Below are 54,885 nucleotides of genomic sequence, written 5' to 3'. Positions count from 1 at the left end.
TGATAAGGTTACGGCGGTCATGGCGGAGGGGAAACGCCCGGTTACATTCCGAACCCGGAAGCTAAGCCCTCCAGCGCCGATGGTACTGCACTCGGGAGGGTGTGGGAGAGTAGGACACCGCCGGACACACGTCACAGTCGAGGGCCGCCCGGAATCGGGTCGGCCCTCGACTGCGTTGCGCCCGGAAGTGGCGCACCTAGGAAGGATGTACCTGTGAGTTCAGGAGCTCAGGGCGGAGACCGTCCCCGAGGCTACGAGGGCCGGCCCGAGGGCCGTGACCGTAGCCTCCGCCGGGACGACCGCCCGTCGTACCGCGACGACCGCGACCGGGGGCAAGGCTCCCGCGACGGACGCGGTGACGGGGCTGACCGTTCCCGGTCCGGCGGCTTCCGCCGCGACGGCGACCGCCGTGAGGGCGGCTACCGCGACAGTGGCCGGGGCACCGGCGGCGGGTCCGGTGGCGACCGCCGCGATCGTGGCTACAGTGCTGAGCGCAGCGGCTCCCGCGACGGCGACCGAGGTGAGCGCCGGTACGGAGACGACCGCCCGGGCGGGTTCCGCCGCGACAACACCGACCGCGCCGGCGGCTTCCGTGGCGGTGACCGTCGTGAGGGCGGGTCCCGTGATGGTGAGCGCCGTGAGGGCGGGTTCCGTGGCGGTGACCGTCGTGAAGGCGGGTCCCGTGATGGTGACCGTCGCGAAGGCGGGTTCCGTGGCGGTGACCGTCGCGAAGGCGGGTTCCGTGGCGGTGACCGTCGCGAAGGCGGATTCCGTGATGGTGACCGTCGTGAGGGTGGCTTCCGCCGCGACAACACCGACCGCTCCGGTGGGTTCCGTGGCGGTGACCGTCGTGAAGGTGGCTTCCGTGGCGGTGACCGCCCTGGAGGCGGGTCCCGCGATGGTGAGCGCCGTGAGGGCGGGTTCCGTGGCGGTGACCGTCGTGAAGGCGGCTTCCGCGATGGTGACCGTCGCGAGGGCGGGTTCCGCCGCGACAACACCGACCGTGCTGGCGGGTTCCGTGGCGGTGAGCGCCGTGAGGGCGGGTTCCGTGATGGTGAGCGCCGTGAGGGCGGGTTCCGTGGCGGTGACCGTCGTGAAGGCGGGTTCCGCGATGGTGAGCGCCGTGAGGGTGGCTTCCGTGGCGGTGACCGTCGTGAGGGCGGGTTCCGTGATGGTGACCGTCGTGAGGGCGGGTTCCGTGGCGGTGACCGTCGTGAGGGTGGCTTCCGTGGCGGTGACCGCCCTGGAGGCGGGTCCCGTGATGGTGACCGCCGTGAGGGCGGGTTCCGTGGCGGTGACCGTCGTGAGGGCGGGTTCCGTGATGGTGACCGTCGTGAGGGCGGGTTCCGTGGCGGTGACCGTCGTGAGGGCGGGTTCCGTGGCGGTGACCGTCGTGAGGGCGGGTTCCGTGATGGTGACCGTCGTGAGGGCGGGTTCCGTGGCGGTGACCGCCCTGGAGGCGGGTCCCGCGATGGTGACCGCCCTGGAGGCGGGTCCCGTGGCGGTGACCGTCGTGAAGGCGGGTTCCGCGATGGTGAGCGCCGTGAGGGCGGGTTCCGTGGCGGTGACCGTCGTGAGGGTGGCTTCCGCCGCGACAACACCGAACGCTCCGGCGGGTTCCGCGATGGTGACCGTCGTGAAGGCGGCTTCCGTGGCGGTGAGGGTGGCTTCCGTCGGGGTAGCGACGAGCGAGGTGGCGAGCGCCGCGAACGTGGCTTCCGTGACGACCGGGAGCGTCGCGAGGGGCCGCCGCGTGCCGGGCGGGACGGCGCGGAGCAGGCCGATGGTACGTCCGCTCCGGCGCTTCCCGACGAGATCGTCGCGACCGACCTGGACAAGGACGTCCGCGCCGAGCTGCTCTCGTTGGCCAAGCCGGTCGCGGAGACCGTGGCGCGTCACCTGGTAGCGACCGGACAGCTGATCGACGAGGACCCGGCCGAAGCGCTGGCGCACGCGATGGCGGCACGCCGCCTCGCATCGCGGATCTCGGCGGTCCGGGAGGCGGTCGGGCTGGCGGCGTACCACGCTGGCGAGTGGCAGACCGCGATCGCTGAGCTGCGGACGTACCACCGGATGAGTGGTTTGCAGAGCCACCTGGCGGTTGTCGCGGACTGTGAGCGGGCGTTGGGTCGGCCCGAACGTGCGATCGACCTGTTCCGTGGCGCGGACCAGGAGAAGCTGGACCGGGCCGTGGCGATCGAGCTGCTGATCGTGGCCGCTGGAGCCCGAGGCGACCTCGGCCAGCGCGATGCGGCCGTCGCCATGCTCCAGGTTCGCGAGTTGACCGCCGATACGGCCGAGCCGTGGACGGCGCGGCTGCGGTACGCGTACGCCGACGCCCTGCTGGCCGTCGGGCGGCGCGCGGAGGCCCGCGAGTGGTTCTCCCGGGCGGCGGAGGTCGACGCCGATGCCGAGACCGACGCGGCCGAGCGGCTGCTCGAACTGGACGGCGTGGTCATCGAGGGCGACGACGAGGACGAGGCGGCCGAGGAACTGGTCGCCGGCCCCGGTGCCCCGGGAGCCGTTCCGGCCCAGCCGGACGCCGACCTCTCCGAGGCCGCCGTCGCGCTGGCGGAGCCGACCGCCGACGACGATGCTGCCGACGACGTGGCGGACGAGATCGCGGCCGACGACGACGTTGATGGCGAGGTGTCGGCCGCGGCCGACGCGAACGCTGCGGTTGCTGACGAGGACGAGCGGGCCGTCGACGCGGTGGCGCGGCCTACGGCCGACGCCGTGCCGGCTGACGGCGAGGACCGGGCTGAGGAGGCCGGTTCTCAGGAGTCGGAGGCGCAGCGGCGATGACCGGTAGCGGGGAACGGCTGGTCGACGGTTACGCCCTGGTCGTGTTCGACCTGGACGGGGTCATCTACCTGATCGACCGGCCGATCCCCGGCGCGGTCGAGGCCGTCGCACGACTGCACGGCGAGGGCCGGGCTGTGGCGTACGCGACGAACAACGCCTCGCGCCGCGCGGCCGACGTCGCGGACCTGCTCACCGGCATGGGTGTGCAGGCCCGGACGGAGGAGGTGCTGACCAGCGCTGCTGCCGCCGCCCAACTGCTCGGTGAGCGGCTGCCCGCCGGGGTGCCGGTGCTGGTGGTCGGCGCGGAGGCGCTGCGCTCCGAGGTGCGTGCGGTCGGGCTGACGCCGGTGTCCCGGGCCGAGGATTCGCCGGTGGCGGTCATCCAGGGCTACGGTCCGCAGGTGGGCTGGGCCGACCTGGCCGAAGCGGCGGTGGCCGTGCGTCAGGGTGCGGCCTGGATCGCCACCAACACCGATCGGACCCTGCCCAGTGGGCGGGGACCGCTGCCGGGCAACGGTGCGCTGGTGGCCGCGCTGGCCACGGCGCTCGGCCGGGAACCGGACGAGGTGGTGGGCAAACCCGCGCCGGAGTTGTTCGCCACCGCCGCACGTCGTGCGGGCGAAGGCCGGACCCTGGTGGTCGGTGACCGGCTGGACACCGACATCGAGGGCGCCAACCGGGCCGGCCTGGACAGTCTGCTGGTCCTGACCGGCGTCAGCGACGTACCGGAACTGCTTGCCGCGCCGTCGCACCGGCGTCCCACGTACGTCGCGTGGAATCTGGCCGGGCTGTTCGATCCGGCAGAGGTGGTGCGGGTGCCGGCGACCACGGGGGACGTGGGTGGCTGGCACGTGGTCACCGGTGCCGACGGCTGGGAACTGGCCGGCGCGGGACGCCCGCTGGACGCCCTCGCGGCGCTCTGCGCGGTGGGGTGGTGGCATCGGCCGGTCGGCTCTCCCCGATCGGCGTCGCCGGAGGCGGCGAAGGCGCTGGAGGCGCTCGGTCTGGCCGCCTGAGCCACGCTGGGGCGCTCAGAGCAGCTTGCGTAGCTTCATCAGATCGAACGGGTTCGCCTTGATCGACACTCGGCGGTTGGCCACTGCCCGGGTGACGTCGAGCTCGCCGCGGACCAGGGCGACCAGGTCGTCGCTGGTGGTGCTCATGGCGATCTTGGCCTTCGGGTCGTCGCCGTCGGCCAGGTCGACCAGCCGGCCATCGGCGATCCGGCCGTGGAAGGCGGTCTCCAGGTCGGTGATCCGGCAGGCCAGGGTGCGGTCCAGGTCGACCCGATCACGGACGGTCTCCGCGTTGTGTTCCAACCGGTCGGCCAGATCCTGCAACGCCTGCCGGCACTCGTCCACCGTGGCCACCATCGCCTCCTCGCCACACCACGTCATCCTCGGGCACCGTACCGCACAGGGTGGTCCCGGCGGCCCGGTAGCGTGACACCTGCAGACCCGCCGGGTGAAAGGAATCAGGCATGCAGGACGCGTGGCGCGCCTACCTCGAACTGGCCATGGGCCTGACGGAGGCGCCCCGAAAGAAGGCGCAGGACGCGGTGCGTCGGGTGATGGGCTCGACCGGTGCGACCGCCGCCCAGCTCCAGGCGCTCGCCGACGAACTGCGGTCGACCGGCGCGGCCAATCGGGAGGCGCTGACGAAGCTGGTGCGCTTCGAGGTCGAGCGGGCGCTCGGCGCGGTGGGGCTCGCCAGCGCCGACGAGGTGGCCGAGTTGGAGCGCCGGGTGCGCGAACTGGAGCGTCGACTGCGTACGGCTGCGGGTCCGGCGACTGCGTCCGGCGACGGGTCGTCGGCGCCGGCTACGGCCGGCGGTGGGGGGTCGGTGGGCACGCCCCCGACCGCTGCGGCGGCCCCGCCGAGCACGGCCCTGGTCAAGAAGGCTGTCGCCAAGAAGGCGGTGGCCAAGAAGGCGGTGGCCGGCGGGGGCGCGACTGCCGAGGCCACGCCCGCGACGGCGGTCGCCAAGAAGACGGCGAAGAAGGCCGTGGCGAAGAAGGTTGTCGCCAAGAAGGCCGTGGCGAAGCGGACCGACGGCGGCGGTGGCGCTGCCCCGACCCGACCCACGGAGGCGACACCGGGCGCGGACGGTGCGGCATGAGTGCGCCCGGGGCGCTGCCGGGTCCGCGCCCAGGTCCGCCGCCGCGCCGCTGGTCGGGCGAGGAGACCGAGGACGCCGGGCATCCGGCGGTCCAGGCCGCCGTGCAGGCGATGGCCAACGCCGCGGTCCTGGCCCCGGCCGATCAGATCGCGCAGTACGAGGCCGCGTACCAGACGTTGCGGGAAACGCTGGCCACCATCGATCAGGCCTGAGGAGGCCCTCCGTCCATGGCACGTCGAAACCGGTTGGACGCCGAACTCGTCCGCCGTGGCCTGGCCCGTTCTCGGGAGCAGGCGGCCGCCCTGGTGGAGGCGGGTCGGGTCCAGTTGCGGGGGGTGCCGGCCCGCAAGGCGGCGGCGATGGTCGACCCGGCCGATCCGCTGCTGGTGGTCGGTGACGATCCCACCTCCGAGTACGTCTCCCGGGGCGGACACAAACTGGCCGGGGCGCTCACCGCGTTCGGCCCCGGTGGGTTGACCGTGGACGGCCGTCGTTGCCTGGACGCCGGCGCGTCCACCGGAGGCTTCACCGACGTGCTGTTGCGTGCCGGTGCGGCTGAGGTGGTCGCGGTCGACGTGGGCTATGGGCAGCTCGCCTGGTCGCTGCGGAACGACGAGCGGGTCCGGGTCTTCGAGCGCACCAATGTGCGGACGTTGACCACCGAGGCGATCGGTGGTCCGGTCCAGCTGACTGTCGCGGACCTGTCGTTCATCTCGCTGCGGCTGGTGCTGCCGGCGCTGGCGGGCTGCACCAGTGCGGACGGCGACCTGGTGCTGATGGTCAAGCCGCAGTTCGAGGTGGGCAAGGAGCGGGTCGGTGCGGGCGGGGTGGTACGGGATCCGGCGCTTCGGGCCGAGGCCGTGCTCGACGTCGCGGCGGCAGCGACGACGCAAGAGTTGGGTCTGGTGGACCTCGCGGCCAGTCCACTGCCGGGGCCGAGCGGCAACGTCGAGTTCTTCGTATGGTTACGCCGGGGTGCGCCGCCGGCCGATCCGCAACGGGTGCGGGCCGTGGTGGCGGCCGGACCGCAGGGATCGACCGGTTCTGGTGACGTGTCGGACGAGGTGACGCAGGAGGTGGCCGGGTGAGCGAGCACGGCAAGCTGACTATCGGAGTGTCGGCACGGGCCCGGACCGGGCGGACGTCGCGGTGACCCGCACCGCTCTGCTGGTGACGCACACCGGCCGTCGGCGCAGCACCGAGCATGCGCGTACGGTCGCCGCGGATCTGATCGCGGCCGGTTTCGAGGTGCGGGTGGTGGCCGAGGAGGCCGAGGACCTCGACCTGCCGGGCGTGGTGCCGGTGACCGGACCGGAGGCGGCCGAGGGTGCCGAGATCGTCTTCGCACTGGGTGGGGACGGCACGTTCCTGCGCGCCGCGGAGCTGGCCCGGCCGGCGAAGGTGCCGCTGCTCGGCATCAATCTCGGCAAGGTCGGCTTCCTCGCCGAGGCGGAGATCGGTGATCTGGACGTCGCGGTACGGGACGTGGTGGGCCGGAACTACAGCGTCGACGAGCGGCTCACCCTGGATGTCACCGCGGAGTTCGACGGTGGGCCGACGATCGAGTCGTGGGCGCTCAACGAGATCAGCGTCGAGAAGGGGGAGCGGGCCCAGATGCTGGAGCTGCTCGTCGACGTCGACGGGCGGCCGCTGTCCCGCTATGGCTGCGACGGGGTGGTCTGCGCCACCCCGACCGGCTCCACCGCGTACGCCTTCTCCGGGGGTGGGCCGGTGGTCTGGCCGGAGGTGGAGGCGTTGCTGTTGGTGCCGATCAGCGCGCACGCGCTGTTCAGCCGGCCGCTGGTGACCGCACCCACCTCGACCATCTCGATCACCGTTGATCCGTACACCACTCTCGCGGTGCTCTGCTGCGACGGGCGGCGGGTCTACGACGTGCCGCCGGGTGCGCGGGTCACCGTGCGGCGGGGTGCCCTTCCGGTGCGGATCGTGCGGCTGCGGGACCGGCCGTTCACCGACCGTCTGGTGGCCAAGTTCGACCTGCCGGTGCAGGGGTGGCGGGGCAACCGTCGTTGAGTCGTGGCGCCGTGCCGGCTGGTCAAGTGTCGGGCCTCGCGTCTACTGTCGGTTGCTGTGCTGGAGGAGCTGCGCATCACCGGACTGGGCGTCATCGAGGACACCACACTGCCGTTGACCGGTGGGATGAACGTCATCACCGGCGAGACCGGTGCCGGCAAGACGATGGTGGTGACCGGTCTCGGCCTGCTCTTCGGCGGCCGTGCCGACGCCGGGCGGGTGCGTGCCGAACCGGGTCGTGCGGTCGTCGAGGGACGGCTGCGGCTGTCCGGGCGGGCCGCCGAGACGGTGCACGCCCGGATCATCGACGCCGGCGGTGATCCCGACGAGGACGGCTGTGTGCTGTTGAGCCGTACGGTCACCGTGGAGGGTCGGTCCCGGGCCCATGTGGGTGGTCGCGCGATGCCGGTGTCGATGCTCGGCGAGGTGGGCGAGCAGGTGGTGGCCGTGCATGGCCAGTCCGACCAGCTGCGGCTGCTGCGGCCGGCCGAGCAGCGTGCCGCGTTGGACCGGTTCGCCGGGCCGGAACACGAGAAGCTGCTGGACGCGAGCCGGGAGGCGTACGCGCAGTGGCGGCGGGTGGTCGACGACCTGGCGGACCGGCGGCGCAACGCGCGGGAACGCCATCAGGAGTCGGATCTGCTGCGGTTGGGCCTCGACGAGATCACCCGGGTCGATCCGCAGCCGGGTGAGGACGACGAGCTGAAGATCGAGGCGCAGCGGCTGGAGCATGCCGAAGGGTTGCGTACCGCGGCGCAGGTGGCCCACCAGTGTGTGGCGGGTGGCCTGGAGGCCACCGACGACACGCCGGACGCCTCGACGTTGCTGGGCACCGCGCGGCGGACGTTGGAGGCGCAGTCCGGCACGGATCCCGTTCTCGGCGAGTTGGCGGCCCGGCTGGAGGAGGCGGCGACCCTGGTGGCCGACGTCTCGGTGGAACTGTCGACGTACCTCGCGGGGTTGGATGCCGATCCGGCCCGGTTGCAGGCCGTCTACGAGCGGCGGGCGGCGTTGCGGGCGCTGACCCGCAAGTACGCCGACGACGTCGACGGTGTGATCGCCTGGGCCGAGCGGGCCCGTACCCGGCTGTCCGATCTGGACACCTCGGACGAGTTGCTCGACGAGTTGGACCGGGAGGCGTCCCGGCTCGCCGGTGAGGTGGCCGAGTTGGCCGGGCGGTTGTCGGCGTCCCGGCAGGAGGCGGCGGTGCGGTTCGCCGAGCAGGTGACGGTCGAGTTGGCCGGGCTGGCCATGCCGCACGCCCGGGTCGAGGTGGCGGTGCTGCCCCGGCCGGCGGGTCGGGCCGAACCCACGTTGCCGGTCAACGGGGTGGAGGTCGGTGTCGGGCCGGACGGCGGCGACGAGGTCGAGTTGCGGCTGCTGGCGCATCCGGGTGCGCCGTCGTTGCCGTTGCAGCGGGGTGCCTCCGGCGGTGAACTGTCGCGGGTGATGCTCGCCATCGAGGTGGTGTTCGCCGGCTCCGGTGGCCCGCCCACGTTGGTCTTCGACGAGGTGGACGCGGGGGTGGGTGGTCAGGCGGCGGTGGAGATCGGTCGGCGGCTGGCTCGCCTGGCGCGTAGTCACCAGGTGTTGGTGGTGACCCATCTGCCGCAGGTGGCCGCGTTCGCCGACCGGCATCTGGTGGTGGCCAAGGACACCGGCGGCGCGGTGACCACCAGCGGGGTTCGGGTGGTGGAGGACACCGAGCGGGCGCGGGAACTGGCCCGGATGCTGGCGGGTTTGCCGGATTCCGATCTGGGTATCGCTCACGCGGAGGAGTTGTTGGCCGTGGCGGCCAGGGAACGACGGTCGTAGGCCCGTGATTGTGAGCGGAGGCACACCAGCCTTCGCCCGGATGTGCTTCCCTGGGTAGGCGGCCCTGCTCAGGCATGTCGCGACGGATTCGCCTGCCTCACATGCCAGGATGGTCACGATGCGTCTACCCACGTTGCGCCGGGCCCGGAACGCGGAACCGGGACGAATTCTCGGCACCGCGCGCCTTGATCGCCGGACGAAACGGCTGGTCGGTCGGCTCCGCCCCGGCGACATCGCGGTGATCGACCACGTCGATCTGGACCGGGTTGCCGCCGATTCGCTGGTGGCGGTCGGGGTCGGTGCGGTGCTCAACGCCAAGCCGTCGGTGTCCGGCCGCTATCCGAACCTCGGGCCGGAGGTGTTGATCTCCGCTGGCATTCCGCTGCTGGACGACCTCGGTGAGGGGATCTTCGAGCGGATCCGTGAGGGCGACACGGTGCGGATCGAGGGCAACACGGTCTACGTGGGTGACGATCCGGTGTCGCACGGCAGCCTGCAGGACGCCGAGAGCGTGGCCAAGGCGATGACAGATGCCCGGGAGGGCCTGTCGGTGCAGTTGGAGGCGTTCGCCGCCAACACGATGGACTACCTCAAGCAGGAGCGCGACCTGCTGCTCGACGGGGTGGGTGTGCCGGACATCACCACCGAGATTCAGGGCCGGCACTGCCTGATCGTGGTTCGGGGCTACGACTACAAGGCCGACCTGGATGTGCTGCGTCCGTACATCCGGGAGTTCAAGCCGGTGCTGATCGGCGTCGACGGGGGCGCCGACGCGTTGGTCGAGGCGGGCTACACCCCGGATATGATCATCGGCGACATGGACTCGGTCACCGACGACGTGCTGCGCTGCGGCGCCGAGGTGATCGTGCACGCGTATCCGGACGGTCGCGCGCCGGGGTTGCCGCGGGTCAACGGTCTGGGTGTGCCGGCGGTGACCTTTCCCGCCGCCGCCACCAGCGAGGACCTCGCGATGCTGTTGGCCGACGAGAAGGGCGCCTCGCTGATCGTGGCGGTGGGCACCCACGCCACCCTCGTGGAGTTCCTCGACAAGGGTCGTGGCGGGATGGCCTCGACGTTCCTCACCCGGCTCAAGGTCGGCGGCAAGCTGGTCGACGCCAAGGGGGTCAGTCGCCTCTACCGGCAGGGCATCTCCGGTTCGTCCCTGTTGCTGCTGGTGCTCTCGGCGGTCGCGGCCATGGCCTCGGCGGTGGCCGTGTCCACCGTCGGCAAGGCGTACCTGGGTGTGGTCTCCGAGTGGTGGGACAATTTCGTGTTCCAGCTCGGCCAGCTCTTCTAGCTCCCGACCGATCAAGAGGCTGCAAGCGTGATCAACTTCCGGTACCACGTGGTGTCCCTGACCGCGGTCTTTCTCGCCTTGGCGATCGGCCTGGTCGTCGGCACAGCCGCCCTCAACGGCCCGGTCGCGGACTCGCTCAAGGAAACCGTCAACTCGCTGCGCAAGGACAACCAGCAGATGCGTCAGGCGGTCCAGAACATGCAGCGGGAGCTGGAACTGGAGGAGGAGTACGCCGCCGAGATGGCCCAGGTGATCCTGCCGGGCAAGCTGAGCGGCAAGCGGGTGGTGGTGTTGAGCCTGCCGACCGGTCGTGACCACACCGAGGGTGTGATCAAGATGCTGCAGCTGGCGGGCGCCGACATCACCGGGCGGATCGACCTGCAGGACAAGTTCATCAATCCGGAGAACAACAACAACCTGCTGGAGTTGGCGGTCACCGCCGCCCGGCCGACCGGCGCACCCACGTCCGGCCTGCCCGGCAACGGCCACGGTGTGGAGACCTCCAGCGCTCTGTTGGCCACCGTGTTGCTGGACCGGCCGGCCGGGTCCGAGCCGGTCACCGAGGCCGACCGGCGGGCCGTGCTGGCCGCGTACAGCAACGCCAACTATCTGACCGCCGCCGACCGGGTCACCGCGGCGGCGGAGGCGGTGGTGCTGGTCAGCGGACAGCCGTACGTGGACAAGGACTCCGCCAAGAAGGACGAGTCCCTGGTCAAGATCGCCGAGCAGTTCGACCGTACCGGCGGGATCGTGGTGGCCGGCAACGGCTCGGCCGGTGGGAACCTGGTGGCCTTCGTCCGTGGCGATGCCGTGCTGGCGCAGACCATCTCGACCATCGACAACGCCAACACGGTGCAGGGTCAGCTGGTCACCACGCTGGCCCTGGTGCAGCAGCTCACCGAGCGCAAGGCCGGCCAGTACGGCGTGGGCGACAACGCCGCTTCGCTGGTGCCTAGACTGCCCCAGTGAGCCGGGTGCACCCCGGTGTCCGATTTGAATCCGCCGATGGGCAGGAGGGCCGTGTGAGCGTGCGTAGCGAGGCGGCGGCGTGACGATCCTCGGTCGACTGCTGGTGGTGGGTGTCGGGGCGGCTGCCGCCCGGTATGCGTTGCGGCAGGTGCGGACCTCCCCGGCCGGGGCCGGACTGGAGCGGACCAACTTTCGTGGCCGTACGGTCACCCTGGCCGCCGGGCCGGCGCTCGCGGCGGGCGCCAGCGGTGCGGCGGCCTGCGGTGCGGCGAGCGTGCCGGCCGGGGCGGCCACCCTGGTGGCGGGGCTCGGTGCCGGTGCCGTGGGGCTGTACGACGACGTGGTCGGCGCCCGGCCGGAGCAGAAGGCGTACAAGGGCTTCGCGGGGCACCTCGCGGCGCTGCGGCAGGGCCGGGTCACCGCCGGCCTCATCAAGATCATCGGTGTGGGTGCGGCGGGTCTGGGCGCCGCCACGCTGCTGGCCGCGGACCCGGTCGTGGCCGGGCACCGGGCCCGACGCCGGCAGGGTCCGCTGGGCCGCGGTGTCGACGTGCTGCTCGGCGCGGGGGTGGTGGCCGGCACCGCCAACCTGCTCAACCTGCTCGACCTGCGGCCGGGCCGGGCGTTGAAGTCCGGTCTGCTGCTCGGCGTGCCGCTGGCCACGGGCCGGCAGGGTGGGATCGCCGCCGGGGCGGTCGGTGCCACGGCCGGGCTGCTCCCCGCCGACCTGAACGAGGACGTGATGCTCGGCGACAGCGGCGCGAACGCCCTCGGTGCCGTGCTCGGCGTGGCGTTGGCCGCCCGCACCGGTCCGGCCGGTCGCGCCGCCCTGCTCGCGGTGCTCGCCGGGCTGACCGCGGCCAGCGAGAAGGTCAGTTTCACGCAGGTCATCGCGAATACGCCGGGGCTGCGTGAACTCGACGCGCTGGGCCGTCGCCCGGACTGACGTGACCAGACCGGCACCCCTCGCCGGCGCCGGCCGGGTGGCCTCGGCCGCCGCGCTCATCGCCGCACTCACCGTGCTCAGCCGGTTGGCCGGGTTCGGGCGTACGGCCGTGTTCACCTGGGTGGTGCAGGACAGCGACCTGGGCGCGATGTACGTCCTGGCCAACGCCATCCCCAACATCATCTTCGAGATCGTTGCCGGTGGAGCGCTGGCCAGCCTGGTGGTACCGCTGCTCGCCGGGGCGGTCGCGGCCGGCGACCGGCAGGCGGTGACGGCCACCACCGGCGCGCTGCTGACCTGGACGGTGACCCTGCTGGTGCCGTTGGCGGTGCTGCTCGCCCTGTGCGCCGGCCCGGTGATGTCGCTGATGGCTGGCCACCGGTCGCCGGAGGAACTCGCGGCGGGGGCCCGGATGTTGCGGGTCTTCGCGCCGCAGCTGCCGCTGTACGGCATCGGCATCGTGCTCACCGGGGTGCTCCAGGCGCATCGCCGGTTCGCCTGGCCGGTGATCGCGCCGCTGCTGTCCAGTCTCACGGTGATCGTCGTGTACCTGGTCTTCGTGGGCGTCGCGGGGCCGGGGGCGAGCGTGGCGCAGGCCGGTCGCGGCGCCGAGTTGATCCTGTCCGGGGGCACCACCCTCGGTGTGGTGGTGCTGTCCCTGTCGCTGCTGATCCCGATCCGCCGGCTGCGGCTGAGGCCGCGCCCCGGGTACGCCTTCGCCGCCGACGCCCGGGCGCGGGTGGGTGGCCTGGCCGTGGCCGGGATCGTGACGGTCACCGCCCAACAGGTGGCGCTGGCGGTGAGCCTCAACCGGATCGCCGGCGGTCTCACCGAGGCACCCCAGGTGTTCAACCTCGCCCAGACCTTCTACCTGTTGCCCTGGGCGGTGCTGGCGGTGCCGCTGGCCACCGCCGCGTACCCGACCCTCGCCGCGGCCTCGGCCGGCGGCGACGAGCGGACCTACCGGGACACCCTGTCGGCGACCCTGCGCGGGGTGCTGCTGCTCAGCTTCCTCGGTGCCGCGGTGCTCGTCGGCGCCGCCGGGCCGATCGGGCGGTTCTTCCCGCTCACCGCCGACGCCACCGCCGCCGCCATCGCCGGCTACGCTCCCGGGCTGCTCGGGTACGGGCTGTTCGCGGTGCTCTCCCGGGCCCTGTACGCCCGGGGGGCGACCCGGTCGGCCACCGCCGCCATCAGTGTCGGTTGGCTGGCGGTTCCGTTGGCCCTGTTGCCGTTGTCGGCGCTGCTTCCGGTGGCCGACCGGGCGCTGGCCGTGGCGCTGGCCAACTCGGCGGGCATGCTGCTGCTCGGCGGGCTGCTGCTGGTCGCCGTGCGCCGCTCGGCCGGGCGGGCGGCGCTGGCCGGTGCCGCGCGGGCCGCCGGCGCGGGACTGCTCGGCGCCACGGCGGGAGCGTTGAGCGCGCTGGGCCTGCTGCGGCTGCTGGAGTTCGGGGACGGCACCCCGGCGCGGTGGATGACGCTGGCGCAGGGCATGCTGTCCGGAGCCTTGGTCGGCGTCGTGTTCCTCGGCGTGGTCTGGTTGGTCGACCGGCGCGACGTACGTCCGGTGCTGGCCGGGCTACGCCGACGTCTGCGGGCCCGCGCACCGGGTAGGCCGCAGGACGGAAGCCCTCCGGACCAGAGCGACGGTAAGGAGTGATGAACCGGTGGCCACGCCTGAGCGGACGGGCACGGTGGTGCTGCTGCTCGCCTCCAGCACCGGCGGTGTCGGGCAGCATGTGCGGGCGCTGGCTCGCGGGTTGACCGACGCGGGGCAGTCGGTGCTGGTCTGCGGGCCGGCGGCGACGCAGGATCAGTTCGACTTCGTGGCAGCCGGTGCCCGGTTCGCGGCGGTGGAGATTTCGGCGAGCCCCACCCCCGCTGACGCGCGGGCGGTCGGCGAGTTGCGCCGGGTGCTCGCTGCCGAGCAGGTCCGGGTCCTGCACGCGCACGGACTGCGTGCCGGCCTGGTGGCGGTGCTGGCCCGGCCGGCGGCGCCACTCGTGGTCACCTGGCACAACGCGGTGCTTGTCGGCGGGTTGCGGGGCGGGCTGTCCCGGCTGGTCGAGCGGGTCGTCGCCCGGGGTGCCCGGGTCGCCCTCGGTGCCTCCGCCGATCTGGTCGAGCGTGCGGCGGCCCTCGGTGCGCAGGATGCCCGGCTCGCTCCGGTCGCCGCCCCGGTGCTGCCCGCGCCGCGTCGGGGACGCGCCGCCGTACGCGCCGAGTTCGCCGTGGCCGCCAACCAGCCGTTGATCCTCTCGGTGGGCCGGTTGCACCCGCAGAAGCGGTACGACGTGCTGATCGACGCGGCGGCGCGGTGGCGTGATCGCACCCCGCCGCCGGTCGTGGTGATCGCCGGCAGTGGACCGGCCTACCTGCCGTTGGCTGCCCGGGTCAGCGCCGCTCGCGCGCCGGTCACCCTGCTCGGGCACCGCACCGACGTTGCGGACCTGCTCGCGGGCGCGGATCTGGCCGTGGTGACCAGCGACTGGGAGGCGCGTCAGTTGTTCGCGCAGGAGGCGCTGCGGGCCGGCGTACCGCTGGTGGCCACCGCGGTGGGTGGGCTGCCGGACCTGGTCGGCGACGCGGCGGTGCTGGTGCCACCGGGCGACGTCGACGCGGTCGAGCAGGCGGTACGCCACCTGCTCGACGACGACCAGGGCCGCGCCGAGTTGGGGCGGCGTGGTGCGGCGCGGGCGGCGACCTGGCCCACCGAGACGGACACCGTCGCCCAACTGGTCGCGCTCTACGCCGAACTGGCCGTGCCGGACGCCGACGCGTCGACGGGACGTCGGTGATGCTGCGGCGAGTCGCTCCGATCCTGCTCACCCTGGTCGTGGTGGTGGTGGGCATCTTCGCGTTGGCGGCCGGGCCGGGTACGCCGCCGCCGCGACCCAGCGCCGACTACGTGGTGCTGGTCGGGGTGGCCGGGCTGCGCTGGGACGATGTAGATCCGCAACGTACGCCCACGCTGTGGCAGATGGCCCGGGACGGTTCGATCGGGTCGCTGTCGGTGCGGTCCGCCTACCGGCCCACCTGCCCGTTGGACGGGTGGTTGACCCTGGGTGCGGGCAGCTTCGCCGGGTGGACCAGCGCCCGGCCGGGCGGCGAGTGCCCGCCGGCCGAGGTGACGGTGGAGCAGCCCGACCGGATCGGTGCGAACCTGCCGGAGCAGGAGAGCGTCGTCCTGCACAACCAGGATCGGCTGCCGTGGGGCACCGTACCGGGCGCGTTGTCGGAGTCGGTCCGGTGTTCGGTGGCGGTGGGTCCGGGGGCCGCGGTGGCCGCTGCCCGGCCGTTCGGCCGGGTCGACCGGTACGAGCCGACGCTGCCGGCGGATCCGGCCGGGCTGCTCGGTTCCTGTGTGCTCAGCATCGTCGACCTTGGCACGGTCGCCGGTGAGGATCCGGCCGAGCGGGCGGCAGCGGCCGGCGACGCCGACGCACAACTGGCCCGGGTGCTGGCCGCGCGGCCACCGAATTCGTTGGTGATCGTGGCCGGGGTCTCCGACACGCACCGGCCCTCCCGGCTGCACGTCGCCGTCGCCGACGGTCCGGGTTGGGAGAACGGTTGGTTGACCTCGCCCACCACCGGTCGGCGAGGTTATCTGCAACTGATCGACATCGCGCCGACCGCGCTGACGGCGTTGGGACGTCCGATGCCGGACCGGCCGTTCCTCGGCCGGCCCGCCGAGTCGGTCGGTGGTCGGCCGGACGATCTGTCCGCCGCGATCGCCGAGCCCGCCGATGCCGACCGGGAGGCCGCCGCCCAGCGGGAGGTCGCCGGTGGGTTCTTCACCCTGCTGGCGGCCGTCCAGGTGGCGTTGGCCGTGGCGGTGCTGCCGCTGCTGCGCCGGGCCCGCCGGCGCGCCGGGCCGTACGGTCCGAAGCCGGTGTCCCGGCGGGTGGTGGCGACGGTGGAGTTGCTGCTGGTCGCCGCTGCCCTGGCGATGCCGGCGGCGCTGCTGGCCGAGGCGGTGCCCTGGTGGCGTAACACCTACCCGGCCGTCACCTTCGCCGGCCTGACGGCCGCGTTGCTGGCCGCCGCGACGTTGTTGGTGCGGCTCGCGCCGGGGTACCGCACCACCCTCGGCCCGCTCGGTGCGGTGGCCGGGCTGACCACGCTGGCGGTCGGGCTGGATGTGGTCACCGGCGCCCGTCTTCAGCTCAACGGTGTGGTCGGCTACTCCGCGTTGGAGGGTGGCCGGTACGCCGGGCTCGGCACGGTGGGGCTCGGCGTGTTCGTCGCCGCTGCCCTGTTGAGTGCGGGGTGGCTGGCCCAGCAGGTACGCCGCGGCTGGCGGCCGATGGTGATGGTGACGATCGGTGGCGCTGCCGTGGTGGTGGTCGGCAGCCCGTATCTCGGCGCCGACTCGATCGGCGCGATCGCGCTCACCGCCGGGGTGAGCGTGGCCGCGGCGATCAGTGCCGGCGGCTGGCTGACCCTGACCCGGCTGGCCTGGGCGGCGATGGCCGGGCTGGCGGTCACGGTCGGCTTCGCGGTGGTGGACCTGGGCCGCTCGCCGGGGGAGCGGGGGAGTCTGGGCCGGTTCCTCGCCGCGTTGGGCGACGGCACCGGCGGGCTGACGGTGCAGCGGTCCAGCGCGTCGAGCTTCCAGACCCTGGTCAACAGTCCGCTGACCGTGCTGGCCCTGGTCGGGGCGCTGCTGCTGTGGTTCGCCCTGCTGCAACCGTGGGGCGGCCTGATGCGGCTGTTCGGGATCTACCCGGCGATCCGTGCGGCGATGGCGGGTACCGGTGTGGCCGTCGGGATCGGTGGTGTGCTGGGCGCCGTGGCGCTGGACGTGGCCGGCGCGGCCGCGGCGGTGGTGGTGCCGATGGCGGCGCTGTCCGCGCTGCGGGTGCTCGACCACGCCGCGGACCGGACCCGGCCGGGCACCGAACGACCGCAGGACGCGGGGCCGGCCGACGACCCGACGGCCCGCGCGGCCGCTGCCGATCCGGACGAGGCACGCCGCAGCGCCGCCGCCCCGACGACGGGGGGCGGGCCGCCGGAGGAGCCCGGACGGGAGCGTGGCCGGGCGGTCCGGTCATCGGCCGAGGTCGCGACCGGGTGAGCCGGAGACGCCCACCTCGGGTGCGGCACCGGCGTCGCGTCGGGGAGGTGTTACCGTGGAATCCCGTGGATCGCGTGATCACTTCGCTGATCGGCTCGGCGGTCTGCACGACCGCGACGGACGACACGGGAGCAGGCCTTGGCCCCTACAGCACGGACGACCAGGCACATTTTCGTCACCGGAGGCGTTGCCTCCTCGCTGGGTAAAGGGCTGACCGCCTCCAGCCTCGGCAACCTGCTCACCGCGCGGGGGCTTCGGGTGGTGATGCAGAAGCTCGACCCCTACCTCAACGTGGACCCGGGCACGATGAACCCGTTCCAGCACGGCGAGGTCTTCGTCACCGAGGACGGCGCCGAGACCGACCTCGACGTGGGTCACTACGAGCGTTTCCTGGACCGGGCTCTGTCCGGCAAGGCGAACGTCACCACCGGCCAGATCTACTCCGACGTGATCGCCAAGGAGCGGCGTGGCGAGTACCTGGGCGACACCGTCCAGGTGATCCCGCACATCACCAACGAGATCAAGTCGCGGATCCTGGCGATGGCCGACCCGGACGACGACGGCCGTACCCCGGACGTGGTGATCACCGAGGTGGGTGGCACGGTCGGCGACATCGAGTCGCTGCCGTTCCTGGAGGCGATCCGGCAGGTCCGCCACGACCTGGGCCGGGACAACTGCTTCTACCTGCACGTGTCGCTGGTGCCGTACCTGGCGCCCTCCGGCGAGCTGAAGACCAAGCCGACGCAGCACTCGGTGGCGCAGTTGCGCAACATCGGTATCCAGCCCGACGCCATCGTCTGCCGCTCGGACCGGGAGATCCCGGACAAGCTCAAGCACAAGCTGTCGCTCTACTGCGACGTCGACGCCGAGGCGGTCATCGCCGCCCCGGACGCGCCCAGCATCTACGACATCCCGAAGGTGCTGCACCGGGAGGGCCTCGACGCGTACGTGGTGCGCCGCCTCGGGCTCTCCTTCCGGGACGTGGACTGGGACGGCTGGGACGACCTGCTGGAGCGGGTGCACCAGCCGCAGCGCAGCATCACCGTCGCGCTTGTCGGCAAGTACGTCGACCTGCCCGACGCGTACCTGTCGGTCAGCGAGGCGATCCGGGCGGCCGGCTTCGGTCACCGGGCCCGGGTGCAGCTGCGCTGGGTACCCAGCGACGACTGCGTCACGGCGGCCGGCGCGGCAGCGGCCCTGGCCGGCGTCGACGGCATCGTGATCCCCGGTGGGTTCGGCGTCCGTGGCATCGAAGGCAAGATCGGCACCGCCCGGTACGCCCGGGAGAACGGCATCCCGCTGCTCGGGCTCTGCCTCGGCCTGCAGTGCATGACCATCGAGGTGGCCCGGCACCTGGCCGGGCTGGACGGCGCCAACTCGGTGGAGTTCGACGCCGAGGCCGTGCACCCGGTCATCGCCACCATGGCCGACCAGGAGGACATCGTGGCCGGCAAGGGCGACCTGGGCGGCACCATGCGGCTGGGTGCGTACCCGGCGACGCTCGCCGAGGGTTCGATCGTGGCCGAGGCGTACGGCAGCACCGAGATCAGCGAGCGGCACCGGCACCGGTACGAGGTGAACAACGCCTACCGCGACCAGTTGACCAAGGCCGGGCTGTGGATCTCCGGCACCTCGCCGGACGGACGGTTGGTCGAGTTCGTCGAGCTGGACCGCGAGTTGCACCCGTTCTTCGTGGCCACCCAGGCGCACCCGGAGCTCAAGAGCCGCCCGACCCGTCCCCATCCGCTGTTCGCAGCCTTCGTGCAGGCCGCGGTGGCGTACTCCCGGGCCGACCAGCTGCCGGTCGACCTGGATGCCGCCGAGCGGGCCACCCGCAACGGCACCGCCGCGTCGGCCGCGTCGGCGTCGTGAGCGGAGTCGAGCACCGCTACGAGGTGCGCTCCCGCGAGGTCCGCTACCGGGGCCGGATCTTCGAGGTGGTCTCCGAGCAGGTGACCATGCCCGGTGGCGGGACCGCCACCCGTGACCTGGTCCGGCACGTCGGTGCGGTGGCGGTGGTGGCGCTGGACGACGCCGGTCAGGTGGTGTTGATCCGGCAGTACCGCCAGCCGGTCGGCCGGCGACTGTGGGAGCTGCCGGCCGGGCTGACCGACGTGACCGGCGAGGATCCGGCGGTGACGGCGGCACGGGAGTTGGCCGAGGAGGTCGATCTCACCGCCGGCCGGTTCGACGTCCTGGTCGACCTGCACAGCTCGCCCGGGTTCACCAACGAACTGGTGCGGGTCTTCCTGGCCCGGGACCTCACCGACGTGCCGGCGCAGCAACGCCACGCCCGGCACGACGAGGAGGCCGACCTGCAGATCGTCCGGATCGACCTGGACGAGGCGGTGGGCATGGTGCTGGCCGGTGAGATCACCAACGCGTCCTGTGTGGCCGGGCTGCTCGCCGCCGCCCGGGCCCGCGACGCCGGCTGGTCGGTGCTGCGCCGCGCGGACAGCCCGCTGCCGGGCTGACCGGGACACCTGACGGGGGCCGGGCGGTGATCCGCCCGGCCCCCGTCGTCCTCCGGTGCCGGCGCAGCCGGTGCCCGTCGGGGGGTCGGGGACCGGTCGCGCCGAGGCGAACTACCGTTGACCAGGATGAGGGTGCCGACCGCGGCCGGGCCACACCTGACACTTCGTCAACGTCCGCGCCGACCGGGTGTCACAGTGCAGGCTCCGGCGCCGGGCGGGCCCGCTTAAACTGCCGCCGACGGGACCGGTTGACCGTGGCGGCAAAGGGGCCACCACGCACCGCGCAGTCGGGGCAGCGGTCCGGCGAAGAGAGGTGTCTGCATCGTGAAGGTCGGTATCCCACGCGAGGTCAAGAACCACGAGTACCGCGTGGCGATCACGCCCGCGGGCGTCAACGAGTTCACCCGCAGTGGTCACCAGGTCTTCGTCGAGGCCGGCGCCGGGCTCGGGTCGAGCATCACCGACGAGGAGTTCGCCGCGGCCGGCGCCAAGATCCTGGACACCGCCGACGAGGTGTGGGACGCCGCCGACCTGGTGCTCAAGGTCAAGGAGCCGGTCGCCGAGGAGTACCACCGGATGCGCGAGGGGCAGGTGCTCTTCACCTACCTGCACCTGGCCGCGTCCCGGGACTGCACCCAGGCGCTGCTCGACCGCAAGGTCACCGGCATCGCGTACGAGACCGTGGAACTGGCCGACCGGTCGCTGCCGCTGCTCGCCCCGATGTCCGAGGTGGCCGGCCGGCTCGCACCGCAGGTCGGCGCCTTCTACCTGATGCGTACCGGCGGTGGCCGGGGCGTACTGCCCGGCGGTGTCTCCGGCGTCTACGCGGCCAAGACCGTCGTCATCGGTGCCGGTGTCTCCGGCATGAACGCCGCCGCCATCGCCCTGGGCCTGCAGTCCGAGGTGCTGCTGCTGGACAAGAACGTCGCCCGGCTGCGCCAGGCCGACGCCATCTACCGGGGTCACCTGCAGACGGTCGCCTCCAACGCGTACGAGATCGAGCGGGCGGTGCTGGACGCGGACCTGGTCATCGGCGCGGTACTGGTGCCCGGCGCGAAGGCCCCCAAGCTGATCTCCAACGAGTTGGTCTCCCGGATGAAGCCCGGCAGCGTGCTTGTCGACATCGCCATCGACCAGGGCGGCTGCTTCGAGGACTCGCGGCCCACCACGCACGCCGAGCCCGTCTACACCGTGCACAACTCGATCTTCTACTGCGTGGCGAACATGCCGGGCGCAGTACCGAACACCAGCACGTACGCGTTGACCAACGTCACCCTGCCGTACGCGCTGGAGCTGGCCAACCACGGCTGGCGTGAGGCGTCCCGCCGCGATCCGGCGCTGGCGCTGGGCCTGAACACGCACGACGGACAGGTCGTGTACGGCCCGGTCGCGGAGGCACACGACCTACCGACCCTGCCGCTGGCCGAGGTGCTGGCCTGACCGGCGCAGCACCGACCGCCGCAGCGGACGGGGCCGGCGCGGGCCAACAGCCCGCGCCGGCCCTGCACCGTGCCCTGCGCGGCTACCTGGACCACCTCACCGTCGAACGTGGCCTCGCCACCAACACCCTCGCCTCCTACCGCCGCGACCTCGACCGCTACCTGACGTCGCTGGCCGCCGCCGGGGTGACCGACCTGGCCGCCGTCTCGGCCGGCGAGATCGAACGCCACCTGGCCCGGCTGCGCGCCGGTGACGACGGGCATCCGCCGCTGGCGGTGTCGTCCGCCGCCCGCGCCGCCAGCGCCGTACGCGGCCTGCACCGGTTCGCGTTACGCGAGGGCCTGGCCGCCGCCGACCCGAGTCGCGACGTACGCCCACCCACCCCGCCACGCCAGCTACCCCGGGCGCTGCCGGTCGACGACGTGGTCCGACTGCTGGAAACCGCCGGCCCGGTGGACGCGGCCGGGGCCGCCGCGCCGCTGGCGCTGCGCGACCGGGCGCTGCTGGAGTTCCTGTACGGCACCGGAGCGCGCATCTCCGAGGCGGTCGGCATCGCGGTGGACGACGTGGACCTCACCGACGGGGTGGCCCTGCTGCGCGGCAAGGGCGGGCGGAGCCGCCTGGTGCCGATCGGCGGGTACGCGCTGCGGGCCCTGGCCGCCTACCTGGTACGCGCCCGGCCCGGGCTGGCCGCCGCCGGCCGGGGCACCCCGACGGTCTTCCTCAACTCCCGGGGCGGGCCGTTGACCCGGCAGGGCGCCTGGACCATCCTGCGTCGGGCGGCCCAGCGGGCCGGCCTGCCCGTCGACGGGCCGCAGGCGGTCTCCCCGCACACGCTGCGCCACTCGTACGCCACGCACCTGCTCGACGGCGGGGCCGACGTCCGGGTGGTGCAGGAGTTGCTCGGGCACGCCTCGGTCACCACCACCCAGGTCTACACCTTGGTCACCGTCGACCGGCTGCGCGAGGTCTACGCCACCGCCCACCCGCGCGCCCGCGGCTGACCCGCCCGCGCGGCGATCCCGGCGGCGGTGGCCGGTCCCGGGTCGGGGATGCTGGTCGGGCTCGGCCGGAGCGGGGTTGAGCGGCCCTGGTCGGTGCCGCTGGCCGACACGCCGAGCGGGTGCCGAACGCCCTGCTGGCCAGTGGCGTACAGTCGGCATCGGCGCGGCCCTTACGGTGAGATGACCGGGGTGCGCAGCGGCGCCGCGAAGGACGTCGGGCGGCTCCGACGCCGGATGGTCGTCGGGAGGGGGCAACGAGGACATGGCTGGCAACGGTGACCGTGCCGAGACCTGGACGTCGGAGCTCCGCGAACAGCAGAACGCCCTCGGTTCGGACCTGGGCCCGGCCGACCCGGCCGCCTACACGATGCGCAAGCCCATCCCCGAGCCGATGCCCACCGATCGGCACGGCCCGGCCCGGATCATCGCGATGGCCAACCAGAAGGGCGGCGTCGGCAAGACCACCACGACCATCAACCTCGGCGCCGCGCTCGCCGAGTACGGCCGCAAGGTGCTGCTTGTCGACTTCGACCCGCAGGGCGCCCTCTCGGTCGGGCTGGGGGTCAACCCGCACAACCTCGACCTCTCGGTCTACAACCTGCTGATGCAGGACGACGTGACCGCCGAGGACGTGCTGATCAAGACCGACGTGGCCGGGCTGCACCTGCTGCCGGCCAACATCGACCTCTCCGCGGCCGAGATCCAACTGGTCAACGAGGTCGCTCGCGAGATGGCCCTGGCCCGGGTGCTCAAGAGCATCCGCAAGGAGTACGACTACGTCCTGATCGACTGCCAGCCGTCGCTCGGCCTGCTGGCGATCAACGCGTTGACCGTCGCGCACGGCGTCCTCATCCCGCTGGAGTGCGAGTTCTTCAGCCTGCGCGGTGTGGCGCTGCTGCTGGACACCATCGACAAGGTGCGCGAGCGGCTCAACTTCGACCTGGAACTCGAAGGCATCCTCGCCACCATGTACGACAGCCGCACCACCCACTGCCGCCAGGTCCTCCAGCGGGTGGTGGAGGCGTTCGGCGACAAGGTCTACCAGACGGTGATCACCAAGACGGTGAAGTTCCCCGAGTCCACCGTCGCCGGTGCCCCGATCACCACCCTCGACCCGGCCTCCTCCGGCGCCCGCAACTATCGCCAGCTCGCCCGCGAGGTGATCGCCGCGCAGGCGGAGCGGTAGGCTCCGCAATCCCGTGGCCAGACCGTGGACTACGGTCGTCGGCGTGACCGCGCCGCCCCTCGACCCCGCCGCCGCGGACGACCCGACCCGAGCGGTCGATCCCGGCGCGGCCGACGACACCCCCGCCCGGCGGGCGAGCAGCACCGCACCGCTGACCACCGGTAGCGATGCAGGCCCGGATCGCCCGGTTGGCGCGGACACCGCTGGTCCGGTGGGTGGGGATGCTGCTGACGGCGACGGCGCTGGCGTGGTCGGTGGGGATGCTGCTGCTGGCGCTGGTCTGGTCGGTGGGGATGCTGCTGCCGGCGACGGCGCTGGCAAGTTCACGGTGCGGCTGGCCAACTTCACCGGCCCGTTCGACCTGCTGCTGCAACTGATCGGCAAGCACAAGCTGGACGTCACCGAGGTCGCCCTGCACCAGGTCACCGACGAGTTCATCGCCTACATCCGGGCGATGGGCGACGACTGGGACCTCGACGAGGCGAGCGAGTTCCTGCTCATCGCCGCCACCCTGCTCGACCTGAAGGCGGCTCGGCTGCTGCCCGCCGCCGAGGTGGAGGACCCGGAGGACCTCGCCCTGTTGGAGGCCCGGGACCTGCTCTTCGCCCGGCTGCTCCAGTACAAGGCGTACAAGGAGGCGGCGGCGCACATCGCCGCGCTGGAAGAGGTCGGGGGACGCCGCTACCCGCGCGCGGTGACCCTGGAACCCCGCTACGCCGAGGCACTACCGGACCTCGTGCTCGGCATCGGTGCGCAGCGGCTGCTGGAACTGGCCGTGAAGGCGATGACCCCGAAGCCCGTGCCCGAGGTCTCCATCGCCCACGTGCACATGGTCCGGGTCAGCGTCCGCGAACACGCCGCCATCATCGCCGAACGGTTGCGCCGGGCCGGCACGGCCACCTTCACGTTGCTCTGCGCCGACTGCGAGGCCACCCTGGAGGTGGTGGCCCGGTTCCTCGCCCTGCTGGAGCTGTACCGGCAGGGCGTGGTGGCCTTCGTGCAGGAGCAGGCGTTGGAGGAACTGACCGTACGCTGGACCGGTCCCGCCGACGGCGGTCCGGCCCTCAACATCGACGAGTACGCCGGCGCAGCCGCCGAGACGGACGGTGACCCGGCCCCGGCCGGTGACCCGCGTGATGGGCCGGCGACGGACGATGATCCCGCCCCGGCTGCTGGCCCGGGTGATGAGCCGACGACGGACGGTGATCCCGCCCCGGCTGCTGGCCCGCGTGATGAGCCGACGACGGACGCTGCGGCAACGACTGAGGAGTCAGCCGGATGAGCAACGAGGAACGCCGGGACTCGCTGGCCGACCAGGCAGCCACCTGGGTCCCGCCCTGGCAGCGCCCCGCACCCGACGACGCCGTAGATCTTGGTACCCAATCGCCCCCGCAGGGGCCGTCCCGTACCAAGATCTCCGAGGCCCCAGTCGCGGACGACGCGGCGGGGGGAGGGGCCGGTGGTGGCGGAGCCGATGGCGCCGAGGTCGGTGGTGTTGAGGCTGGTGGTGGCGAAGCTGGTGGTGCCAAGGTCGGTGGTGGCGGAGACGGCGGTGTTGAGGTCGTCGGTGCCGAGGCCGATGGTGTTGAGGCCGGTGGTGTTGAGGCCGGTGGTGTTGAGGTCGGCGGTGTTGAGGTCGGCGGTGCCGGTGGTGCCGAGGTCGATGGTGTTGAGGTCGGTGGTGGCGAAGCTGGTGGTGGCGAAGCTGGTGGTGGCGAAGCCGGTGGGGAGCAGGGTGGGGGGGCGGGGCGGAAACAGCGGACCGGGCGGGGGCGGGCGGTGCCCCCGCCGGCGCCGGTGCTCGACGACGCGGAACTGCGTGGCGCGTTGGAGGCGATCCTGCTGGTGGTGGACGAGCCGGTCAGCGAACTGACCCTGGCCCAGGTGTTGGAGCAGCCCGCCGAACGGATCGGCCCGATGCTGGACCAGATCGCCGCCGGCTACACCTCCGCCGGCCACGGTTTCGAGCTGCGCCGGGCGGCTGGCGGCTGGCGGCTGTACACCCGGCCGGAATACGCCAGCTACGTGGAACGGTTCGTGCTGGACGGGCAGTCGGTCCGGCTGACCCAGGCCGCGCTGGAGACGCTGGCCGTGGTCGCGTACAAGCAGCCGGTGACCCGTTCTCGGATTTCCGCCATCCGCGGTGTCAACTGCGACGGGGTGATCCGTACCCTGGTCTCCCGGGGGCTGGTCGAAGAGTGCGGCACCGAGTCCGACAGCGGGGCGTATCTGTACCGGACGAGCATCATGTTCCTGGAGAAGCTCGGCCTCAACAGCCTCGACGACCTGCCGCCACTGGCCCCGTTCCTCCCCGACGACGTAGAAGAGCTTGCCGATGCCACGCGATAACCGCACCCCCTCCTCCGACGCGCCCGTCTACACCGGCCCGGAACGCCTGCAGAAGGTGCTCGCCGCTGCCGGTGTCGGCTCCCGGCGCGCCTGCGAGGACCTGATCTTCCGGCGGCGGGTGACGGTCAACGGGCGGGTGGCGCAACTCGGCGACAAGGTCGACCCGGCCACCGCGGTCATCCACGTCGACGGCCAGCGGCTACAGGCCGACAACCGGCTGGTGTACCTGGCGATGAACAAGCCGCGCGGGGTGGTTTCCACCATGGCCGACGAAAAGGGACGTACCGCGCTGGCCGACTTTCTCGGCAACCGGGTCGAGCAGCGGGTCTACCACGTCGGGCGGCTCGACGCGGACAGCGAGGGCCTGCTGCTGCTCACCAACGACGGCACCCTGGCGCATCGGCTGATGCACCCCTCCTACGGGGTGCAGAAGACGTACCTGTGCGAGGTGGCCGGGCCGATCCCCCGCAACCTCGGCAAGCGGCTGGCCGCCGGCATCGAGCTGGAGGACGGCCCGGTGACCGTCGACGGGTTCCGGGTGGTGGACAGTCTGGGACGTACCGCCCAGGTCGAGCTGAGCCTGCACGAAGGGCGCAAACACATCGTACGGCGGCTACTCGCCGAGGTCGGGCACCCGGTGAGCCGGCTGGTGCGTACCGCCATCGGGCCGATCCGGCTGGGCGACCTGCGCGCCGGGCGGACCCGGCGGCTGACCAACGCGGAGGTCGCCGGCCTTTTCAAGGCCGTGGGTGACTGACCGCGCGGTCGCGGGTACGGCTGAGGGTAGGCTCGCGGACGGCCCGGCGGGCCGTGCTGTTCGACGCCGGGCATCATTGGACAAGTGTGGGCAACCGCTCGCGTCCGCCGACGACGGCGGATCGTGAGGTACGGGCTGAGGAGGACAACGGTGGGAGAAAACGTACCGGCCGGGCGCTGCGTGGTCGCTGTGGACGGGCCGTCCGGTTCGGGTAAGTCCACCGTTTCCCGGCGGCTCGCGACCAGCCTGGACGCCCGCTACCTGGACACCGGCGCGATGTACCGGGCCATCACCTGGGCCGTGCTGCGCTCCGGCGTCGACCTGAACGACGCGCACGCGGTGGCCAAGGTCGCCGGCGAGGTCGACCTGCGCATCGGCACCGACCCGGCCGGGTACGGCGTGACCGCTGACGGGACGAACATCGAGGCCGAAATCCGGGGCGCCGAGGTGACCGCCGCCGTTTCCGCGGTGGCCGCCGTGCCCGCGGTGCGGGCGCTGCTGGTGGCCCGACAGCGCGACATGATCGCCAAGGCCGGCCGGATCGTGGTCGAGGGCCGCGACATCGGTCAGGTGGTGGCCCCGGACGCCGACCTGAAGGTCTACCTGACCGCCTCGGCGGCAGCGCGGGCCGCCCGGCGCAGCGCCGAGAACGCCTCCGACGTCACCGCCACCGCCGCCGACCTCGCCCGTCGTGACCAGCTGGACTCGACCCGCAAGGCCGACCCGCTCGCCCAGGCGGCCGACGCCGTGGTGCTGGACACCACCGAACTGGGCATCGACGAGGTCGTGGCGCGGCTGCGTGAGCTACTCGCCGATCGGTCAGTGGCGTGAGCAACGACGACGGTTGGGTGGAACTGCGGGAACCGGACGTCGACACCGAGGAACCGGCCGGCCCGCAGCCGGTGGTCGCCGTGGTCGGCCGCCCCAACGTCGGCAAGTCCACACTGGTCAACCGAATCATCGGTCGCCGTCAGGCGGTGGTCGAGGACGTACCCGGGGTGACCCGCGACCGGATCCCGTACGACGCGCAATGGTCCGGTCGGGCCTTCACCGTGGTCGACACCGGCGGTTGGGAACCCGACGCCAAGGACCGGGCGGCAGCCATCGCCGCGCAGGCCGAAGCGGCCGTGGCCACCGCCGACGTGGTGCTGTTCGTGGTCGACGCGACGGTGGGCTCCACCGACGTCGACGAGGCGGCGGTGAAGATGCTGCGCCGCAGCGCCAAGCCGGTGATCCTGGTGGCCAACAAGGCCGACAACACCAACGTCGAGTTGGAGGCAACCTCGCTGTGGTCGCTCGGCCTCGGCGAACCGCACCCGGTGTCGGCGCTGCACGGGCGCGGCTCCGGTGACCTGCTCGACGCCATCCTGAACGCGCTGCCCGAGGCCCCGAAGGTGGTCGAGTACCGCCCGCGCGGACCACGTCGGGTGGCGCTGGTGGGTCGGCCCAACGTCGGCAAGTCGAGCCTGCTCAACCGCTTCTCCGGCGAGGAGCGGGCGGTCGTCGACTCGGTCGCCGGCACCACCGTCGACCCGGTGGACAGCCTCGCCTCCATCGGCGGCGAGACGTGGCACCTGGTGGACACCGCCGGCCTACGCAAGCGGGTCGGCAAGGCCAGCGGGACCGAGTACTACGCCAGCCTCCGTACCGCCTCGGCCATCGAGGCGGCCGAGGTCGCGGTGGTGCTGCTCGACTCCAGCGAGCCGATCAGCGAACAGGACCAGCGGATCCTGTCCATGGTCACCGAGGCCGGCCGGGCACTGGTGATCGCCTTCAACAAGTGGGACCTGGTCGACGCCGACCGCCGGTACTACCTGGACAAGGAGATCGAGCGGGAACTGCGCCGCATCCCGTGGGCGATCCGGCTGAACCTGTCGGCGAAGACCGGCCGGGCGGTGGACAAGCTGGCCGCCGCCCTGCACCGGGCGCTGGACAGCTGGGAGACGCGGATTCCCACCGCGCAGCTCAACGCCTGGCTCACCGCGCTGGTCCAGGCCACCCCGCACCCGGTACGTGGGGGACGGGCACCCCGGATCCTGTTCGCCACCCAAGCGGGCGTGGCACCGCCACGGTTCGTACTCTTCACCACCGGCCCACTGGACGCCGGCTACCAACGCTTCGTCGAGCGCAAGCTGCGCGAGGAGTTCGGCTTCGAGGGCAGCCCCATCGAGATCTCGGTACGCCCCCGCAAGAAGCTCGGCCCCGGCGGCCGAGGCAAAGCACACGGCTGATCCGTACGAAGGCCCGGGTGAGGGACTCGCCCCCACCCGGGCCTTCCTACACCCCATCTTCCTAGGACGCCTTAGCGGTAGTGACCTTGGTGGTGGGGTGGGGGCTGTGCGGCGGATGGGAGATGCTGCGCTAAGCTGTACCGGCTGTCGCAGGGAACGTCCGGCGATAGCATCGGGACGTGGCGCAGTTTGGTAGCGCACTTGACTGGGGGTCAAGGGGTCGTCGGTTCGAATCCGGCCGTCCCGACAGAGTTTTAGCAGGTCAGGGCCTTGATTCACTTCGGTGAGTCAGGGCTTTTTGCTGTTCCGTCTCACAATTCATCACGTACGGGCGTACTGCTGGATTCTGGGCCTCGGAGTTACCCGAATAGCCCTGTTTCGAGGTGCTCGGCTGCCGTCTTGAGGTGGCTGCTGTCGGGGTGGACGTAGATCCGCTTGGCGAGGGCGCCGCCGTCTGCGTGTCCGGCCCAGGCTGCGAGAACGACGTCGGGTACTCCGACGGTGGCGAGGTAGGTCAGGCAGGCGTGCCGGGCGTCGTACGGGCGGACCTTGCGGACCCCGACCTTGGTCATCAAGTCGTACACCCGGCGGCGGAACCAGTCGGTGCGCTGCGGCTCGCCGATTTCGTCGACCAGGACGTAACCGCTGTCTACGTACGCCCTGCCGGCCTTCAGGCGTTCCTTCTTCTGCCTGGTGTGGAACGCTTTCAGCGACTTCGCCGCTGTTGCTGGCATCGGCAGGCCGCGTTTGCCGGCCGCTGACTTGGCCCCTTTCTCCTCGATCTCGCCCTCGACGAGGGTGCGGGTGTTGTCGCCAGCTGCGATCGTGCCTGCCTCGAAGTCGACGTCGGACCAGCGCAGCCCGCACACCTCGGCCGGTCGCAGGCCCATCATCGACAGCAGGCAGACCGCATAGAGGCGTTCGCCCGTGATGCCAGTCAGGAAGATCTTCACCTCTTCCTGGGTCCACGGCTTCCGGGCGGCCCGTGCGTCAAGGGCAGCCTTGGCTGCCGCCCGGGGGATGGTGACAAAGGTTGCAACGTTGCGCACCACGAGTTGGCGCCGTACCGCGACGTTGAGTGCGGTCCTGAGCCGACCGAGAGTCAGGCGTGCCGAGCGGACGCCCAGCCCCGTACCGGGCTTGCCGCCGCGCCGCCTTCCCTCCGTCAGCATCCAGTCGACCAGGGCTTCGATGTCCTCTTCGGTGACCTCCTGGAGCAGCTTCTCGCCGAGGCGCGCACGGACCGGCAGGAGTGCGTGTCGATAGTTCGCAGCGGTGGCCTTTTCCACATCGCGCGTGGCTGATTTCAGCCATTCATCGAGGAACTGGTCGACCGTGATCTTGTCCGGCCGCACGAAGGTGCCGCGGTCGGTCTCGTGCTTGATCCGGGCGAACTCTGCCTTGGCCTCCTTCTTGGTGTCGAAGGTGTAGGTCCGCTGGTCTCGACGTCCGTCTGCCTTCCGTCCGACGTCAATGACGAACCGGTAACGAGTTCTTCCGTTCTTGAGCGTGATCTTTTTGATTGGGTCCGACTGGCTCACGTTGCTCTGCTCCTTCACAGATGAGGGGCCAGGAGTTGATGCTGCTTAGGTTCCAGATCTAGGTACCTAATATAGGTACCTAGATCTGGTTCTGTGGCATCGGGATGGCGCCAGTGGTTGGCGATTGGGAATGTGGGACCCTCGACCCGTGATGCGACCGTTCGGTCCGCTGGGTGAGGAGTTGAGGTATGCCGCGACAGCGTCCTGTCGCCGATGACCTGCCACCGTTGCCTGCTCGGGAGAGGAGGGATCAACAGGTCAAGATCAGGCTGACGCCGTCTGAGGTGGAGAGGCTAAGCCAGTTGCGTCCCGACCTCACACCGTCCGGAATTGTCGCCTTGCTCGTTGACGACGTTGTTGCCGGGCGTCATCGGCCGGCATGGGCTGCCGCCGCGTCCGACGCGACTGTTGGCGGCCAGCCTAGGTAGTCGCCGTAGTTGCCTGTCCGTCCGGGTCTGAGAGTCCGTCGGCGTCCTGCGGTCGTTCGATGCCGGCGAGTCTGAGCAGGTCCGCCGTGCGTACGCGGTACGAGGTCCCGATGCGCAGGACCGGGCACGGAAACGCTTTCCGCCGTGCCAACTCGTACGCTTTCGTCCGGCCGAGGCCAACCGCGCGAGCGGCGGTTGCCAGATCGACCATCGCGGGTAGCTGCAGCAGCTGATCCTGGCTGAGTGCACTGGTGATCACTGGCCTGGTCCTTTGCTGAGGGGCAGACGCCTGTGACGTCCGGCTGGAGAGACACCGTCTGGTATGCCTCGACACAACCTTCGGGCTGCGGGGTTTCCTGCCGCGCTACCGCTACGGGTAGCGGATCGGTCCCGGGCGGCGATGACGCGACTGTGGGGTGACCCACCTCGACGAACAGGACCAGCAGAACTCGCGTCGAGACCCGAATGGCTGGTTAGAGGACGTGCCCCTTGGTGTGGTCTCGTTCGAAGACAACTGGCGCTGGCGCGGCGGCGAACCGGGGCGCCAGCGGGTCGGCAGCGGTGTTCGACGCGAACATCCGGAGGCGTGCTGCGGCCAGTCGGGCTGCTTTCGCCTGATGGAGGCTGTTCTGAGCCTCGCGGAACTCGGCGAGATTGTTCGCGATCATTGACATGCGCAGGACCAACTGCAGGGCTGCGGCGGTGTCGTCGTTGCTCGTGAGCCGGCCCACCGCTGCGATGAGTCGGGACATGGCCCGAAGATGGCCCGCCTCCGAGTGGAGATGCCTGGGACGGCGTTGGCGTGGTTCCCGGGCTGCTCGATCGAAGGCTTCCGAAGCCTCGGTGAGGGGGCCGCTTCTACGGCCTTCGAACGCGCGCACCGTGGATGCGAGAAGGTCGGCGGCGGCCTCGGCGAGGGACGCGATGTCCTCCTCGCCGCTCGCCGGACTCGCCGCATCGAAATAGCTGGCGCTGATGGTCGCAGATGCTGTTGCCCGGCGGAAGGCGTTTGTTCGGTGTCGGACGCCGGAACGTCCGATGCGCTGACTGCCGTCGGGTGGCGTTGCGCCGGGACCTGCAGTCCAGCGTTGGCGGAGCCGGGGGAGGGTGAGGTCCGGGGCGAGTCGGCCGCCGCCGTACCAGACGGTGTCGCCGGCGTCCGTGTGATGGTCGGGCAGTCCTACTGCGTAGCCGGTGACCTCGTCCGGGTTGATCGTGCTGTGACGGAGCCGCACAAGGACACCTGCCGCCTGGAGCCGATTGACGAAGTCGTCTTCATCGGTGGCTGTGGCTGCAGCTGCGCGTACCTCGCGGCGGAGCCGGTCGCGGGCAATTTCTGGTCTGCCCTGCCGGCGGGACTTGTTCTGTTCCGCAGCGGTGGGCCTGCGGTGGCTGGTGTGGTCGACCGGACCGACCTGGTATAGGCCGTAGCGTTGTTCGAGGTCGCGGGCGGCGGCTTGCGCCTTGAGGCGTTCGTTCCAGGCCCAGGCGGTTTCGCCGTCCTGTCGGACGAGCGTGGCCACGATATGGATGTGGTCGTCGGCGTGGCGTACGGCCACCCATCGCACGGCGTCCGAGTCGCCGTGCGGGGCGATGCCGACGGCGGCGACGATCTCGGCGGCGATGTGCGCCCATTGGCTGTCGCTGAGGATCCGGTCGGTGATGTGGTTGCGGACGGAGGCGTGCCAGACGAACTTCAGGGGCGGGTTCCTGCCGGCACGTACGGGCTGTTCGAGCAGGCGGGCTAGGGCACGGATGTCGTGGCGCCCGGAGGCGTGGGTCGGGGGTTCCAGCGAGGGTAGCTGGTTGGGGCCGGACCACGCGGCGACGAGGTGGGGATTGACGTGTTCCTCGGCCTTCCCCGGGCCGAACAGGTAGCGGAGCAGGCCGCCTGCGTTCGTGCCGCGGGGATGGATGGCGGGGATCAGCGCAGCCGCCGGTCGATGTCGGCCACAAGGGCGTCGAGCCTGTCGAGCGCCTGCTCACACCGTCTGACGGCGCGGTCGAGCCAGACCGGCGCCTCGCCGGTGGCGTTGAGTGCTGCGGTGGCTTGGTTGAGGTTGGTGCCGGTCCGCGTGATGGCGGTCCGGGCAGCGAAGAGTTCTCGTTGCATGGCGGCGAGTTCTGCTCGGGTGACGCCGGTTCCGGCGATCAGGGTGCCGGGGGCGGTGGTGCTCCTGGCGGCGGCCAACGAGGCGTCGGCGCAGAAGCCGGTCGGGGTCAGCCCGGCGCGGTTCGCGGCGGTCACGACGTCGCTGTGCTCGGCTTCGTCGAGTCGGAGGTTGATCCGTTGCCGGCGGCCGGGGAACTGGTGACGCCGGTCGGCGCCACGTGGGCTGGGCGTGTCGCCGGTCGCTGTTCGCGTACGGGTGTCCACTGTCGTCGCCTCCGTTTCGCACGTTCCTGCGTCCGAACGTGCGGCGGCGGGGTTATCGGCCACGCTACGGGCAGCGGCTCGGCATGAGTCCGCTTCCGGTTCCGCTCGGCCGTTACGGTGGAAGCAAGAGCCCGCGACCGGAAGCGAACGTGCCGGCCCTGCCGGCTGCGGAAGCGGAACCAGTCGGGACCGCTTCGGTGCGAGGCGTGGCAACTCGCCCTCGAAGGCGGAAGCACGCGCGAGTGTCGGCGTGGCCGCTGTTGGCGCGCGACGTGATGGCGTTGCCTTGTCCACTGACCCCGCTGGGTCAGTGCTCGTACCGGATGCCGGATGTGCCGACCGCGCTCGGTCGGCACATCCGGTGACCGGTACTACAACTTGCTGGCACCAGCTCCTGTTCGATCAGATGCGAATACGCGATCGTGGGTGTCCTGTCCACGCGAAGGTGGCCGAGTCCAGCTTTAGCTGGCGGATGACCTTGCGGTCTCCGCGTCCACCTCGGGTCAGGTGCCCGGTTGGGGTCCGGTGGCCGGACATCCCCGCCGGAATCGGCGGGTTCCCTCCTCTCCGCGGCGAGACTGGTGAGGTCTGCTTACGAGCTAAGCAGGGCGGCCTCCATGATCAGCACTCCGGTCGCCGCTATGGCGGTTAGGGAGTGGACGAGTAATTCGGTCGGTGTCTCGTCGTGCTTGAACACGTGCTCCAGTGCCAGCACGATCGTGGTGATGGCAGCTAACGGGCCAATCGCAACGACGCTGATGAGAACAACCTCGTATAAGTTCTCGCCTGAGTTGTGGAAACCCATTGCCACGACCCGGGGTGCGGCGTAGATCGCCATGAACCCGAGGACGATTGTGAGCACGCCGCTGCGCATCGCAGCATCGACGGAAACGGGTGGCTTCGCGGTTCCTTCGTGGCTCCCGGACCGCTGGCGTCCTTGTGACACCTGGATCACTGCCCCCACGCTCTGCACCAGTGCCGCAACGATCACCAACCACTGCACCCAGACCGTGTCCGGCGACACCCCCAACCTCCCCGGTGACCGATGTCCCGCCTTCGATTCGATGTCGACATTCTCGTACATCGCGTCACTGTCCTGGAATCCGCCAAGTTGAGTTGGACGATTCGCTGTGCGAGCGTCCGGATCTACATGGCGGGGCGCAGGTCAGCATCGGGACGTCCGCCATCCCGTCGCGGACAGGACAGTTGGTGTCGCGTCCGCGCGAACCTTGCGAGTGTTCGAGTAACCCTGCGAGCCGTCCGGCTGACGTTGCGAGCAACGCCAAGACCAGGCCCGGCCCGATCAGTCAGGGAAGTTGGGCTCGTCCCCCAGATAGCTGAACCGACGGCGTTCGCGGCGGCCGACCCCACGCGCGGCGCGCTGATGCTGGGACTACTGATGGAGGCGCTTTCAGTCGATCGGTAGACGACCCGGTCCCCGTCGATCGTTCCGGCATAACGCCCGCTCGGGTCGTAGATCTTGCCACCGCTGATGCGACCGACATACTTGCCGGAGCGGGAGTACACGCTATCGCCGGAGACCTGCAACGGCCGGCCGTTCTTGGTGTAAAGGCTGCTCATGGGTTGCCATTCCACCAGGCAGCTACGACACTTCCTGCCCGACCGGGGCCGCCCACGCTGGCTCGGCCGGGAATCCGCAAGGTAGGTCCGGACAACTGGACCGGCCGGCGTCCGGACCTACCTTGCGGGCCGCTGGTCAACGACTTGATCATCCGAAGCTTTCGAACGGACGCGACAACAGCGTTGACTCGAATCACCGATAGGGCGGTGAGCAGCCGTCATTTGGATCTTGGACCGCGCTCTTGGGCAGCTCGGTTGTCGGCCCAGAAGACAGTGGCCGACGCAGCCCTCTCGCTCACCGTTTGCAGGTCAAGTGGATCAGATGGACTGCCATTTCCGAGGCTAATGCGGTATCATTACAAATGGAAGGAGCCCCTTCCGGACAAGACTCAGACCTTTGCTGGAGGTTCATGTGCCCCGTGGATCTTTGACTCCCGAGGAGCGCTTCAACGTCATCCGCCCGGTCCTGGTCGACGCTCGGCACAAGATCACGACGGCCATCGAGGTCGTGCACCCGGCTGCTGCCGAGTGCCTTCCGATGCCCGAACTGGTCGTGCCGGACGTCGACGGCTTCGCCGCCGCCTCCCGTGCGCTGAATGCCAACCTCTTCACCGCCAACGGCGGAAGGGCTGCGGCCTGGGTCAATGCCCGGTCCGCATGCGCGCACGACCCGAAGGCTGCTATGGCGGTCTACGAACTCTGCTACTCCTGGTACCAGCTCATCAACGCCGGTCGCTCGCGCATCGGAGTCGATGCCCGGCTGGACCAACCACATCGAAGCGCTGTTGGAGATGCTCCCGGACGTATCGCTCAGTTGTGCGGCGGATCGGCCGGCGTCGAGCAGGGGGAACTCCGCCTGCCTCCGATCGAGGAAAGGAAAAGCGCGTGTCTGATCAACTAAACGTTGTCGACGCTGGTGCCGACAACGGAGCCGCCGGGATGCCGGCCGCGGGCGATCGCGTGATTTCGTGGTATGACGACGACCCGGTGGAGTACGGCGGCGGCGATGGCGACGGCCGCTGGACCACCCTGACCTTCGCGTGGCTCGCCGGCGGTCTGCCGGTTCGCAGGTGCGAGCCGGAGCGCGTCGCGCCCGCTGACACTCCGATTCCGGACAAGTACGTACGGGTCTCGGTCGTCAAGCGCACCCGAGCGGAGATGCCCTACGGGGAGCCCGGGGTCTGGCAGCTAACGCTGCCGGGTGGCGGTGTTCCCACCTGGCATCGCACCAAGCGGGACGCCACGGCGACCGGCCTGCGCCGCCTGGCGATCCTCGACTGGCACCGTGCGCGAGCTGCGGCTGCGACCGCCTCCGGCGGGGCTGTCTCGGATTAGCCCTGAAAATTTAGTGCGGCATCATTACAGGTGCCGAGTTGGGTAGATGACGACCTGCCGTCGCGTCCGGCGTGACGAGGAGAAGCCACGGGCACCCGACTGCTCGGACCCGTGGCTCTCCTGCCGGAGAACCACCTCGGCCGGACTCGCACCGAGCCTGACTCTTCGACGTGGCCCTCGGGTGTCGCTACCACCCGGCGCACGTCGTCATCGACAACCCGCCAGACAGAAGGAAGTCCCGTGACTGCCGAAGGAAAGAAGACCACGACCCGCTTGACGCGGGGCGATCGGATCCTCATCACCGATGACGCGACCAAGGCATCGACCCGTAACCCGGGCACCTGGCACCCGAGCCGGGTCAAGACCGGCGCGACCGCTGCGACGGTCCTCGACAAGCAGGCCCTTGCCGGCCGGCGCACCCGTTACAACGTCGTCACCGACACCGGCACGGTCCTGGACCTGTCCGGCGGACAGACGTTCCTGCTCGCCCCGCCGACCCGCTCGGCTGACCCGGCTGAGGTGGCAGCGGAGGCCATGACCAATGGCGAACGGCCCGGCGGTGCGCAGTGACCGGCCAGCAGCCGGCCGACGCCGGGAACCGGGGCATCGTGCCGGCAGAGAACGCGATGCCCAGCCGGCAGACCGTGACCTACATCATCCTGACCATGCTGCGCCCCGACTCCGGCCTCATCATCGGAGGCGTGCGGGCGGTCGCCCAGGCGGCGATTTACCGGCTTCTGGGTGGTCCCGGCAGCCGTGACGCGCTGGTCGCCGCCTACATCCGCGTAGCCGACGTGCTGGTGCCGGTTGACGTGGAGGCCACCGAGCTACCCGCCGCTGTCGATGGGCGGACCCAGTACCGGATTCGTACCTGGCTGGGACAGCAACTGATTAGTCAGTGCGAGCTAGAGACTCCGCTGCACCGGAAGTAGCGGTGTCGGCCCGCGCGGTCTTGCGTCGCGCGGGCCGACACCGGGGCTCAAGGCCGCTACAACCCGAGCCCGACGTACCGCCAGACGGTCCGCACGGGCCAGCGTAGCCGCTGCGGTTACCCGTAGCGACGCTCGTCGCCATCCCACCCCTTCGTCTCAAACGCCGCCGACGCGGTGGGCCAGCCGGGCCCGCTGCCGTCGCCGTCGCTGCTGCCCGCACATCCCTAGGAAGGACCTTCACCGTGACGCTCTCTGCTCCCACGACGGCCACGACCACGGCGGCTGCCGTCGAAGAGGAGCAGTTCGAGGATGAACTGCTTCGTGTCGACCCCGCGACCCTGGTCGTCGGCGCCAACGTTCGCTTGGACCCCAGGCTGCGCAAGTCCTACGTGGATAACGTCCGCACTCGTGGCGTCCTGGAGCCGGTTGTCGCATACCGCGACGACGACAGCCGCCTGGTGGTGCTGTTCGGGCAACGCCGGACTCTCGCGGCCGTGCAAGCCAAGCGCCCGTGGGTGCGGGTGATGGTCGTTCCGAAGCCGGACGAAGCCGATCGGCTGACCGACCAGGTCAACGAGAACGATCACCGAGAGCCCCTCACCGTCGCTGAGCGCGTGACTGCGTTCGAGCAACTCGCCCTGTGTGGTGTCCCGGCCGGGGAGATCGCCAAGCGGATGTCCACGAGCCGGCCCGTGGTCGACAAGGCGCTCACTGTGGCCCGCAGTAAGCTCGCTCGCGGCGCGACGCAACGGTGGGAGTTTCTGAGCATCGACCAGGCTGCGGTGGTCGCGGAGTTCGAGGACGACGCGGAGGCGGTCAAGCGGCTCGTGGTCGCCGCCCAGCGCGGCGGGTTCGACCACGAGGCGCAGAAGTTGCGGGACGCCCGCGCGGAGGCGGCGGCGAAGGCCGAAGCTGCCGCTGCCCTCACCGCTGCCGGGATCACCGTGGTTGACCGGCCGTCGTGGAACGACGAGAAGGCCAAGCGGCTGTCGGAGCTGAAGCACGGCGAGGACCAACTCACCGAGGACAACCACGCCTCTTGCCCGGGGCACGCTGCCTTTCTCGACGACGAATGGGTCTACCCGGAGGAGGACGAGGGGATCAGGGACGACGGGGACGATCCGTGGGGCGACGACACCCCGGCCGAGGTAGACGAGGACGCACAGGAGCCGGAACCCGTGTCGCCGTACCGCGCCTGGCTGCCTGAGTACGTGTGCACCGACTTCGCCACCCACGGACACGCGCTGCGCTGGCGGGGGCACGACTCCGGCAGCGGGCGCAAGACCGTCGCGGAGATGACCGACGTCGAACGGGAAGAGGCCCGCGCCCAGCGTCGGGATGTGATCCAGTCCAACAAGGCGTGGGACAGCGCCGAGACGGTACGCCGGAACTGGCTGCGTACGTTCCTCGCTCGCAAGGCCGCGCCGAAGACGGCCGCCGGCTTCATCGCCGGCAGCCTCGCCCGTGCCGACCACGCCGTGACGTCGGCGCTGACCGGCGGCAACGGGCTGGCCCATGACCTGCTCGGGCTGCCGGACCAGGCTCCCACGCTTGGCCGGCGAGCCCCGGCGATGGTCGAACTCGTCGGGAAGGCCAGCGACGAGCGCGCCCAGATGATCGCGCTCGGCCTGCTACTCGCCGCGTACGAGGAGGCGACGAGCCGCAACTCATGGCGCAGCGTCAGCGACAGCACCACCCGCTACCTGCGCTACCTCGAAGCCAACGGCTACGAACTGGCCACGGTCGAACTGCGGGCATGCGGTGAGTCACCGCTGCCAGCCACCGACACCAACTCCGCCACCCCCGCTGCCGCCGAGGCGTAGCCGACGCGTTCCTCCGGCCGCCACCGGACGGCGGCCGGAGGAACGGCGACCAGCAGCGCGCCATTGGCGCACAGGTCGACCTGCCCAGGGCGGCGACCCGCCCGCTCACACCCTCGAACAGATCAACGGGGGCACACCATGCTTGAACAACTCTCCCTGTTCGACCCTGCCTTCTGCCAGCGGTGGCGGGGCGGAAACCACACCTGGCGGCCGGTGCGCGAGGGCGGCTTCGACCAGCGCCGCTACCGGCTGGCACCGGTACCGGAGGCTGCGGCCCGCCGATTCGTCGCCGAGCACCACTACAGCAAGAGTTTTCCCGCCGCCCGGATGTCCTTCGGGCTGCTCGAAGGCGACCATCTGGTCGGGGCGGTCGTGCTCGGCGTGCCGATGCACCCCGCCGTGCTGACCAAGCCGTTCCCCACCCTCGGACCCGGCCGGGCTGCCGAGATCAGCCGCCTTGTCCTGCTCGATGAGGTGCCGTCCAATGCGGAGAGCTGGGTCCTCGGCCAACTGTTCCGGCTCGCCGCCGAGCAGGGCATTCGCGGGCTCGTTGCCTTCTCCGACCCGATGCCCCGGATCCTGGGCGGGGCAGTCCTCATGCCCGGCCACGTCGGGCACGTGTACCGCGTGACTCGCGGAAAGTACCTGGGCCGGGGGACCGCCAGGACCGTCACGATCCTGCCGAACGGCACGGTACTGACAGCCAGAGCGGTGCAGAAGGTGCGCGCCGGAGAACGCGGGGCAGCGGGCGTCCGGGCGAGGCTCATGGCGCTGGGCGCCCGACCTCTGCCGGAGATGGTGGCCGAGTACGCGCGGGCCGGGGCGGACCTGACCCCCGGCGAGTGGCTGGAACTCGCGCTCGCCCAGATCGGCGCTCGGCGGGTCCGTCATCGTGGCTGCCACCGCTTCGTCTGGCCGGTGGGGGATAAGGGCTGGCGCAGGCGCTGCCCGATTGGCCTGGTCGAGCTGCCGTATCCGCTCGCGACGGACCCGGCGGTGACCCTGTGACCCCGCTGCGCACCGCGGCTGACCTGCTGCGCACCCTGGAGCGTGGCTGCTACACCCTGCCCGAGCTGTACCGGCTGGCCGAGCAGGCGGGCCTGGCCGACCGGGCGGACGGCCGCCGGATCATCCAGGACGGTCAGGCCCGGTACAAGCGGCGGCTGCGCTCGGCGTTGCACGCCTTCAAGCGGCAGGGTCGCGCCCGGCCGGCGGGTGCCGGGAAAGCCGCCTGGCTGATTGAGGGTTCGACCACCCGGCCGCGCCGGGCGCTGCTGATCTGGCTGCCCGCCGACCCGTCGCACGTCGAGCTGGTGCTCGGCGCGGCAGCCAGCGTGTTGCGTGAGGCGGACGAGCCGATCGACCTGATCGTCGCCGACCCGCCGTGGGCGCTCGGGCGAGGCGAGCACCGCTCTGCCTACCGGCGCACGTACGGCCGGAACCATGACCAGGTGATGCCGGGATACGTGGACGTTGACCCGGCCGGGTACGCCGCGTTCACCTCGGAGTGGATCGGGGCGGCCAGCGCGGCGCTTCGCCCCGGCGGCTACCTCGCCGTGGTCACCGGCGCTCAGCAGGCAGCGCGGGTCCAGGTGACGGCCGAAGACGCCGGGCTCACCTACGTCAACTCGATCGCCGTCGCGCGCCGCTTCGGGCTTTACACCCGGCGCCGCTTCGTCCACCAACACCATCGGGTGACGCTGCTGTGCAAGGGATCGCTCACCGATCCCGCCCGGGTGTTCCACCTGCCGCCGGAGATGCCCCGAGGCCGTACCGGGCAGATCTACGCCACGGACCTGTGGACCGACATCCCCGAGCAGCGCCGCCGGAGCCTCCTGCGCTACGACAACTCGCTGCACCCGGCGCTGGTGTCTCGGGTGATACGGGCCGCCACCGACCTCGGCCATCTGGTCGCGGATCCGTTTCTTGGCTCGGGCACCACCGCCATCGCCGCGCTCCAGGACGGGCGACGCTTCTACGGCGGGGACCTGAACGTGGAGAGCTTGCGCTTCACCATGGGACGCATCCTCGCTGAGGTCGTGCCCGTCATCCGGCCCGAGACCGAGCAGCTCACGCTCTTCGACGCGCTGGCCGGAGCGCCGGCATGACCGTCGACACGGTCCGCCGCGTCACCGTTCCAGCCTCCGGCGTCTCCCCGCGACGGGCTGCGAAACTGCTGGCGTTCCTGCGGAAGCAGAACCTGGCGCAGTGGCCCCCACCGCCACCAACGGCGCAGGAGCGTCGCGCCCGCTGGGACGCGCACGTGGCCCGGTTCGGCCTCGGCCCCGAACGCGTGGACACGCCCTGGGGGCCGGTCACTCCCTGGACCATCAGCGAGTTCCATCCAGACCCTGCGCGCCGGACCACCTTCTACCTCGGGGTGGGGCATCCCCATCGGCTGAACGACTCACCCGTGCCGCTGTTTCTCTCGGCGACCACACTGGCCCGCTACCGGCGGCGCGGCGACGACTTCCCGGTGCGGATGAACGGGGCACCGTGGGCCGGCGACTCCGGCGCCTACGCCGCGCTGATCCTGCGCGCCGACCCGGAGGGACATCCCTGGTTCGCGCACCCGGACGAGTACGCGGCGATGTGGACCCGCTTCCAGGAGGACGTGGGACCGCCCGATGTCATCGGCATCCAGGACTGGCCCTGCGAACCGCAGTGCCTGCGCCGCACCGGAGCGACCGTGCGGGAGCATCAGGAAGCGACCCTGGCCAACTACCTCTACCTGGCCGAACAGTTCCCCCACGTCCCGTGGCTGCCGACGTTGCAGGGATGGCATCCGTGGGAATACGTCGAGCACCACCGCATGTACCAGGCCGCGGGGGTGGACCTGGCCGGCATGCGCGTCGGCGTCGGCAGCCTGTGCCGGCGCGGCTCCCAGCGTGAGGTTGCCCGCGTCCTGGGCACCCTCGCGCCGCTCGGCATGCGGATGCACGGATTCGGCGTGAGCATCAACGCGCTACGGCTCGTCGGCCCGCTGCTGGCCAGTTCCGACAGCCAAGCCTGGTCGGCCACCGCCCGAAGGGAACGCATCCGCCTGCCAGGCTGCACGCACCTGAGCCGTCCGGACCCGCTGACTGGCTCCCGCGTACCCACCGACTGCCGCAACTGCTTTCGCTACGCCCTGGCCTACCGGGAGGAGGTGATGGACGCCCTCCGGTACGCCGCCCGCGCTATGCCCACGCCGTCCACACCGCTGGTCGACCTGCCGCCGGGCCCGCCCCTGACGTCGCTGGGCGGCCGGCGTAGAACATCGCCCCGACGCTCCCGGTCTCGGGCTCCGTATCCTGACCAGCTCACGCTTTTCGATGATCCGGGCGGCAACACCAACTGAGTGAGGTATCATTACAAGCCTCGCCGGGTGGTGCTGCCGGTGCCCGACGTCAAGTCCTTGGGGGACCTCATGACAACGCCCGTAACAAGCCACCTCGACGGTGCCGGTCGCCTCGGCGGTTGGCCAGGTGACCCGCTCGCTGCCGCCGACGTCGGTGAGGTGTGGCTGCACCTGCCGACCGGGTCCGCCGGCCTGATCGGCATCCGTCGCCACCACGACAACGGGCCGGTCCCGGCCCGCGGGTTCAGGTTGCTGGAGGCGACCACGCCGGTGCCGTTGCCGGCCGGGCACCCCTTCGCCGAGCGGACGACGGCCGAAGTGGAGGCCGTGTTGCACGCGGAGGGCTGGCGCGTCATCAGCCGCGCCGACGCCGCCACCCGGCTTCGCGCCGCCGGGTACCGGCTCGGCACCCGCCACACCGCCGGGCACCTGCTCTACGCCGACGACGCCGACGACACCACCTGGCGGGAGCACTGCTCCGGCTACTGCGTCAAGGCGTTCACCGCGCCGATCCACCCCCCGCCCGGCCAGCCGCCCGCGCGCTGAGCGGCGTCAACCGGCGCGTGTGCTCCGGGCGACCCGTCGGCCCGTGTCGGGAGGGAAAGCCGAGCACCGTACACCAGGCGCGTTACCCGTAGCGCTGCCGATAACCCGTAGCTCTCACGATGAGCCGGATGATCACCCACCGCTGGTGCCCTATCCGGTCCGCAAACGCAGGCGGCCCCGGTCGGTGGAGGCAACCCACCGGCCGGGACCTTGATCGGACAACGGAGGTCCGACTGATGACAGACCTTACGGCTTTGACACGGCCGTTCCCTCGACCCCCGGCGCACCGGGTGCTGACAGGGTCGGTGCCGGCGCGTGGGGTGCTGGAAGGCCCGGTGGCGCTATGAGCACCGACCTGACCGACCTGGCCAGGGCCGACCGGCGGGTCGCCCGTGAGCTGGCGACCGCTGAGCGGGAGCGGCTGGTCGGCGCGCAGCGGATCGCCGACGAGGACGCGGCGGTGCAGCGACGCCTTCGCGAGCAGGAAGGGCGCCTGCGCCTGGATGACCAGCGCGATCGGCAGAAGGCTGACCGCGCCGAGCGCCGCCGCAAGGAACGCGAGGACAAGCGCGAGGCAAGGCGCAAGCGGCGGCAGGCCCGCCGGCAGGACACGGCGGCGTGGTACGCGCGTCGCGTCGAGTACGTACGGGCCAACGCCGCTGCGGTCTACTCCGGCGTGATCTACGGCCTCGCCGTAGCGGGCGCCGTGTATGGGCAGGTCGACGCTGCCAGGATCAACGGTCTGCCCACGCCGATCGGCGTCGTGGCGGCGGTCGCGATCGAGGGCACGGGCTTGGCGATGGCCCTGACCGCGCAGCAGCAGCGCCTCGCCGGGGAGCGGGCGCTCGCAGCGCGGGCGCTGATCTGGATCTGCACGGCGGCGGCGGTCGCGATCAACGCCATCGGCCACCACGCCGACCCGGTCAAGGCGGTCGGGCTGTCGTTCCTCTCGGCGCTCGGCATCATCGTCTACGAGGTCCGCAGCGGAGCCAAGCACCGGCCGACGCTGCGCGAGCGGGGCATGCTGCCGCCACCGCCGGAGCGGTTCGGATGGCGGCGGTGGCTGATGGCCCCCCGTTCGACCATCACCGCCTGGCGGCTGGACGTGCTCGACCGGCTGAGCCCCGGCGCGTCTGCCCTGGTCGCTCGTGCCGAGGCCGCTCGCCGTGAGCGCCGCCGGCTCGCCGCCGTCGACCGCGACCGGGAACGGCGGGAGGCGCTGGCGGCCGACGTCCGGAAGCAGGCGCGCACCGCCGCCCGCAACGCTGCCCGTGCCGGGGAAACCGGCAAGGCGCTCACGCTGCTGCTGCACCTCGCCCAGACCGGCACCCCGGTACCGTCACTGGCGCTACCCGGGCCGGCGCGCAAGGAGATGGAAACGGCGCAGGAGGATGCCCGCCTGGCCCGCGCGGCGCTGGCGGAAGCGGAAACACGGCTGGCCGCAGAAGCGACGCGACGCGCTCAGGCGGAAGCGGAAACCCGGGCGGCCCGGCACGCGGCGGAAGCGGAAGCAGCGCGGCGAGCGGAAGCAGCCGAGGAAGCAGAACGAGCGACACGGCGGGCGGAACACGAAGCGGCCCTGCGGGCGGCGGCCGAGGAAGCAGCAGCGACTGCCCGAGCGGAAGCAGAGCAGGCGGCCCGGAGCCGGGGCCAGGCGGAAGCGGAAGCCCAGCAGTGGCGCCAGCGCGGCGAGCAGGCGGAAGCGGAGGTCGCCAACCTCCGGCTCAAGGGCAGGGAGCAGGCGCGGGTCCAGAAGGACCTGGAGGTGCGGGCGGCAACCACCGAGCGTGCCCTCGCTGACGAACAGCAGCGCCGCGAGGCCGCGGAGGAGCAGATCCGCGGGCTCATGGAGCGGATGTCGCCACGCCGCCGCCGGACTACGTCGAACGCGCCAGCAGGCGAGCCACTGATGTTCGACGGGCAGCCGGTGCCACAGGTCGACCGGGTCAGCCCGGCCACCGTCCTGGCAGTGCTCGAAGCACACCGGGATCACCCGGACGCGAAACAGCAGGAGTTGGCGACCTTGACGGGCGTCACCGACCGGACGGTCCGGAGCGTGCTTTCTGCGGCATCGCGGAAGGAACTCGCCACCGCCGGCACCTGACCTGCAAGTCCCCGCAGTTCGGCAACGCCTCCCGGTGTCAGTCCGGGAGGCGTTGCCCGTACTTACACCGAGCGCGGATGCAATCTCCTGCCCGCACAGCCCCGTTGGCCCCATTGGACCAGCCGCCCGGCCAGGCCAGAGCCGAGCCTTCGCCGGGCGCCTGCGAATGCTTATTGCGCCTGCCCACGTTTGAAGAGGACGGTTCATGATGCGTACTGACGTGGTGCTTCCGGAAGCAGCGGCAGCAACGGGTGACGTTGCTGCCGGTACAGTGACCCTTACCCGCGACCGGAGCCGCCCGGCTGCGGCGAGCGGAAACGGCTGCCTGGCGGGCGACGCCGGGGCACATCGGGACGTGAACGCAGGGGGTTGCGTGGAGCTACGGGTGGTCAACGACCGCCTCTGCACGAACCGTCGCGGGGCCGCGGAGTACCTCAACCGGAGCCTGGAGACCATCAACCGCGTCGCTTCACCGAAGCATCGTCCTACCACCGGCTGGCGCGAGCCGGTCGACGTGGTGGACGGCCAGGAGTGGTACGCGCTTGAGGATCTCGACGTGTTCAACGCCTCCTACTTCCAAGTGAAGCGGACCGCTCGCATGGCGAGGGTGCACCAGGTCACCCTGGAGGGCGACCCGGACGAGCTGATCACCGCCAAGGAATTCCGCACCCTGATCCGCGTCACCCACGGAGCCTGGTCCAAGTACGTGCAGAAGAGCGCCCCGCACTGGGAGCAGGGCCGGGACGGCTACCTGATCAAGCCAGACCTGGAGGAGCCCGGCCGTCGCGGGATCATCCGCTCCTGGAAACGTCACCGGGCCGAAAACTGGATCAACAACCGCACTGGTTCGGCGTCGAGCACTGGTCGACCGAAACAGGACGCGCCACCGGACGCCGAAGGATGAGCCCAAGCTACCCGTAACACCGCGGCTGGCTTAGGTGCCGGGCCTCCTGGCCCGGCTGCGCTACGCCTAGCGCAGGACATCGCAGGGGTAGCCCTGGCGACACCCCGTCATCGGCACCGTCGCTGTTGTCGCAGACCCACAGGTCGGCACCAGACAGCAGCGGGAGGAATCTCACCGATGACGACCAGCACCGCGACCACACCGCAGTCCCAGGTCTGGACCGAACAGGCGGTGCGTGCCCTCGGCATGACCACTGACATCGAGACCGCTGGGGAGATCCTCGGCATCGGCCGCACGAAGGCGTACGAGCTGGCCAAGACCAACGAGTTCCCGGTGAAGATCCTGCGCATCGGTCGCCGCTACCTCGTCAGCGTCCCGGCCCTGCTCAAGCTCCTCGGCGTCGACTAGCCACAAGCCGGTCAGTCGGCCAGTACCCAATGGGCGCCCACGAACCCCATGCGCGTAGGTGCCGCAACCGGCCGGACGTACTATCGACGTGGCCGAATTGGCATCCGAGTCGCCCGTCGTTCCAACGATGCCCGTAGGACTCATCGCGGCTCTGGATTCATGATTAGCAGCCATGGCTGTTCGTATCGGTCAGCAGGCCTTCACCGGCTTGATTCGTACCACGTCGGACACGGAGATCACGGCAACGGCACCGTCATCGGCGCGCCGCACACGTAGCCGAACATCGGCAGTGGACGTCAGGAACAAGCCGCAGACCAACGAGCCGTCGGTCAGGGTGAGCTGCACCGGTGCTGAGGTGACCGGTCGGGCTGGACCGAAGACGGCGAGTCCGACGGCTACGGCAAGCGCGACGACTGTTGCCAAGGCAGCCTGGATCGCCTGTCTGAGGTGCTTGACCGCTTCAACGGGCCGGGCCCTGTGGGTCGTGTACCAGTCCAGCAGCGACTTGTCGTCGTCGACCAGACGGATGGCTGGCAGTCCATGAGCAGCCCTGTACGCCCGCAAGACCGCGACTGCTGCCGTGGCGATCGCCACTACCAGCAGGGCCCCGATGGCGGCTTGCGCCCACGGTTGGAGGGCACGGATCGCGTCACGGCCAGCGACCGGCAGGATCAGTGCGGCTAGACTGATCAGCGCGGTCACGCCGGTCGTCCAACGGTCAGCCGAGGCGCGGACGGCCGCCAGTTGCCCGGCCTGTGCGAGGCGAAACGCGTCGGCTGCCTCCACAAGGGTCGGCTCAGCGGGCGGCCGCAGGGTCACCGTGCCGTCGGCCTCGAAGACCGCCGCCGTGCCCCAACTTCGCCCGCAGCCTTCGCTGACGGCGTCGGCCGGGCGACCGCGATGCGGCCGGCGGCATTCGCACTCCACGACGGCGGTAAGCCGGTCGGGGGTTCGCGCGGCGTTAGCCTCAAGTACGGCCGCTGTCCGCGGCAGGTTTGCGGACGTGATGTCTCCGCATTTGGGGCACGGCCCACGCAAGGTCAGCTCGGTGCGGCTGAGCTGGGCTTGCCAGCTGGCGAGTTGCTCGCTGGTCACCGCGATCCGTTCCGCGATGTACCGTGTCGGCTTCATGGTGCTATCTAATCCCGATGTAGCCGTTTGTCGGAAGCGCGGTGGGCCGACGTGGAGGATCGCGTGTACCAGCTGGCGTCGTACAGTCTCCGTATAAGCGGGATCGACACCGAGGAGGTGCGAAATTCGTCGGCCGCTGACCGGGCCCCATCTGCGCCGGCTGTCTGAGGCATTGCTCCACGCGTATCCCAGCCGGGACGGCCTTGAACAAGTGCTGTACTTCGATCTTGACAAGCCGCTCGGTCACATCGTCGGCAATGTCGGAATGTCCGAGGCGGTGTTCGCCGTGATCACCCAGGCTCGGGCCGAGGGCTGGCTCGATACGCTTATCGACGCCATCCTAGTGGACCGTCGTGGCAACCCATTGCTGCGGCAGTGGGCCGCAGACATCGGTTGGCAGACGGAGCCTGACCAGTTGGAGGCACTCAGCAACCTCGAACGAACCATCCGGGCCCACGCGCCTGAGCTCGATCCGATGCGGTGGCGCCAGCGGCTTGCCCAGCAGGAGTCCCGCACATGCCGGATCGACGCCGAGACGGCGACGGGCTACGTCCCTTTCGGCACTGGCTTCCTCATCGGACCGGATCTCTGCCTCACCGCCGGTCACGTCATAGAGGAGGCGCTTGGAGCCAGCCACAAGCCCGAGGATCTGCGTCTGTGGTTCCCTGACGAACAGGCGTGCGGTTTGCACACCGACTGGCAGGCCGCCCGGTCCCCGCGCAGCCCGGTGGACGAACTAGCCAACCCGAACGGAATGCTCCCCGAACAAGACCAGCTCGACTTCGCGGTGCTACGGATCGCCGGCAGTCCGGGCACCGACCGCCTGTCGTCGGGACAGCCGCGGGGGTGGATCACCACCATGCGGGAACGCGCCCTCGAGCAGTTCGACGAGCTGGTGCTCCTACAGCACCTCGACGGCGAATCGCAAACCATGGCCTTCGGTGCGGTAATCGACTTCAATGGCAACCACACCCGCCTTCGACACACGGTCAACACCGCGCACGGATCGTCCGGCGCACCCTGCTTCGACATCAGTCTGGACCTGGTCGCCGTCCATCAGGGCGGGGATCCCGACAAGCGTCGCAGCCACTTGCCGACCCACAATGTGGCCATCCCCGCGTTGGCGATCCGGCGAGCTCTGCCGGCCGCCCTCAATGCGTTTCGGCGGCTTCATTGATGGAAAGTGCTCAGCGCCGTCTGCTCAGGGACGCCATCGTCAGCGCTTACCCGACACATGACGCGCTGGTCATGTTCGTAGAGCTCGATCTCGGGTGGTCTTTCCAAGCCCTCGTCGCACCGGGCGACCTGGAAGTCGAGGCGTTCCGCCTGATCAGTGCGGCAGAGAGCCGAGGCTGGCTGCACCCACTGACCCGCACCCTCGTTGAAGGCCGCCCCGATAACGAGCTTGTGCGTAAGTTCGCCGACGGCTACGGCCTGCGTAGATCCATTAACGCCGGGCTGGCCGTACCCGCAGTGGCGCAACTGTTCAATGACGCCTACTTTGACCTCACTTCCGCGAAGGACAAGGTCCACGAGGCCATGTTCACTGCGCAGCGCGGCTTGCTCGGCCTGAGCATTACCACCGACGAGGACTCCGTGGCGAAGAGGTTGTGTGCCTGGCTGCCGCACTGCCTCGGTGAGCTGCAGCCCAAGGACGATGTGAGCCTCGGCGCCGTCACCGCCGACCCCGACCACAAGGTCAAGCAAATCCTGCAGCATCTGCCGGAGATCGAGGACACCAGCGTGGTGTGCCGGGTGCTGGTCAACGACGCGACCGCCGCGGCCCTTGAGCAGTTCTGGGAGGGCGTGCGGTCGGCGTGTGGCCCACTCGGAAACTGGTTCGCACTGGTGTTCGTGACCCCGTCCGACGACCGTCGCGCCCCGGGCGTAGTCGACCTTGGCCGTCCGGCCTTTCAACTCGTGGACGTCCATAAGTGGGCGATCAAGGCGGCGGTGCAACTCGGTTGGCCGCAGGAGGTCGCGGTCCCGTGGAGCCGCTGGATTCAGCAGAAGGCTGAGGTGTCCGCGGGACAGCTCAGTGTCCCGCTGACCTACGGCGCGCTCCAACGAAGCATGAGGGGCGTGAGCCGGAATCAAAACAACCCTGACGGGTTCCTGGCCTGGCTGAGAGAGAAGGCTTGACGTGTACATTTGCCGCGCCATCGACACCTCGATCCGCCTCGAACCAGGCGAGCCGCCAGCTCGGCAGATCATCGAGGATGTCAACTCGCCCCTCGACGCCCCTGAACAGCATGAAGTGGCTCCGGAGCCATATCTGCTGACCGATGCGCTCTGTGAAGCAGTCAACGTCACCATCACCCTTGGCCGGCCGCTGCTCGTGCAGGGCGATCCAGGCGTCGGCAAGACCCGCCTCGCGCATGCAGTCGCGTACCGGCTGGGGTTGCCCCTCGAACAAGCGCACGTGAAATCCACCAGCCGCGCCCGCGACCTGCTGTATACCTTCGATGCCGTACGCCGTCTCTCTGACGCGCAGCTCAGCGGCCTACAGCATCAGAAGCTCCCGCCGCCGGACGATTACGTGCGCCTCGGCCCCCTGGGCAAAGCGATTGCACGCGCTCAACTCGGGCGGCGGACGGTGCTGCTCATTGACGAGATCGACAAGGCCGACCTGGACTTTCCCAACGATCTGCTGCGCGAACTCGACGAGCTGCGCTTCGAGGTTGACGAGTTGCCGGACATTCGATATGAGGTGCCACCGGATCGTCCCGACTTGCGTCCGATCATCATCGTCACGAACAACGAGGAGAAGCAGCTGCCCGGTGCCTTCCTGCGCCGTTGCGCCTTCCACTACATCAAGTTCCCCGAGGAGAACCTCGACGAGATTCTCGAGATGCACGGCATCGCCGGCGGCGGGCTCCGCAGCCGCGCCAGAGAGATCCTGCTGGAGCTGCGCAAGCTCGATCTGAACCATCGCCCCGGTCTCAGCGAACTGCTCGACTGGGTCGAGTGCCTGCGCAGCGACGACGTCTCCCAGGCCGAGGTGGCCAACCTGCCCAAACTCGGTGCGCTAGTCAAGCATCGCGGCGATCAACTGCGGGCCGAGAAGTGGTTGCGTTCGCGATGACAGAGCCCCTTCCGGCGTTCGTCCGCGAGCTGGTTTCCCGGTTGCGCCGGCGAGGTCTGCCGCTCGGGATTGACGACTGCGCGGCCTTGCGCGCCGCGCTTGCAGCCGGCCACGGCCTCAGCTCGAACGAGGCGCTGCGGGCGCTGTGCGTGACGCTGTTTGCGGCCTCCACCCGTGACGCCGAGATCATTACCTCGACGCTACATCTCGTCAACATGCCGGTTTGGGCCGTGGCCGCACCTGAACCTGCAGTCGGCGACGTCCCCACGCCTGCACCGATGCCCGACCTGCAGCCCGACATCGTCGAGTCCGTGCCGTCCCTGCCGAAGGGAGAGGGGGATGTCAGCCGCACCGTGCCGTTACCGCGTAGCGGAGGAATCCAGCCGCCTCGCTCGGGCCGGCCGGCACCGCCCTTCATCATGCGCCCGCAATATCCACTGTCGGAGCGCGAAATCGCCCAGGCATGGCGGCGCCTTCGTCGCCCGAGGCGGCACGGCCCGCGCGTGGAGCTGAACGTCGAGGCCACAATGACTCGGTACGCCGCGACCGGCCTAGTCACTCCTCCAGTGCTCGTACCACGCCGGGTCAACGCCGCCCGCCTGCTTCTACTCGTTGACCGCCACGGTTCGATGACACCGTTCCACGGCTTCATCGACCACTTCACCCGATCAATGGTCCGAGCTAGCCGGTTGGACTCCATCACCATCAGATACTTCCGCAACTCACCTGGCACCAGCCCGGACCGCAGCGCGCTTACTCAGCTTGCCGATCCGGCCAACGTCGAGATGGACGCCATCGTCGACCGCATTCCGCCACTGGCTGCCGGCTGGGTCTACGACGACCCCGGCCTTACCCAGCACAGGCCCATGCGTAAGGTGCTCGACGACCTCACCCCCGGCTCGGGAGTCGTGGTCATCAGCGACGCGGGCGCGCAGCGAGGTTCGCTGGTCACCACCCGCATCTTCGATGCGATTGCCCTCGGTCTGGCCATCATCACGCGACAGGCCCGCATCGCTTGGCTCAATCCGCTCAGCGTCGACCGCTGGGCCGACGCCACCGCCGAGCAGATCGCCCGCCACATTCCGATGTTCCCGCTGGACCGTGACGGCATGTATGCGGCTGTCGATATCCTGCGGGGTCGGCCGACCGTTGTCGAGGCACCATTGTGAACATCGTCGCGGCGGGATCCAGGGCAGGCGTCCGACTCGCGGAAACCTGGGAAACTCTTCCCCCTGGCGCGATCGAGCTCGCCTGTCACGCCGCCGTTCCGGTCGTCGTCGACCCAGCCTTTCTCAACCTGCTTCGCATCAACTTCTTCACGGATCCGCCCCACGGCCTACCCTGGACTGTCGAGGCGGACCTTTTGGCTTCACCCCTCTTCCGCGAGCTGGGCGGCGAGCTATTCGAGATCGATGCGAATCTGCGTTCGTTACTGCTGGTCAGCCTGCACAACGTTTACGGTTGGAAGCGGGCGGAGCAGGTGGCGTTGCTTCTCGAACGGTACTCCGACCAAGCCGACGCTTGGAGCGGCCAGCCGTACCTTGCCCAAGCCCAGCGGCTCACGGTCCTGGGTGTCATCGATCCGGATGCCGCGCTCCGCTGGCTCGATGACGCTCAGACCGACGCGAATGCCCAGATCGAGCTCTCCTCCGATTGGTTCGTCGCGATGCGGGGTCGCCTGACCTCGCAGCCCGCGTCGACCATTCAGCTTGGCGACAAGATCGCGGCGGCGGCGGCGCGGCTGCGGTCGGGCGACCCGACGGCGCGCGCTGAACTCATGACTCTGGGGCTTGTTCCCGGCAGCGACGTGAAGGCTGTCAGCGCGGCTCTCCGGTCCGTGCCGGGTGCAGGCGAGGCACTTCAGCTGCTGCGGAGGCTGCGTGGCCCGACAGTGGACCTCGAGCCCACCTTCAGCCGCCCGGTAGTCAGCCCGGCCGAGATGCGTGTCTTCGGCGGTGAGATGCGTGTCTTCGACTTAGAGATATTCCAGCAGACCTCCGAGTATGCGGAGCTGCGCCTCTCGACCGGCGACGGTCCGCCGAAGACCCGTGGCCTGGACACAGTGACTATCGACCGGCTGATCGAGGTGGTGGAACGCGACTACAGTCAGCACGCCGTGGCGCAGAAGATGTTCGGCACACCGCAGCTGCGTGATCTCGGCGCGAGACTGGCTGCCTTTCTCGACGGTGATGAGCGATGGATGACCCCGGTCCTGGACCGCCCCCCCGGCACCACGCTGCGCATCACCGCCGCGGAACGGCTTCGGCACCTGCCGTGGGAGTTGCTCGCCGCAAATGGTTCGTATCTGACCCTCTCCAGTCACGCGCCGTTGCTGCCGGTGCGGTCCGTCCGCACGAATGCGGCGCTCACGGCTCCGGTCGAGGCTGGGAACCGGCCGTTGCGGGTGCTGTTCATGGCCGTGTCCCCGGAGGGTGTCGAGCCGGTGCTCGGCTACGAGGCGGAGGAGGCGGCCATCCTGGCTGCCACTACCCGCACCGGGACCGAACTGGTCGTGGAGGAGAGCGGCTCCCTGGAAGGGATCCGCTCCCTTACTCTCGACTACGGTGAGGGATACTTCGACGTCCTGCACCTGAGCGGCCATGCCGCCATCGGCGCGGACGGCCAACCCGTCTTCCTGATGGAGAACGAGTTCGGTGGGCTCGCCTACGCCACCGCTGACCAGATCGCCAAAGCGATGGGCGGGCGCTGGCCCCGCCTAATTTTCCTCTCCGGCTGCCTGACGGCGAACGCGCCCGACTCCGGCGCCTTCCCGTCGATGAGTGAAAGTTTGATCCACGCCGGGGCCCCCGCCGTGCTGGGGTGGGCGTTGCCAGTCGGCGACGTCTCCGCGACCGAGTTCGCCGCCATGCTCTACCGGTCACTGGCTGCTGGGGATGCCCTCGACCTGGCCGTGGTCGAGGCCCGCCAGCACCTGTACGCGAACAAGCACGGCAGCTGGCATTCGCTGCGCCTCTACGCCGACAGATCCCCGCTCGCGCCCATGGTCACGCCCCTGCGCACCACGGGGCGTGCCCGGATCAAGCTCCGCCCCGCCGACCAGGATTTCCTGGATCCGCAGACTCAACTGTCGCGGGTTGCCGCCCGCGCCGCGTTCGTCGGACGGCGGCGGGTCATCCAGCGCTGCCTACGTACCCTCAAACAAACCGGCGGCGACGGTGCGGCCGAGGCTCTGGTCCTAGCCGGTATGGGTGGTCTCGGCAAGAGCAGCCTCGCCTCCCGGCTGCTGGAACGCATGCCCACCCACCAGCGTGCCGTCTGGTACGGCCGCGTCGATCTGTCCAAGTTCCGGGAACTCACCACCAAGGTCCACTTCCCCACCCCGGACCAGCAGATCGAAGCAGACAAGCTGCTCAACAACGACCAGGCTCCCCTCGTCGTACGCCTGCGTCACCTGCTGCACGTCGACGGTCCCCTCGGGCAGACGCCGTGCCTGTTCGTGTTCGACGACTTCGAGGACGGCAACCTCGACGAACGCGACGGCAGGCACGTGCTCTCCCCGGAGATGGCCGACATCCTCCCGGCCCTGCTGACAGCAATCCGTGACACCGGCAGCCCCAGTCGGGTCGTCATCACCAGCCGCTACCGCTTCCCCACACCCGTTGGTGCCAGCGTCGTCGTCGAGTCAATGGAAACCCTCACCGGCATCGAGCAGGCCAAGAAACTCGCGAACCTGCCCCACCTGCGCCCGGGCTCTCCGATCGACTCCGACATTCGGCAACGCGCCGTCGAGGCCGCAGCCGGCAACCCCCGCCTGCTCGACTGGCTCGACCTGATCGTCGCCGACCCCAACCTCGACGTCGACGCCCTGATCACTGCCATCGAGGCCGAAGCCGACCGGTTCCGCCGGGAAACCATCCTCGCGACGAACCTCCTGGACTCCCAACCCGCCGAGCTGCGGAAGATGCTCGCCAAGGTCAACGTCGTCGAACTACCCGTCCCCGCCGACACCGTCCGGGCCGTCCACAACCACCCCGATGCCACCATCCACATCGACCGCGCCGTCCAACTCGGCCTGATGGAAGAAGACACCGACCCCGAAACCCGCCAACCCCGCTACTACGTTTCCAACGTCCTGCGCCCCCTCATCCGCCCCCTGCTCACCGACGACGAATACATCAAAGCCTGCTCCGCCGCTGCGCGATCCCTCTATGAGCTTTTGATCCCCGAACCGATCACTCGGCCTGGCCTTGTGGCCTCGCTCGTCCAGTGGGTGGAGGCGCACCGGCTGGCGGTGGCAGGACGGGAGCCTGCGATCGCCCGCGACGTCGGCCACCATGTGGCGAGGGTGTGGCTGCCCAGGTCCCGGTTCGCGGATGTCGAGGCCCTCGCGACCGCGACCCTGACTCTCGGCTCGGACGCCGGCGCCTTCTATGACCTGGGGTGGGCCCAATTCGCCACCGGGCGACCCCGGCCTGCCCTGGACAGCTTCGAGCAAGCCCTGCGCCTGTACCGCGAGGCCGACGACCTCGGCAACGAAGCCGCCACCCTCACCAATATCGGCCGCGTGTACGACGGGCTGGGGGATCGGCAGCGGGCTCTCGCCTACTACGGGCAGGCCCTGCCCATCCGGCGGGAGGTAGGTGACCGTGCCGGCGAAGCCGCCACCCTGACCAACATCGGCCGCGTGTACGACGGGCTGGGGGATCGGCAGCGGGCTCTCGCCTACTACGGGCAGGCCCTGCCCATGATGCGGGAGGTCGGTGACCGTGCCGGCGAAGCCGCCACCCTGACCAACATCGGCCGCGTGTACGACGGGCTGGGGGATCGGCAGCGGGCTCTCGCCTACTACGGGCAGGCCCTGCCCATGATGCGGGAGGTCGGTGACC

At 70.6% G+C, this 54,885-nt stretch carries 48 protein-coding genes, 1 tRNA gene and 1 rRNA gene; 42 read left to right on the top strand and 8 right to left on the bottom strand.

The window, feature by feature from the left end; all coding sequences use genetic code 11:
• The first annotated feature begins 9 nt into the window (after positions 1-9).
• Positions 10-126: ribosomal RNA gene (rrf, locus tag E0H26_RS27170) — 5S ribosomal RNA — on the top strand.
• A gap of 93 nt (positions 127-219) precedes the next feature.
• On the opposite strand, the gene E0H26_RS27165 is transcribed toward rrf, so the two are convergent.
• Positions 220-1,899: a hypothetical protein gene (locus E0H26_RS27165; protein ID WP_131308888.1), complete on the bottom strand. Its 1,680-nt coding sequence runs from the start codon at positions 1,897-1,899 to the stop codon at positions 220-222.
• On the opposite strand from E0H26_RS27165, the gene E0H26_RS27160 reads away from it, so the two are divergent.
• Complete coding sequence (locus E0H26_RS27160) at positions 1,888-2,805, top strand: Replicase polyprotein 1ab (RefSeq protein ID WP_131308885.1); 918 nt, start codon at positions 1,888-1,890, stop codon at positions 2,803-2,805. The genes E0H26_RS27165 and E0H26_RS27160 overlap by 12 nt on opposite strands.
• Positions 2,802-3,821 (top strand): HAD-IIA family hydrolase, encoded by a 1,020-nt coding sequence (locus tag E0H26_RS27155; protein ID WP_131308882.1) that lies wholly within the window; start codon positions 2,802-2,804, stop codon positions 3,819-3,821. The genes E0H26_RS27160 and E0H26_RS27155 overlap by 4 nt, the downstream gene beginning before the upstream one ends.
• Before the next feature lie 15 nt (positions 3,822-3,836).
• Here E0H26_RS27155 and E0H26_RS27150 read toward each other — a convergent pair whose 3' ends face one another.
• Positions 3,837-4,175 carry an SCP2 sterol-binding domain-containing protein gene (locus E0H26_RS27150; protein WP_131308897.1) on the bottom strand — a complete coding sequence of 113 codons (339 nt, stop codon included), beginning with the start codon at positions 4,173-4,175 and terminating at the stop codon, positions 3,837-3,839.
• A gap of 110 nt (positions 4,176-4,285) precedes the next feature.
• Here E0H26_RS27150 and E0H26_RS27145 point away from each other — a divergent pair, with 110 nt between their 5' ends.
• The 22 genes from E0H26_RS27145 to E0H26_RS27040 all read left to right on the top strand — a co-directional run bounded on the left by E0H26_RS27145 (position 4,286) and on the right by E0H26_RS27040 (position 28,750).
• Entirely contained in the window at positions 4,286-4,924 is a 639-nt protein-coding gene (locus E0H26_RS27145; protein ID WP_131308879.1) for a hypothetical protein, read from the top strand.
• The gene (locus E0H26_RS27140) at positions 4,921-5,136 is read left to right on the top strand and encodes a hypothetical protein (RefSeq protein WP_131308876.1); all 216 of its coding nucleotides are present in this window, start codon (positions 4,921-4,923) and stop codon (positions 5,134-5,136) included. Before E0H26_RS27145 ends, E0H26_RS27140 begins: the two co-directional genes overlap by 4 nt.
• Positions 5,137-5,151: 15 nt before the next feature.
• Complete coding sequence (locus E0H26_RS27135) at positions 5,152-6,012, top strand: TlyA family RNA methyltransferase (RefSeq protein WP_131308873.1); 861 nt, start codon at positions 5,152-5,154, stop codon at positions 6,010-6,012.
• A 61-nt stretch (positions 6,013-6,073) separates the two neighbouring features.
• On the top strand, positions 6,074-6,958 hold the full coding sequence (locus E0H26_RS27130) for an NAD kinase (protein ID WP_131308870.1): 885 nt from the start codon (positions 6,074-6,076) through the stop codon (positions 6,956-6,958).
• 57 nt (positions 6,959-7,015) lie between these two features.
• Entirely contained in the window at positions 7,016-8,773 is a 1,758-nt protein-coding gene (gene recN / locus E0H26_RS27125; protein ID WP_131308867.1) for a DNA repair protein RecN, read from the top strand.
• Between the two features lie 118 nt (positions 8,774-8,891).
• Positions 8,892-10,070: a putative cytokinetic ring protein SteA gene (gene steA, locus E0H26_RS27120; RefSeq protein WP_131308864.1), complete on the top strand. Its 1,179-nt coding sequence runs from the start codon at positions 8,892-8,894 to the stop codon at positions 10,068-10,070.
• A 27-nt stretch (positions 10,071-10,097) separates the two neighbouring features.
• On the top strand, positions 10,098-11,039 hold the full coding sequence (locus E0H26_RS27115) for a copper transporter (protein WP_131308861.1): 942 nt from the start codon (positions 10,098-10,100) through the stop codon (positions 11,037-11,039).
• Positions 11,040-11,118: 79 nt separating this feature from the next.
• Entirely contained in the window at positions 11,119-11,985 is an 867-nt protein-coding gene (locus tag E0H26_RS27110; RefSeq protein WP_131308858.1) for a hypothetical protein, read from the top strand.
• 1 nt (position 11,986) lies between these two features.
• Positions 11,987-13,645: a murein biosynthesis integral membrane protein MurJ gene (gene murJ, locus E0H26_RS27105; protein WP_131308855.1), complete on the top strand. Its 1,659-nt coding sequence runs from the start codon at positions 11,987-11,989 to the stop codon at positions 13,643-13,645.
• Between the two features lie 7 nt (positions 13,646-13,652).
• Positions 13,653-14,783 carry a glycosyltransferase family 4 protein gene (locus E0H26_RS27100; protein ID WP_131308852.1) on the top strand — a complete coding sequence of 377 codons (1,131 nt, stop codon included), beginning with the start codon at positions 13,653-13,655 and terminating at the stop codon, positions 14,781-14,783.
• Positions 14,783-17,062, top strand: coding sequence for a hypothetical protein (locus E0H26_RS27095; protein ID WP_131308849.1), 2,280 nt, complete (start codon positions 14,783-14,785; stop codon positions 17,060-17,062). Before E0H26_RS27100 ends, E0H26_RS27095 begins: the two co-directional genes overlap by 1 nt.
• 138 nt (positions 17,063-17,200) lie before the next feature.
• Positions 17,201-18,934, top strand: a complete 1,734-nt coding sequence (locus tag E0H26_RS27090; protein ID WP_131308846.1) for a CTP synthase — start codon at positions 17,201-17,203, stop codon at positions 18,932-18,934.
• The gene (locus E0H26_RS27085; RefSeq protein WP_131308843.1) at positions 18,931-19,536 is read left to right on the top strand and encodes an NUDIX domain-containing protein; all 606 of its coding nucleotides are present in this window, start codon (positions 18,931-18,933) and stop codon (positions 19,534-19,536) included. Before E0H26_RS27090 ends, E0H26_RS27085 begins: the two co-directional genes overlap by 4 nt.
• A gap of 324 nt (positions 19,537-19,860) precedes the next feature.
• Positions 19,861-20,976: an alanine dehydrogenase gene (ald, locus tag E0H26_RS27080; RefSeq protein ID WP_131308840.1), complete on the top strand. Its 1,116-nt coding sequence runs from the start codon at positions 19,861-19,863 to the stop codon at positions 20,974-20,976.
• Positions 20,973-21,980, top strand: a complete 1,008-nt coding sequence (locus E0H26_RS27075) for a site-specific tyrosine recombinase XerD (protein ID WP_131308837.1) — start codon at positions 20,973-20,975, stop codon at positions 21,978-21,980. The genes ald and E0H26_RS27075 overlap by 4 nt, the downstream gene beginning before the upstream one ends.
• Before the next feature lie 262 nt (positions 21,981-22,242).
• A complete protein-coding gene (locus tag E0H26_RS27070) occupies positions 22,243-23,166 on the top strand; it encodes a ParA family protein (protein ID WP_131308834.1) in 924 nt (307 codons plus the stop codon).
• 247 nt (positions 23,167-23,413) lie between these two features.
• Positions 23,414-24,448 (top strand): segregation and condensation protein A, encoded by a 1,035-nt coding sequence (locus tag E0H26_RS27065; protein ID WP_420812902.1) that lies wholly within the window; start codon positions 23,414-23,416, stop codon positions 24,446-24,448.
• The gene (gene scpB / locus E0H26_RS27060; protein WP_131308831.1) at positions 24,445-25,515 is read left to right on the top strand and encodes an SMC-Scp complex subunit ScpB; all 1,071 of its coding nucleotides are present in this window, start codon (positions 24,445-24,447) and stop codon (positions 25,513-25,515) included. The genes E0H26_RS27065 and scpB overlap by 4 nt, the downstream gene beginning before the upstream one ends.
• A complete protein-coding gene (locus E0H26_RS27055) occupies positions 25,502-26,272 on the top strand; it encodes a pseudouridine synthase (RefSeq protein WP_131308828.1) in 771 nt (256 codons plus the stop codon). Before scpB ends, E0H26_RS27055 begins: the two co-directional genes overlap by 14 nt.
• 150 nt (positions 26,273-26,422) lie before the next feature.
• A complete protein-coding gene (cmk, locus tag E0H26_RS27050; protein ID WP_131308825.1) occupies positions 26,423-27,103 on the top strand; it encodes a (d)CMP kinase in 681 nt (226 codons plus the stop codon).
• Complete coding sequence (gene der, locus E0H26_RS27045; RefSeq protein WP_131308822.1) at positions 27,100-28,503, top strand: ribosome biogenesis GTPase Der; 1,404 nt, start codon at positions 27,100-27,102, stop codon at positions 28,501-28,503. The genes cmk and der overlap by 4 nt, the downstream gene beginning before the upstream one ends.
• Positions 28,504-28,676: 173 nt before the next feature.
• Positions 28,677-28,750, top strand: a tRNA-Pro gene (locus tag E0H26_RS27040).
• Between the two features lie 112 nt (positions 28,751-28,862).
• Here E0H26_RS27040 and E0H26_RS27035 read toward each other — a convergent pair.
• The 5 genes from E0H26_RS27035 to E0H26_RS30670 all read right to left on the bottom strand — a co-directional run bounded on the left by E0H26_RS27035 (position 28,863) and on the right by E0H26_RS30670 (position 34,430).
• Positions 28,863-30,044, bottom strand: a complete 1,182-nt coding sequence (locus E0H26_RS27035) for a tyrosine-type recombinase/integrase (RefSeq protein ID WP_131308819.1) — start codon at positions 30,042-30,044, stop codon at positions 28,863-28,865.
• Positions 30,045-30,945: 901 nt separating this feature from the next.
• Complete coding sequence (locus E0H26_RS27025) at positions 30,946-32,124, bottom strand: relaxase/mobilization nuclease domain-containing protein (protein WP_131308816.1); 1,179 nt, start codon at positions 32,122-32,124, stop codon at positions 30,946-30,948.
• 272 nt (positions 32,125-32,396) lie between these two features.
• On the bottom strand, positions 32,397-32,849 hold the full coding sequence (locus E0H26_RS27020) for a hypothetical protein (RefSeq protein ID WP_131308813.1): 453 nt from the start codon (positions 32,847-32,849) through the stop codon (positions 32,397-32,399).
• Positions 32,850-33,441: 592 nt separating this feature from the next.
• Positions 33,442-33,933 carry a hypothetical protein gene (locus E0H26_RS27015; protein WP_131308810.1) on the bottom strand — a complete coding sequence of 164 codons (492 nt, stop codon included), beginning with the start codon at positions 33,931-33,933 and terminating at the stop codon, positions 33,442-33,444.
• A 62-nt stretch (positions 33,934-33,995) separates the two neighbouring features.
• On the bottom strand, positions 33,996-34,430 hold the full coding sequence (locus E0H26_RS30670; RefSeq protein WP_420812900.1) for a 4-fold beta flower protein: 435 nt from the start codon (positions 34,428-34,430) through the stop codon (positions 33,996-33,998).
• Positions 34,431-34,857: 427 nt separating this feature from the next.
• Between E0H26_RS30670 and E0H26_RS30180 the strand changes: the two genes are divergently transcribed.
• From E0H26_RS30180 to E0H26_RS26955, 12 genes are all read left to right on the top strand, one after another.
• Positions 34,858-35,331, top strand: a complete 474-nt coding sequence (locus E0H26_RS30180; RefSeq protein WP_240742411.1) for a hypothetical protein — start codon at positions 34,858-34,860, stop codon at positions 35,329-35,331.
• Between the two features lie 38 nt (positions 35,332-35,369).
• Positions 35,370-35,765 (top strand): hypothetical protein, encoded by a 396-nt coding sequence (locus E0H26_RS30175; protein ID WP_240742410.1) that lies wholly within the window; start codon positions 35,370-35,372, stop codon positions 35,763-35,765.
• Between the two features lie 240 nt (positions 35,766-36,005).
• Positions 36,006-36,335: a hypothetical protein gene (locus tag E0H26_RS27000; RefSeq protein WP_131308807.1), complete on the top strand. Its 330-nt coding sequence runs from the start codon at positions 36,006-36,008 to the stop codon at positions 36,333-36,335.
• Positions 36,332-36,697 (top strand): hypothetical protein, encoded by a 366-nt coding sequence (locus E0H26_RS26995; RefSeq protein WP_131308804.1) that lies wholly within the window; start codon positions 36,332-36,334, stop codon positions 36,695-36,697. Before E0H26_RS27000 ends, E0H26_RS26995 begins: the two co-directional genes overlap by 4 nt.
• Positions 36,698-36,939: 242 nt before the next feature.
• Entirely contained in the window at positions 36,940-38,520 is a 1,581-nt protein-coding gene (locus E0H26_RS26990) for a ParB/RepB/Spo0J family partition protein (RefSeq protein ID WP_131308800.1), read from the top strand.
• 138 nt (positions 38,521-38,658) lie between these two features.
• Positions 38,659-39,528, top strand: coding sequence for a Mom family adenine methylcarbamoylation protein (locus E0H26_RS26985; RefSeq protein ID WP_131308798.1), 870 nt, complete (start codon positions 38,659-38,661; stop codon positions 39,526-39,528).
• Entirely contained in the window at positions 39,525-40,628 is a 1,104-nt protein-coding gene (locus tag E0H26_RS26980) for a DNA-methyltransferase (RefSeq protein ID WP_131308795.1), read from the top strand. Before E0H26_RS26985 ends, E0H26_RS26980 begins: the two co-directional genes overlap by 4 nt.
• Positions 40,625-41,860 (top strand): deazapurine DNA modification protein DpdA family protein, encoded by a 1,236-nt coding sequence (locus E0H26_RS26975; protein ID WP_131308792.1) that lies wholly within the window; start codon positions 40,625-40,627, stop codon positions 41,858-41,860. The genes E0H26_RS26980 and E0H26_RS26975 overlap by 4 nt, the downstream gene beginning before the upstream one ends.
• A gap of 69 nt (positions 41,861-41,929) precedes the next feature.
• The gene (locus tag E0H26_RS26970) at positions 41,930-42,406 is read left to right on the top strand and encodes a hypothetical protein (protein ID WP_131308789.1); all 477 of its coding nucleotides are present in this window, start codon (positions 41,930-41,932) and stop codon (positions 42,404-42,406) included.
• Positions 42,407-42,749: 343 nt separating this feature from the next.
• Complete coding sequence (locus tag E0H26_RS26965; RefSeq protein ID WP_131308786.1) at positions 42,750-44,510, top strand: DUF2637 domain-containing protein; 1,761 nt, start codon at positions 42,750-42,752, stop codon at positions 44,508-44,510.
• Positions 44,511-44,895: 385 nt separating this feature from the next.
• Positions 44,896-45,414 (top strand): hypothetical protein, encoded by a 519-nt coding sequence (locus E0H26_RS26960; protein ID WP_240742409.1) that lies wholly within the window; start codon positions 44,896-44,898, stop codon positions 45,412-45,414.
• Positions 45,415-45,591: 177 nt separating this feature from the next.
• Positions 45,592-45,822: a helix-turn-helix domain-containing protein gene (locus E0H26_RS26955; protein ID WP_131308780.1), complete on the top strand. Its 231-nt coding sequence runs from the start codon at positions 45,592-45,594 to the stop codon at positions 45,820-45,822.
• Positions 45,823-46,011: 189 nt separating this feature from the next.
• Here the strand turns inward: E0H26_RS26955 and E0H26_RS26950 are convergent, their stop codons facing one another.
• Positions 46,012-46,953 carry a hypothetical protein gene (locus E0H26_RS26950; RefSeq protein WP_131308777.1) on the bottom strand — a complete coding sequence of 314 codons (942 nt, stop codon included), beginning with the start codon at positions 46,951-46,953 and terminating at the stop codon, positions 46,012-46,014.
• A 124-nt stretch (positions 46,954-47,077) separates the two neighbouring features.
• Here E0H26_RS26950 and E0H26_RS26945 point away from each other — a divergent pair, with 124 nt between their 5' ends.
• The 5 genes from E0H26_RS26945 to E0H26_RS30170 all read left to right on the top strand — a co-directional run.
• The gene (locus E0H26_RS26945) at positions 47,078-48,130 is read left to right on the top strand and encodes an effector-associated domain EAD1-containing protein (RefSeq protein WP_338106245.1); all 1,053 of its coding nucleotides are present in this window, start codon (positions 47,078-47,080) and stop codon (positions 48,128-48,130) included.
• A complete protein-coding gene (locus E0H26_RS26940; protein WP_131308771.1) occupies positions 48,130-49,095 on the top strand; it encodes an effector-associated domain EAD1-containing protein in 966 nt (321 codons plus the stop codon). The genes E0H26_RS26945 and E0H26_RS26940 overlap by 1 nt, the downstream gene beginning before the upstream one ends.
• A gap of 1 nt (position 49,096) precedes the next feature.
• Positions 49,097-50,038 (top strand): AAA family ATPase, encoded by a 942-nt coding sequence (locus E0H26_RS26935; RefSeq protein ID WP_240742407.1) that lies wholly within the window; start codon positions 49,097-49,099, stop codon positions 50,036-50,038.
• Positions 50,035-51,207 (top strand): hypothetical protein, encoded by a 1,173-nt coding sequence (locus E0H26_RS26930; RefSeq protein WP_131308768.1) that lies wholly within the window; start codon positions 50,035-50,037, stop codon positions 51,205-51,207. Before E0H26_RS26935 ends, E0H26_RS26930 begins: the two co-directional genes overlap by 4 nt.
• Positions 51,204-54,885, top strand: a 3,682-nt coding sequence (locus E0H26_RS30170) for a tetratricopeptide repeat protein (protein WP_131308765.1), incomplete at its 3' end; no start/stop codon positions are given. The genes E0H26_RS26930 and E0H26_RS30170, both read left to right, overlap by 4 nt.

It is taken from the genome of Micromonospora zingiberis, from assembly GCF_004331455.1.
Taxonomy (GTDB): domain Bacteria; phylum Actinomycetota; class Actinomycetes; order Mycobacteriales; family Micromonosporaceae; genus Micromonospora; species Micromonospora zingiberis.
The sequence above is the reverse complement of the archived record's forward strand: the minus strand, read 5'-3'. Positions and strand labels throughout refer to the sequence as shown.

Coding starts and splice junctions, on each gene's coding strand:
- E0H26_RS27155 (WP_131308882.1), top strand. CDS start 2,802: ATGACCGGTAGCGGGGAACGGCTGGTCGACGGTTACGCCCTGGTCGTG.
- E0H26_RS27145 (WP_131308879.1), top strand. CDS start 4,286: ATGCAGGACGCGTGGCGCGCCTACCTCGAACTGGCCATGGGCCTGACG.
- E0H26_RS27140 (WP_131308876.1), top strand. CDS start 4,921: ATGAGTGCGCCCGGGGCGCTGCCGGGTCCGCGCCCAGGTCCGCCGCCG.
- E0H26_RS27135 (WP_131308873.1), top strand. CDS start 5,152: ATGGCACGTCGAAACCGGTTGGACGCCGAACTCGTCCGCCGTGGCCTG.
- steA (WP_131308864.1), top strand. CDS start 8,892: ATGCGTCTACCCACGTTGCGCCGGGCCCGGAACGCGGAACCGGGACGA.
- E0H26_RS27095 (WP_131308849.1), top strand. CDS start 14,783: ATGCTGCGGCGAGTCGCTCCGATCCTGCTCACCCTGGTCGTGGTGGTG.
- E0H26_RS27070 (WP_131308834.1), top strand. CDS start 22,243: ATGGCTGGCAACGGTGACCGTGCCGAGACCTGGACGTCGGAGCTCCGC.
- scpB (WP_131308831.1), top strand. CDS start 24,445: ATGAGCAACGAGGAACGCCGGGACTCGCTGGCCGACCAGGCAGCCACC.
- E0H26_RS27055 (WP_131308828.1), top strand. CDS start 25,502: ATGCCACGCGATAACCGCACCCCCTCCTCCGACGCGCCCGTCTACACC.
- E0H26_RS27015 (WP_131308810.1), bottom strand. CDS start 33,933: ATGTACGAGAATGTCGACATCGAATCGAAGGCGGGACATCGGTCACCG.
- E0H26_RS30670 (WP_420812900.1), bottom strand. CDS start 34,430: ATGAGCAGCCTTTACACCAAGAACGGCCGGCCGTTGCAGGTCTCCGGC.
- E0H26_RS30175 (WP_240742410.1), top strand. CDS start 35,370: ATGCCGGCCGCGGGCGATCGCGTGATTTCGTGGTATGACGACGACCCG.
- E0H26_RS26985 (WP_131308798.1), top strand. CDS start 38,659: ATGCTTGAACAACTCTCCCTGTTCGACCCTGCCTTCTGCCAGCGGTGG.
- E0H26_RS26975 (WP_131308792.1), top strand. CDS start 40,625: ATGACCGTCGACACGGTCCGCCGCGTCACCGTTCCAGCCTCCGGCGTC.
- E0H26_RS26970 (WP_131308789.1), top strand. CDS start 41,930: ATGACAACGCCCGTAACAAGCCACCTCGACGGTGCCGGTCGCCTCGGC.
- E0H26_RS26965 (WP_131308786.1), top strand. CDS start 42,750: ATGAGCACCGACCTGACCGACCTGGCCAGGGCCGACCGGCGGGTCGCC.
- E0H26_RS26955 (WP_131308780.1), top strand. CDS start 45,592: ATGACGACCAGCACCGCGACCACACCGCAGTCCCAGGTCTGGACCGAA.
- E0H26_RS26950 (WP_131308777.1), bottom strand. CDS start 46,953: ATGAAGCCGACACGGTACATCGCGGAACGGATCGCGGTGACCAGCGAG.
- E0H26_RS26940 (WP_131308771.1), top strand. CDS start 48,130: ATGGAAAGTGCTCAGCGCCGTCTGCTCAGGGACGCCATCGTCAGCGCT.
- E0H26_RS26930 (WP_131308768.1), top strand. CDS start 50,035: ATGACAGAGCCCCTTCCGGCGTTCGTCCGCGAGCTGGTTTCCCGGTTG.